Source organism: Azospirillum sp. A23, from assembly GCF_042938965.1.
Taxonomy (GTDB): Bacteria; Pseudomonadota; Alphaproteobacteria; order Azospirillales; family Azospirillaceae; genus Azospirillum; species Azospirillum melinis.
This window is the reverse complement of the sequence record NZ_CP170667.1, coordinates 2,501-57,061: the sequence shown is the minus strand read 5'-3', so window position 1 is coordinate 57,061 and position 54,561 is coordinate 2,501. Positions and strand designations below refer to the sequence as shown.

Annotated in this window: 53 protein-coding genes, 1 tRNA gene and 2 rRNA genes (2 of these 56 only partly in view); 23 read left to right on the top strand and 33 right to left on the bottom strand. The window is 67.2% G+C overall.

Features of this window, described 5'->3' with window-relative positions; all coding sequences use genetic code 11:
- The 6 genes from ABNQ40_RS17610 to ABNQ40_RS17585 form a co-directional block, all read right to left on the bottom strand.
- Positions 1-1,437, bottom strand: partial view of an EAL domain-containing protein gene (locus tag ABNQ40_RS17610; protein WP_391348405.1) — the 5' portion only. It extends 963 nt beyond the left edge of the window; the window shows 1,437 of its 2,400 coding nt (coding positions 1-1,437); it begins with the start codon at positions 1,435-1,437; its stop codon lies beyond the left edge, outside the window.
- Positions 1,438-1,679: 242 nt separating this feature from the next.
- Positions 1,680-2,495 (bottom strand): hypothetical protein, encoded by an 816-nt coding sequence (locus ABNQ40_RS17605; RefSeq protein WP_391348402.1) that lies wholly within the window; start codon positions 2,493-2,495, stop codon positions 1,680-1,682.
- 44 nt (positions 2,496-2,539) lie between these two features.
- On the bottom strand, positions 2,540-2,839 hold the full coding sequence (locus ABNQ40_RS17600) for a hypothetical protein (RefSeq protein ID WP_391348399.1): 300 nt from the start codon (positions 2,837-2,839) through the stop codon (positions 2,540-2,542).
- The gene (locus ABNQ40_RS17595; RefSeq protein ID WP_391348396.1) at positions 2,832-4,373 is read right to left on the bottom strand and encodes a portal protein; all 1,542 of its coding nucleotides are present in this window, start codon (positions 4,371-4,373) and stop codon (positions 2,832-2,834) included. The genes ABNQ40_RS17600 and ABNQ40_RS17595 overlap by 8 nt, the downstream gene beginning before the upstream one ends.
- On the bottom strand, positions 4,352-4,750 hold the full coding sequence (locus ABNQ40_RS17590; RefSeq protein WP_391348394.1) for a hypothetical protein: 399 nt from the start codon (positions 4,748-4,750) through the stop codon (positions 4,352-4,354). Before ABNQ40_RS17590 ends, ABNQ40_RS17595 begins: the two co-directional genes overlap by 22 nt.
- Entirely contained in the window at positions 4,747-5,151 is a 405-nt protein-coding gene (locus ABNQ40_RS17585; protein WP_391348391.1) for a hypothetical protein, read from the bottom strand. Before ABNQ40_RS17585 ends, ABNQ40_RS17590 begins: the two co-directional genes overlap by 4 nt.
- Before the next feature lie 162 nt (positions 5,152-5,313).
- On the opposite strand from ABNQ40_RS17585, the gene ABNQ40_RS17580 reads away from it, so the two are divergent.
- Both ABNQ40_RS17580 and ABNQ40_RS17575 read left to right on the top strand, forming a co-directional pair.
- Positions 5,314-5,946 carry a helix-turn-helix transcriptional regulator gene (locus tag ABNQ40_RS17580; protein WP_042701266.1) on the top strand — a complete coding sequence of 211 codons (633 nt, stop codon included), beginning with the start codon at positions 5,314-5,316 and terminating at the stop codon, positions 5,944-5,946.
- An 89-nt stretch (positions 5,947-6,035) separates the two neighbouring features.
- The gene (locus ABNQ40_RS17575; protein ID WP_109051850.1) at positions 6,036-6,341 is read left to right on the top strand and encodes a hypothetical protein; all 306 of its coding nucleotides are present in this window, start codon (positions 6,036-6,038) and stop codon (positions 6,339-6,341) included.
- Here the strand turns inward: ABNQ40_RS17575 and ABNQ40_RS17570 are convergent.
- Positions 6,317-7,165, bottom strand: a complete 849-nt coding sequence (locus tag ABNQ40_RS17570; RefSeq protein ID WP_109051849.1) for a branched-chain amino acid aminotransferase — start codon at positions 7,163-7,165, stop codon at positions 6,317-6,319. The two genes, ABNQ40_RS17575 and ABNQ40_RS17570, sit on opposite strands and share 25 nt — an antisense overlap.
- A 226-nt stretch (positions 7,166-7,391) precedes the next feature.
- Between ABNQ40_RS17570 and ABNQ40_RS17565 the strand changes: the two genes are divergently transcribed.
- Positions 7,392-7,601: a hypothetical protein gene (locus ABNQ40_RS17565; RefSeq protein WP_109051848.1), complete on the top strand. Its 210-nt coding sequence runs from the start codon at positions 7,392-7,394 to the stop codon at positions 7,599-7,601.
- A 66-nt stretch (positions 7,602-7,667) separates the two neighbouring features.
- On the opposite strand, the gene ABNQ40_RS17560 is transcribed toward ABNQ40_RS17565, so the two are convergent.
- From ABNQ40_RS17560 to ABNQ40_RS17530, 7 genes are all read right to left on the bottom strand, one after another.
- Positions 7,668-8,444, bottom strand: a complete 777-nt coding sequence (locus tag ABNQ40_RS17560; RefSeq protein ID WP_109051847.1) for a succinate dehydrogenase iron-sulfur subunit — start codon at positions 8,442-8,444, stop codon at positions 7,668-7,670.
- 26 nt (positions 8,445-8,470) lie between these two features.
- Positions 8,471-10,255 carry a succinate dehydrogenase flavoprotein subunit gene (gene sdhA / locus ABNQ40_RS17555; protein ID WP_109051846.1) on the bottom strand — a complete coding sequence of 595 codons (1,785 nt, stop codon included), beginning with the start codon at positions 10,253-10,255 and terminating at the stop codon, positions 8,471-8,473.
- Between the two features lie 5 nt (positions 10,256-10,260).
- Positions 10,261-10,656 carry a succinate dehydrogenase, hydrophobic membrane anchor protein gene (gene sdhD, locus ABNQ40_RS17550; RefSeq protein WP_098738834.1) on the bottom strand — a complete coding sequence of 132 codons (396 nt, stop codon included), beginning with the start codon at positions 10,654-10,656 and terminating at the stop codon, positions 10,261-10,263.
- Positions 10,657-10,667: 11 nt separating this feature from the next.
- The gene (sdhC, locus tag ABNQ40_RS17545; RefSeq protein ID WP_109051845.1) at positions 10,668-11,057 is read right to left on the bottom strand and encodes a succinate dehydrogenase, cytochrome b556 subunit; all 390 of its coding nucleotides are present in this window, start codon (positions 11,055-11,057) and stop codon (positions 10,668-10,670) included.
- A 276-nt stretch (positions 11,058-11,333) separates the two neighbouring features.
- Positions 11,334-11,660, bottom strand: a complete 327-nt coding sequence (locus ABNQ40_RS17540; RefSeq protein ID WP_247880054.1) for a hypothetical protein — start codon at positions 11,658-11,660, stop codon at positions 11,334-11,336.
- A 134-nt stretch (positions 11,661-11,794) separates the two neighbouring features.
- The gene (gene rlmN / locus ABNQ40_RS17535; protein ID WP_109051844.1) at positions 11,795-12,964 is read right to left on the bottom strand and encodes a 23S rRNA (adenine(2503)-C(2))-methyltransferase RlmN; all 1,170 of its coding nucleotides are present in this window, start codon (positions 12,962-12,964) and stop codon (positions 11,795-11,797) included.
- Positions 12,965-13,042: 78 nt separating this feature from the next.
- Positions 13,043-13,609, bottom strand: a complete 567-nt coding sequence (locus ABNQ40_RS17530; protein WP_109051843.1) for an invasion associated locus B family protein — start codon at positions 13,607-13,609, stop codon at positions 13,043-13,045.
- A gap of 232 nt (positions 13,610-13,841) precedes the next feature.
- Between ABNQ40_RS17530 and ABNQ40_RS17525 the strand changes: the two genes are divergently transcribed.
- The 6 genes from ABNQ40_RS17525 to ABNQ40_RS17500 all read left to right on the top strand — a co-directional run bounded on the left by ABNQ40_RS17525 (position 13,842) and on the right by ABNQ40_RS17500 (position 18,848).
- A complete protein-coding gene (locus tag ABNQ40_RS17525) occupies positions 13,842-14,216 on the top strand; it encodes a response regulator (protein WP_109051842.1) in 375 nt (124 codons plus the stop codon).
- Positions 14,217-14,281: 65 nt separating this feature from the next.
- Positions 14,282-15,943 (top strand): HD domain-containing phosphohydrolase, encoded by a 1,662-nt coding sequence (locus ABNQ40_RS17520; RefSeq protein WP_109051841.1) that lies wholly within the window; start codon positions 14,282-14,284, stop codon positions 15,941-15,943.
- A 135-nt stretch (positions 15,944-16,078) separates the two neighbouring features.
- Positions 16,079-16,327: a DUF1272 domain-containing protein gene (locus ABNQ40_RS17515; protein ID WP_109051840.1), complete on the top strand. Its 249-nt coding sequence runs from the start codon at positions 16,079-16,081 to the stop codon at positions 16,325-16,327.
- 123 nt (positions 16,328-16,450) lie between these two features.
- A complete protein-coding gene (locus tag ABNQ40_RS17510) occupies positions 16,451-17,086 on the top strand; it encodes a glutathione S-transferase family protein (RefSeq protein WP_098738827.1) in 636 nt (211 codons plus the stop codon).
- An 81-nt stretch (positions 17,087-17,167) separates the two neighbouring features.
- On the top strand, positions 17,168-18,349 hold the full coding sequence (locus ABNQ40_RS17505; protein WP_109051839.1) for a M20 aminoacylase family protein: 1,182 nt from the start codon (positions 17,168-17,170) through the stop codon (positions 18,347-18,349).
- Positions 18,350-18,356: 7 nt separating this feature from the next.
- On the top strand, positions 18,357-18,848 hold the full coding sequence (locus tag ABNQ40_RS17500; RefSeq protein WP_109051838.1) for a protease complex subunit PrcB family protein: 492 nt from the start codon (positions 18,357-18,359) through the stop codon (positions 18,846-18,848).
- Positions 18,849-18,878: 30 nt separating this feature from the next.
- Here the strand turns inward: ABNQ40_RS17500 and ABNQ40_RS17495 are convergent, their stop codons facing one another.
- Positions 18,879-20,624, bottom strand: a complete 1,746-nt coding sequence (locus tag ABNQ40_RS17495) for a bifunctional diguanylate cyclase/phosphodiesterase (RefSeq protein ID WP_109051837.1) — start codon at positions 20,622-20,624, stop codon at positions 18,879-18,881.
- Between the two features lie 521 nt (positions 20,625-21,145).
- Between ABNQ40_RS17495 and ABNQ40_RS17490 the strand changes: the two genes are divergently transcribed.
- The 3 genes from ABNQ40_RS17490 to ABNQ40_RS17480 all read left to right on the top strand — a co-directional run bounded on the left by ABNQ40_RS17490 (position 21,146) and on the right by ABNQ40_RS17480 (position 24,240).
- Positions 21,146-21,985: a universal stress protein gene (locus tag ABNQ40_RS17490; protein WP_109491180.1), complete on the top strand. Its 840-nt coding sequence runs from the start codon at positions 21,146-21,148 to the stop codon at positions 21,983-21,985.
- 370 nt (positions 21,986-22,355) lie between these two features.
- Positions 22,356-23,276 carry a replication protein RepA gene (locus tag ABNQ40_RS17485; protein WP_109051836.1) on the top strand — a complete coding sequence of 307 codons (921 nt, stop codon included), beginning with the start codon at positions 22,356-22,358 and terminating at the stop codon, positions 23,274-23,276.
- Positions 23,277-23,454: 178 nt separating this feature from the next.
- Positions 23,455-24,240, top strand: coding sequence for a sulfite exporter TauE/SafE family protein (locus tag ABNQ40_RS17480; RefSeq protein WP_109051835.1), 786 nt, complete (start codon positions 23,455-23,457; stop codon positions 24,238-24,240).
- A gap of 19 nt (positions 24,241-24,259) precedes the next feature.
- On the opposite strand, the gene ABNQ40_RS17475 is transcribed toward ABNQ40_RS17480, so the two are convergent.
- Positions 24,260-25,168, bottom strand: a complete 909-nt coding sequence (locus ABNQ40_RS17475; RefSeq protein ID WP_109051834.1) for a methyltransferase domain-containing protein — start codon at positions 25,166-25,168, stop codon at positions 24,260-24,262.
- Between the two features lie 111 nt (positions 25,169-25,279).
- Here ABNQ40_RS17475 and ABNQ40_RS17470 point away from each other — a divergent pair, with 111 nt between their 5' ends.
- The 4 genes from ABNQ40_RS17470 to ABNQ40_RS17455 all read left to right on the top strand — a co-directional run bounded on the left by ABNQ40_RS17470 (position 25,280) and on the right by ABNQ40_RS17455 (position 27,558).
- Entirely contained in the window at positions 25,280-25,546 is a 267-nt protein-coding gene (locus tag ABNQ40_RS17470) for a flagellar biosynthetic protein FliQ (protein WP_109051833.1), read from the top strand.
- A 12-nt stretch (positions 25,547-25,558) separates the two neighbouring features.
- Complete coding sequence (locus ABNQ40_RS17465; protein WP_109051832.1) at positions 25,559-26,326, top strand: ComF family protein; 768 nt, start codon at positions 25,559-25,561, stop codon at positions 26,324-26,326.
- A 117-nt stretch (positions 26,327-26,443) separates the two neighbouring features.
- Positions 26,444-26,707 carry a glutaredoxin 3 gene (gene grxC / locus ABNQ40_RS17460; RefSeq protein WP_098738817.1) on the top strand — a complete coding sequence of 88 codons (264 nt, stop codon included), beginning with the start codon at positions 26,444-26,446 and terminating at the stop codon, positions 26,705-26,707.
- Complete coding sequence (locus ABNQ40_RS17455) at positions 26,704-27,558, top strand: carbon-nitrogen hydrolase family protein (RefSeq protein WP_109051831.1); 855 nt, start codon at positions 26,704-26,706, stop codon at positions 27,556-27,558. The genes grxC and ABNQ40_RS17455 overlap by 4 nt, the downstream gene beginning before the upstream one ends.
- Before the next feature lie 15 nt (positions 27,559-27,573).
- Here ABNQ40_RS17455 and ABNQ40_RS17450 read toward each other — a convergent pair whose 3' ends face one another.
- From ABNQ40_RS17450 to ABNQ40_RS17430, 5 genes are all read right to left on the bottom strand, one after another.
- Positions 27,574-28,053: a DNA polymerase III gene (locus tag ABNQ40_RS17450; RefSeq protein ID WP_109051830.1), complete on the bottom strand. Its 480-nt coding sequence runs from the start codon at positions 28,051-28,053 to the stop codon at positions 27,574-27,576.
- 10 nt (positions 28,054-28,063) lie between these two features.
- Positions 28,064-29,932, bottom strand: a complete 1,869-nt coding sequence (locus tag ABNQ40_RS17445; RefSeq protein WP_109051829.1) for a DUF294 nucleotidyltransferase-like domain-containing protein — start codon at positions 29,930-29,932, stop codon at positions 28,064-28,066.
- A 269-nt stretch (positions 29,933-30,201) separates the two neighbouring features.
- Positions 30,202-31,929 (bottom strand): cation acetate symporter, encoded by a 1,728-nt coding sequence (locus ABNQ40_RS17440; RefSeq protein ID WP_109051828.1) that lies wholly within the window; start codon positions 31,927-31,929, stop codon positions 30,202-30,204.
- A complete protein-coding gene (locus ABNQ40_RS17435; RefSeq protein ID WP_098738812.1) occupies positions 31,929-32,231 on the bottom strand; it encodes a DUF485 domain-containing protein in 303 nt (100 codons plus the stop codon). The genes ABNQ40_RS17440 and ABNQ40_RS17435 overlap by 1 nt, the downstream gene beginning before the upstream one ends.
- Positions 32,232-32,597: 366 nt before the next feature.
- Positions 32,598-33,185, bottom strand: coding sequence for a DUF1178 family protein (locus ABNQ40_RS17430; protein WP_109051827.1), 588 nt, complete (start codon positions 33,183-33,185; stop codon positions 32,598-32,600).
- A gap of 199 nt (positions 33,186-33,384) precedes the next feature.
- Between ABNQ40_RS17430 and ABNQ40_RS17425 the strand changes: the two genes are divergently transcribed.
- Positions 33,385-33,945, top strand: a complete 561-nt coding sequence (locus ABNQ40_RS17425) for a bifunctional 2-polyprenyl-6-hydroxyphenol methylase/3-demethylubiquinol 3-O-methyltransferase UbiG (RefSeq protein ID WP_109051826.1) — start codon at positions 33,385-33,387, stop codon at positions 33,943-33,945.
- 23 nt (positions 33,946-33,968) lie between these two features.
- Here the strand turns inward: ABNQ40_RS17425 and ABNQ40_RS17420 are convergent, their stop codons facing one another.
- Positions 33,969-34,553: an RNA methyltransferase gene (locus tag ABNQ40_RS17420; RefSeq protein ID WP_109491179.1), complete on the bottom strand. Its 585-nt coding sequence runs from the start codon at positions 34,551-34,553 to the stop codon at positions 33,969-33,971.
- 79 nt (positions 34,554-34,632) lie between these two features.
- Here ABNQ40_RS17420 and ABNQ40_RS17415 point away from each other — a divergent pair, with 79 nt between their 5' ends.
- The 3 genes from ABNQ40_RS17415 to ABNQ40_RS17405 all read left to right on the top strand — a co-directional run bounded on the left by ABNQ40_RS17415 (position 34,633) and on the right by ABNQ40_RS17405 (position 38,091).
- A complete protein-coding gene (locus ABNQ40_RS17415; RefSeq protein WP_109051825.1) occupies positions 34,633-35,769 on the top strand; it encodes an asparaginase in 1,137 nt (378 codons plus the stop codon).
- 61 nt (positions 35,770-35,830) lie between these two features.
- On the top strand, positions 35,831-36,748 hold the full coding sequence (locus tag ABNQ40_RS17410; protein WP_109051824.1) for a GyrI-like domain-containing protein: 918 nt from the start codon (positions 35,831-35,833) through the stop codon (positions 36,746-36,748).
- A gap of 104 nt (positions 36,749-36,852) precedes the next feature.
- Positions 36,853-38,091 carry a bifunctional 2-polyprenyl-6-hydroxyphenol methylase/3-demethylubiquinol 3-O-methyltransferase UbiG gene (locus ABNQ40_RS17405; protein WP_109051823.1) on the top strand — a complete coding sequence of 413 codons (1,239 nt, stop codon included), beginning with the start codon at positions 36,853-36,855 and terminating at the stop codon, positions 38,089-38,091.
- A gap of 26 nt (positions 38,092-38,117) precedes the next feature.
- Here the strand turns inward: ABNQ40_RS17405 and ABNQ40_RS17400 are convergent, their stop codons facing one another.
- The gene (locus tag ABNQ40_RS17400) at positions 38,118-39,500 is read right to left on the bottom strand and encodes an aspartate aminotransferase family protein (protein ID WP_109051822.1); all 1,383 of its coding nucleotides are present in this window, start codon (positions 39,498-39,500) and stop codon (positions 38,118-38,120) included.
- A 224-nt stretch (positions 39,501-39,724) separates the two neighbouring features.
- On the opposite strand from ABNQ40_RS17400, the gene ABNQ40_RS17395 reads away from it, so the two are divergent.
- The gene (locus tag ABNQ40_RS17395; RefSeq protein ID WP_199235427.1) at positions 39,725-40,360 is read left to right on the top strand and encodes a glutathione S-transferase family protein; all 636 of its coding nucleotides are present in this window, start codon (positions 39,725-39,727) and stop codon (positions 40,358-40,360) included.
- A gap of 40 nt (positions 40,361-40,400) precedes the next feature.
- Here the strand turns inward: ABNQ40_RS17395 and clpB are convergent, their stop codons facing one another.
- Positions 40,401-43,004, bottom strand: coding sequence for an ATP-dependent chaperone ClpB (gene clpB / locus ABNQ40_RS17390; protein WP_109051820.1), 2,604 nt, complete (start codon positions 43,002-43,004; stop codon positions 40,401-40,403).
- Positions 43,005-43,309: 305 nt separating this feature from the next.
- Between clpB and ABNQ40_RS17385 the strand changes: the two genes are divergently transcribed.
- Entirely contained in the window at positions 43,310-43,861 is a 552-nt protein-coding gene (locus tag ABNQ40_RS17385; protein ID WP_109051819.1) for an NUDIX domain-containing protein, read from the top strand.
- Positions 43,862-43,988: 127 nt separating this feature from the next.
- A complete protein-coding gene (locus ABNQ40_RS17380) occupies positions 43,989-44,753 on the top strand; it encodes an MOSC domain-containing protein (RefSeq protein ID WP_109051818.1) in 765 nt (254 codons plus the stop codon).
- Positions 44,754-44,779: 26 nt separating this feature from the next.
- Here ABNQ40_RS17380 and ABNQ40_RS17375 read toward each other — a convergent pair whose 3' ends face one another.
- The 9 genes from ABNQ40_RS17375 to ABNQ40_RS17335 form a co-directional block, all read right to left on the bottom strand.
- Positions 44,780-45,223, bottom strand: coding sequence for a DUF4167 domain-containing protein (locus tag ABNQ40_RS17375; protein WP_109051817.1), 444 nt, complete (start codon positions 45,221-45,223; stop codon positions 44,780-44,782).
- Positions 45,224-45,506: 283 nt separating this feature from the next.
- Positions 45,507-46,355 (bottom strand): peptide chain release factor N(5)-glutamine methyltransferase, encoded by an 849-nt coding sequence (gene prmC / locus ABNQ40_RS17370; RefSeq protein ID WP_109051816.1) that lies wholly within the window; start codon positions 46,353-46,355, stop codon positions 45,507-45,509.
- A 4-nt stretch (positions 46,356-46,359) separates the two neighbouring features.
- A complete protein-coding gene (gene prfA, locus ABNQ40_RS17365) occupies positions 46,360-47,445 on the bottom strand; it encodes a peptide chain release factor 1 (RefSeq protein WP_109051815.1) in 1,086 nt (361 codons plus the stop codon).
- Positions 47,420-48,751 (bottom strand): glutamyl-tRNA reductase, encoded by a 1,332-nt coding sequence (gene hemA / locus ABNQ40_RS17360; RefSeq protein WP_109051814.1) that lies wholly within the window; start codon positions 48,749-48,751, stop codon positions 47,420-47,422. The genes prfA and hemA overlap by 26 nt, the downstream gene beginning before the upstream one ends.
- A gap of 37 nt (positions 48,752-48,788) precedes the next feature.
- Entirely contained in the window at positions 48,789-49,958 is a 1,170-nt protein-coding gene (gene ispG, locus ABNQ40_RS17355; protein ID WP_109051813.1) for a flavodoxin-dependent (E)-4-hydroxy-3-methylbut-2-enyl-diphosphate synthase, read from the bottom strand.
- A gap of 152 nt (positions 49,959-50,110) precedes the next feature.
- Positions 50,111-51,364 carry a helix-turn-helix domain-containing protein gene (locus ABNQ40_RS17350; protein WP_109051812.1) on the bottom strand — a complete coding sequence of 418 codons (1,254 nt, stop codon included), beginning with the start codon at positions 51,362-51,364 and terminating at the stop codon, positions 50,111-50,113.
- Positions 51,365-51,588: 224 nt separating this feature from the next.
- Positions 51,589-51,665, bottom strand: a tRNA-Met gene (locus ABNQ40_RS17345).
- Positions 51,666-51,748: 83 nt separating this feature from the next.
- Positions 51,749-51,864: ribosomal RNA gene (gene rrf / locus ABNQ40_RS17340) — 5S ribosomal RNA — on the bottom strand.
- Positions 51,865-52,012: 148 nt separating this feature from the next.
- Positions 52,013-54,561: ribosomal RNA gene (locus tag ABNQ40_RS17335) — 23S ribosomal RNA — on the bottom strand; it runs 196 nt beyond the window's last position.

Sequence of the window (54,561 nt, the reverse complement as noted above, 5' to 3'; positions counted from 1 at the left end):
GACCCCGGCAAGATCGGTCGGGTAGACGGCGATGCCGACCGCCGGCCGGACGTAATGCTCGCAGCCCGGCAGGGTGACCGGCGCGTCGAAGGCGTCCAGAATGCGCCCGGCAATCGCCGCCGCCTCGTCGGCATCGCGGATTTCCTCGAGCAGCACGGCGAAATCGTCGGTGCCGATGCGGCCGACCAGATCGGCGGCGCGCACCGAGGCGACGATCCGTTGCGCAACCTCCTGCAACAGCGCGTCGCCGGCCTGATGGCCCAGCGTGTCGGTGATCAGCTTGAAGCGCGACAGGTCCAGGCACAGCACGGCGAAGGGGCGCCGGTAACGGCGACTGCGCTCCACCGCCGCTTCCAGCAGCGATTCGATCATCGCGCGGTTGGGCAGGCCGGTCAGCCGGTCGCGGGTGGCCAGCCGCATCAGTTCGCGTTCGTGACGCACCCGCTCGGTCACGTCGGCCAGCGCGCAGACGAAGCCGCGCCGCCCCTGCACCACCAGCGGCGAGACGCTGAGCGACGCCTCGATCCGCCCGCCGCTTCCGGCACGTTCGATCCCCAGCGCCTCCTCCCGCACCGGCTCGGGCACGCCGGTGTCGGCAGCCATTCCGGCCAGCAGCGCATCGATCCGCGCCCGGTCGGAGGCGGCGAACAGCCTGGACAGCGGCCGGCCGCGCAGTTCCCCGGCAGGCACGCCGAACAGGGCGACGGCGGCGGGGTTGTGTTCCTCGATGCGGCCGCGGCCATCGACCAGCAGGATCGCCTCGCCGACATTGTTCATGATGCCGGCCAGCCGCTCGTCCCGCTCGATCAGGGCGATGGCGGCGCGGCGGAAGAACTCCATGGCGCGGGCCATCGCACCGAATTCGTCGCGGCGCTCGCGGCCGGGAATGTCGATGTCGGTCCGCCCCTCCGTCAGCAGGCGCATGCGGTCCGACAGCGCTTCCAGCGGCCCGACCACATGCTGCGACAGGAACAGCGATCCCGGCCAGCTCAGCACCAGCAACGCCGCCAGGAACAGCAGGAAGCCCGACGCCTCGATCAGGAAATCGCGGTCGAGGTCGCCGATGTCGCCGGCGGCGGCGATGGTCCAGCCCCAGGCTTCGAAGCGCCCCTCCGCCGTCACCGCGCGGTCGATGGCCGGCCAGTTCGGCGGGACGACGCCGTCCGTGAAAAATTTGACATGAAAGGGTTTGGCCGACAGGGCCAGCAGGGCCGTCCGCGCCCGGTCGCGCGCCTCGTCGCCGGAGATCGCACCGGATGCCGCCGACCGTTCCAGATCCTGCAGAAGCAGCCCGGCGGACTCCACCAGGGCGGCAGCAAGCTGGCCCCGCTCGGCGATCATGCCCTGCCGCAGCAGGTAGAGCGCGGGGATCGCCGCCATCAGGCAGCCGATCAGGCCGATCCAGGTCAGCCAGCGGATCTTGCGGCGCAGCGTCATCGGGCTTGGCGTCGCTCTCTGGTCCGTTCGATAAACGGACGGTTAGTCATGTGAAAGGAAAGGTGACGACTTCGTTTCAGTCGTGCAACGCAATTTTTCTTCGCACGCGCAAGATACGTCTGTCCAACCTATACGAAGGTTGCATGCTGCGACGCTTTGTCTCTGCTCCGCCTTCCGGTCCCCCCTGCCACTCCACCGCCGGACAGCGAGCGGCGGGGGAGAACGGCCGGCACCGCTTCACCTCACCCCTGGCCGGGATAAAGGCGCTGGAAGCCTTCGGTAACGCGGGCAATCACCGCAGGATCGCGATCCCGCCAATAACGCGGGTCACGCATCAGGGTGCGCAATTCCACCTCGCCCTCGCCGCCGCCCGCGCGGTTGCCGGCCATCGAGAGCGCCGCCGGCTCGCTGCCGGTCATCATCGCATAGAGCGCCATGACACCTTCGTAGGTGGTCGCCAACCCTTCCACCGCGGCCGGCGGCAGGGTCTTGCCGGCCCAGGCCAGGAGCTGCCGCGACACCTCGCGCCAGCGCTCCTCTCCGCCGAACCGGGAGACCAGCCTCTCGACCTCGCGCTCCGCCTGGAATTCGGCGGCCATGGTCTGGATCAGCGGCACCATCCGTTCGGCGGCGAGATCATAGAGAAGCTGAGCCTGATCCGCGGTGTAGCCGGCTTCGTGCAGGCGGCCGTTGATTTCCGGGTCGGGCTGGAACAGGCCATGGTCGCAGGCGATGCAGTAACCGTCCGGCGTCTCGGGCGCTCCCAGCAGTTGGCGGCGCTGTGCCGGGTCGAGCGCGGTCAAATCGAAGCTGGCCAAATCGAAGCTGGCCGGATCGAAGGGAGCAGTCTGCGGAAGCAACTCGGACGCGGTGTCCGGCGGTGCCTGCCGGGACTGGCCCTGCGACGACAGGCGGCGCTCCAGCTCCAGATAGGATTTCAGCAGGGCTTCGACCCGCAGGGCGCCGGTCTTGGGATCGCGGAATTTCTCCGGAACCGGCAGCGGCGGCACCGTGTCGGCGGGAGCGGCGGATTCGGTCAGCAGAGTGTCGGCCATCATCAACTCCTGCAAGGAAGGGGAAAAAGGGGCGGCAGAACCGCCGGTCAGCCGGCCCGTCCCCGCGCGACCAGCGCGAGGATGGTGGCGACCAGCTGGCGCTGTCCTTCGAGGTGACGCAGCGCCGCTTCCGGCGCGTCGGGACCCAGCGCGCGGTCGAGCGTCATTGCCCGCAGCACCGCCAGCACCCGCCCTCCGTCGCATCCGGCGAAGCAGCGGGCGAAGCTGGGCGCCGGGTCGGCGTCCGCTGCCGCAGCGGTTTGCGGACCGGCAGGAAGCGTCGCCTCCAGCCAGTCCCAGCCGGCCTGCTCGATCATCGGGCTGTCAGCCATCGGGCGATCAGCCATTGGAGCCACCGGCACCCGCTCCGGCGCCCAGCCCGGCACCGGCAACCTGCGCCCGCATCAGCTTGGCCGGCACGCCGAAGGCCTCGCCCAGCCAATGGGCGGTCGCCGCCGCGTCCACCGTGGCCTCCGCCTCCGGCCCCAGCGCCTTGACGCTGTCCAGCCAGCGCAGGGTCGCCTGCACGTCGCGCTGGGCCTGGGCCTGGGCGAGCGGGGAGCGGTGCTGCAACTCCACCAGACGGCCGTCCACCGTGATGTCGGGGATCTCGCCGCGCCGGCGCAGGATCGACACCGCCCGCAGCACCAGCGGCGTCATCAGCTCCGCCTGCAAGCGGCCATAGGTGGCGCCCAGCAGCCGCGCCATCTCGACCGAGCGTTCCAGCACCTCGGTCGCGGTCATCCGCGCCGACTCCACCGGCCCCAGCCGGTCGACCAGCAGCGCATGGCGGATGCGGCCGCGCAGATCGTCCAGCACCAGCTGCGACACGTCGAACCGGCCGGGATTGGCCAGCGGCGTCAGGCCGGCGGACCCGACCGCCTTGGGGATGATGGTGCCGGGCACCAGCCGGATGGTGGTGGGGTTCAGCACCCCGTCGTCGTCGGCCTGCCAGATGCCGGTGACGGCGATGGAGGCATTCTTCAGCACCAGCTCCACCACCTTGTTGGCGGTCTTGATGTCGGGCAGCGCCTTCATTACCGGTGACCGGCCATAGGTTTCGCCGGGTGCCTTGAGCCAGCGGAAATTGACGAAGGGCGACTGGGCGAAGCGCCCCTGCGCCAGCCAGGACGGCTCGGCCAGCCCGCTGTCCAGCACCACGCCCCAGCGATAGGCTGTACCGTCGGGCAGCACCGCCTCGACCAGGGGGAAACGGCTGTCGGGATCCCCGGCCGCCTGCTTCCGCACCTCATCCGGCAGGTCGGCACCGGGGAAGCGCTGGAGAATCTGGGCCAGCGTCGCCTCGCTGCGGCGGAAGGTGGCGTCGAGCCGTCCGTCCGGCCCCTCCTCCAAAACCGCCTCGGCCAGCGGCACGGCGGTGAAGCGCAGGCTGGACGGGGCGCCGGGGGCGGCCTCCTCCATCAGGAGGCTGGCGGTGCCGACGGCAACGAGGTCGAGGAAGGATTGATGAATCTCCACCGCGAAGTTGGAGCGGTCGAAATGCGCCTGGACGATGCCTGCGGCACGGTCGAGCAGCGGAGCGACACGGTCGCGCTCCGCTCCGGTCAGGGTGGGACCGGGCTGGAAGCCGAACCAGCGCGACCAGGGCGGCGTCAGTTCCGACAGCAGGCTGGCGGCCAGCTGCTCCACCGCATCGGGGGCGGTGCCGTCGAACAGCCGGTCGACCCGGCGTTCGCCCGGCGTGCCGCCGCCGCGGAAGGGTCGCCCGTTGGGCAGCGCATGGTCGTAGCATTCCTGCCAATGGCTTTCCCATACGCCGCGCCGGTCGCGGGCGACGCGGTAGCGGTCCAGCAGGGCTTCCGGTTCCGACAGGTCACCCTTCCGCCGGGCGGGCGGTTTCACGGCTGCGGATGCGGGCATGCGCGGTCTCCTCCAGTCAGATGGCGGTGCAGTTGCCAGGGGGTCAGCACCCGGCGGGCGCGCAGGCCGATCAGGCGCTTGACCGCCTCGACGCAGGTGAAGGGCCCCCAGGGAGCGGTGCCGGCCGGGCGGCGCAGCGGGGCGGCGTCGACCGTCAGCCCCTGGGCGCGGTACCAGCCCGGCAGGTCGAAGTCGGCGGGCAGGTCCAGCACCGCGATATCGGTGAAGCCGGCCAGCGGATCGACCGCCACCCAGCGCCGACCGTCGGTCAGCAGGACCAGACAGTGGCGGAAGCCCGGCTTCAGCAACCGCAGCCACCACAGAGGTGAATCGCCGCGATAGACGATCCAGGCCGCGGTCCAGGGGGTGGCGCTCATCGCGCAATGCCTTTTTTGCGCAGCGCCGGGGCGATCACGGTGAACGCCTCCTGCCACAGCGAATGGGCCCGCTGTTCGCGGAAGCGGTCCGGTTCCGGCGCGCTCTGGCGGCGGCCGTAATGGACCAGCACATGCAGGTGGTCGCGCATCAGCTTGCGCGCCCGGTACAGGCGGTCGACCACATGAAGAAGGTCTTGCGGCTCGCAGGGCCGCGCGACCTGCCCACAGCCCGCGACGATCCTCGCACCGGCCGTCTTGGCATCATGCGCCTGCACCGCCCAGAACCACGCCTCCTCCGCGTCGGCAAAGGGTTCGCCCTCGACGCTGTAGGGCTCCGGTTTCAATGGAACGGTCCGGGAAACGCTGGTTGCGGGCAAAGCGGGGGCGGCCGGACGCAGCATGCTGGTCTCCTTGCGGCTTCGGATTTTTTGAAAAGGGAGGCGCCGGACCTGCGTCGCGGCCGCGTCTTCTGTTTGCGTTATGTTCCGCCCACTGCCCGCGGTCAATGGTTTTATGAAAAAGTTCCTAGGGACGCTGTCGCCGCTTTATGAGATTATCGTCCCATGCTGAAACATACGGACATCTGGCGGGCCATCGACCGCCTCGCGGCACAGCACGGGCTCTCCGCCTCCGGGCTGGCGCGGCGCGCCGGACTGGACCCGACCACCTTCAACAAGAGCAAGCGCACGACCAACGACGGCAAGCTGCGCTGGCCGTCGACGGAAAGCATCTCCAAGGTGCTGGACGCCACCGGCGCTTCCTTGTCGGAATTCGTGTCGCTGGTCGGCGACGGCGCCGGCACCACCCCGCTGCAACGGGTTCCGGTGATCGGCTATGCCCAGGCCGGGTCGGCCGGCTATTTCGACGATGCCGGCTTCCCCGCCGGCAGCGGCTGGGACGAGCTGCTGTTTCCCAGCCTTGGCGACCCGCATGCCTATGCGCTGGAGATCTCCGGCGACAGCATGGAGCCGGTCTATCGCGATGGCGACACCATCATCGTCTCGCCTGCCGCGCAGATCCGCCGCAACGACCGCGTCGTCGTCCGCACCAAGGGCGGTGAGGTGATGGCCAAGCAGCTGATCCGCGAGACGGCGACCAAGATCGAACTGCTGTCGATCAACCGCGCCCACCCCGACCGCAGCATCCCGCTGTCGGACGTCGCCTGGATGGCGCGGATCATCTGGGCAAGCCAGTGACCGTGGGGGCAAACGCCTCCACGGTCACCGTCCAGTCCTAGGAAATTTTCCCTTTACTGTACATCCCGACAGGCGGTACCGTCCATTCCATGGACCGTGCCGCCAGCTTGGACAGCCTTCACCGCACCCATGACGCCAAGCCGCCGAAGCAGGAGCTTCGCTCCGCTCTGCTTGGCGGCCCCAACCGCGCCAACGCGATCAAACGCGCTGCAACGCTCCGCCTGCACAGCACACTCGCAGCGGAAGCACGGCTTGCCGCCGCCCGGCGTCGCGGCGCACTGACCGCCGCAAGCTGCCGGACCGACGCGTGGCTGGCCCGGCTGGCCGCCACGCTGGCCCATCACCGCCGGGCGGCGGTGGCGCTGCTCGATCAGCGGAACGCATATTCCCAATAGAGCGCCCGCGCCCGCTGGAACAGCGGTCCCACCGCAAGGCTGCGGTCCTCCACCTTGATCACCGGCACGCATTTGGCGTGGTTGCCGGTGGAGAAGACCTCGTCAGCCTCCAGAACGTCCTGCGGCGTCAGGGTGCATTCCTCCACCGTCACGCCGTCGTTGCGCAGCAGGCCGATGACACGCTGGCGGGTGATGCCGTTCAGGAAGCAGCCGTTCGGCACCGGCGTCCTCACGACGCCATTCTTAGCGATGAAGATGTTGGAGGTGGCGAACTCCGCCACATTGCCGATGGCGTCCAGCATGATGGCGTTCTGGAAGCCGCGCTTGCGCGCTTCTGTCAGCGCCAGACCGGCATTGGGGTAGAGACAGGCGGCCTTGGCCTCGGTCGGGGCCATGGTCGGGATCGGCCGGCGGCGGGTGGATATGCAGGCGGCGAAACCGGTCGGCTGCGGCAGCGGGTCCTCGTAGATCGACAGGACGAAGCGCGTGCTCTCCGGCGCCGGGGCGACGAAGCCGTCGTCGGCGTAGAACATCGGACGGATGTACAGTTCGGCTTCCTTGGAGAAACGGCGGATGCCGTCCCAGCACAGCTCTTCGATCTCGCCGGCGGTGACCATCGGCTCCAGCCCCATCACCTGGGCGGACCGGATGGCGCGGGCGCAGTGCAGGTCCAGGTCGGGGGCCACGCCCTGGAAGGCGCGCGCGCCGTCGAAGACCGTCGAAGAGAGCCACAGCGTGTGGGACAGCGGTCCGACGATCGGCGGATTGCCTTCCACCCACTCGCCCTGGATCCAGCTCCACGCCTGGCCTGCCATGCCGCCCATGATTTTGGTCCTTCCCTAGAATGTGTACGTACGCTGGGCGCCGCCGGCCGGCACCGCCCATTCGTGGTTCGTCGTCGTTGGTGATCTCCCGAAGAGCATACCCCCTCGCCGCCATCGGTCAACCGGTGCGCACGCAATCGTCCCGTGCGATGGAGCGGATTGCGGCTTCGGCCGTTGATAGGGGAGAGCGAGCAACCGCAATCCACCGACGGAGGGAAGTTACCTCATGCCGATCACCGATCCCGGCCTCAGCGCCGCCCCGCCCAACGTCTCCTCCGGCCCATTCCCCGGCCCGCACGAGGACATTCCCGGCGTCGATCTGCCGGGCACCGACAACCCCGACCTGCCCAATCCCGGCGGCCCCGGCACCACCGACAGCCCGGCTCCCGGCAACGACCTTCCGCCATCGCGCCCGACCGACCCGGATTTCGTCTAAGCACCGGAAACGAAAAAGGCGCCCCCGAGGGGGCGCCTTTTCCATGTCGCAAACGCTTATCCGCGATCAGCGGCGCGCAACCATCAGCTTCTTGATCTCGGCGATGGCCTTGGCGGGGTTCAGACCCTTCGGGCACGCCTTGGTGCAGTTCATGATGGTATGGCAGCGGTAGAGACGGAACGGATCCTCGAGGTTGTCGAGGCGCTCGCCCGTCATCTCGTCGCGGCTGTCGGCGATCCAGCGATAGGCCTGGAGCAGGATCGACGGGCCGAGATACCGGTCGCCGTTCCACCAGTAGCTGGGGCAGGAGGTCGAGCAGCAGAAGCACAGGATGCACTCGTAGAGGCCGTCCAGCTTGGCGCGGTCCTCCGGCGACTGCAGCCGCTCGCGGCTCGGGGCCGGGGACTGCGACTGCAGCCACGGCTTGATCGAGGCGAGCTGGGCGTAGATGTGCTTCAGGTCGGGGACCAGATCCTTCACCACCGGCATGTGCGGCAGCGGGTAGATCTTGACGTCGCCCGGGACCTCGTCGATCGCCTTCAGGCAGGCCAGCGTGTTCGTGCCGTCGATGTTCATCGCGCACGACCCGCAGATGCCCTCGCGGCAGGAGCGCCGGAAGGTCAGCGTGCTGTCGACCTGATTCTTGATGTAGATGATCGCGTCGAGGATCATCGGCCCGAACTTGTCGAGGTCGACCACATAGGAGTCGACGCGCGGGTTCTGGCCGTCGTCCGGGTTCCAGCGGTAGATCTTGAAGGTCTTGGCCCGCTTGGCGCCGCTCGCGACGTTGACGGTCTTGCCGACGCCGACCTTGGAGTTGGCTGGCAGGTTGAATTCAACCATGGCTGATTTCCTTTATCCGGCGGGCCTTAGTACACACGGGCCTTGGGCGGGAAGACCTCGACCTCATCGGTCAGCGTGTACATGTGGACCGGGCGGTAATCGATCTTCGTCTCGCCATTGTCCGCGACCCAGATGACGGTATGCTTCATCCAGCCTTCGTCGTCGCGGTTCGGATAGTCCTCACGGGCATGGGCGCCGCGGCTTTCCGGACGGTTCTGGGCGGAATGCAGAGTGGCGACCGCCTGACCCAGCAGGTTGTCCAGCTCCAGCGCCTCGACCAGATCGGAGTTCCAGACCAGCGAACGGTCGGAGATGGCGATCTCGCCCTTCTTGGCATAGACCGCGTCGATCTTCTTGACGCCCTCGTCCAGGACCTCGCCGGTGCGGAAGACGGCGCAGTTGTTCTGCATCGTCCGCTGCATGTCCAGCCGCAGGTCGGCCGACTTGATCGAGCCCTTGGCGTTGCGGATGCGGTCGAACCGCTCCAGCGCCTTGTCGCAAGCATCCGGCTTGACCGACGGAGCCTTGCCCGGCTGGACGATCTCGGCGGCGCGGATGGCGGCCGCACGGCCGAACACCACCAGATCGAGCAGCGAGTTGGAGCCCAGGCGGTTGGCGCCGTGCACCGACACGCAGGCGGCCTCGCCGATGGCCATCAGACCCGGCACCACCTGATCCGGGTTCGAAGCGGTCGGCGACAGCACCTCGCAGTGAACGTTGGTCGGGATGCCGCCCATGTTGTAGTGGACGGTCGGCAGAACCGGGATCGGCTCCTTCGTGACGTCCACGCCGGCGAAGATCTTGGCCGTCTCGGCGATGCCGGGCAGGCGCTGGTGGATGATCTCCGGCGGGAGATGCTCCAGGTGCAGGTGGATGTGGTCCTTGTGCTCACCCACGCCGCGGCCTTCGCGGATCTCGATGGTCATCGAGCGGGACACGACGTCGCGCGACGCCAGATCCTTGGCCGACGGGGCATAGCGCTCCATGAAGCGCTCGCCGTTGGAGTTGGTCAGGTATCCGCCCTCGCCGCGCACGCCCTCGGTGATGAGGCAGCCGGAGCCGTAGATGCCGGTCGGGTGGAACTGCACGAACTCCATGTCCTGCAGCGGCAGGCCGGCGCGCAGCACCATGCCACCGCCGTCGCCGGTGCAGGTGTGGGCCGAGGTCGCCGAGAAGTAGGCGCGGCCGTAGCCGCCGGTCGCCAGCACCACCAGCTGGCCGCGGAAGCGGTGCAGCGTGCCGTCGTCCAGGTTCCAGGCCAGCACACCCTTGCAGACGCCGTCCTCCATGATGAGGTCGAGCGCGAAGTATTCGACGAAGAACTCCGCCTCATGCTTCAGCGACTGCTGGTAGAGGGTGTGCAGGATGGCGTGGCCGGTGCGGTCGGCGGCGGCGCAGGTGCGATAGGCCTGGGTCTTGCCGTACTGCGCGGTCATGCCGCCGAAGGCGCGCTGGTAGATCTTGCCTTCCGGCGTGCGCGAGAAGGGCACGCCGTAGTGCTCCAGCTCGATGATCGCCGGGATGGCCTCGCGGCACATGTACTCGATGGCGTCCTGGTCGCCCAGCCAGTCCGACCCCTTCACGGTGTCGTACATGTGGTAGCGCCAGTCGTCCTCGCCCATGTTGCCGAGGGCGGCCGAGATGCCGCCCTGCGCCGCCACGGTGTGGGAGCGGGTCGGGAACACCTTGGTGATGCAGGCGGTCTTCAGGCCCTTTTCGGCCATGCCGAAGGTGGCGCGCAGACCGGCGCCGCCGGCGCCGACGACGACGACGTCATAGGTGTGGTCGATGATGTTGTAGGCGGTCGCCATGGTCGTCAGGCTCCGATGAAGATCTTCACGACGGCCAGCACGCAGGCGGCCGCCAGGGCGAAGGACAGGAACTTGACGCCGATGATCAGCGCCATCTTCTGCCATTCGGCATGCACGTAGTCCTCGATGACCACCTGAAGCCCGGACTGGGCGTGGTGGAAGGTGACCACGGCGGTGAGGATCATCATCACGGCCGAGAAGGGCGACTTCATCCAGGCAATGAAGGCGGCGTGATCGGCACCCAGATGACGGATGACGCCGAAGACGAACCAGACGGTCAGCGGGACCAGGGCAATCGCGGTCAGACGCTGCGACCACCAGTGTTCGGTGCCATGCTTGGCGGAACCCAGACCGCGTGCGACCTGCAACGGCGAGCGGAGGGTCTTGCTATTGGACGCCATGTCTTATCTCCTCACCACACGGCCAGACCGACGATCCAGGTCAGCACGGTCAGCACTGCCGTCGCGCCGAGGACGACCTTGTTGTTGCGGTCGGCATCGGTCAGCTCGAACGACTTGCCGGCGTCCCAGACCAGATGGCGGATGCCGTTGCACAGGTGGTAGTACAGCGCCGCCGACCAGCCGAACATCAGCAGCAGGCCGAAGAAGGAACCGATGAAGCCCTGCGCGCGCGCAAACGCTTCCGGACCGGCAGCGGCGGCGACCAGCCACCAGACCAGCAGAAGCGTGCCCACAGCCAGCCCCACGCCCGTGATGCGGTGCGTGATGGACATGATTGCGGTCAACGGGAGTTTGTAGACTTGAAGGTGCGGGGAGAGCGGCCGACCGCTGCCGTTTGCCATTGCGTCGTCCTCTGTTCGCGGCCGGACGCGGCGCAACATGACGATTGCCGCGGCGGCTGGGTGGTGCGTGCCCTTTTGAGACGGCTGTCCCGTCCTATTGGTTGGCGCAATGAATTACGCTCACGCAGCATCCGAGTCAACGGCGGGGGGTGGCCGAAAGTGCTGGTGTGACGATTTTGGCGCAGCGCGGGAAGTGGCTGAAAAGAAACGGGCTTCGGGTCCTGTGGTAATACCAGCCAATGAGGACAGTCCGGGACCGCCGCGCTTGCGCTGGCGCTACTTGTCGAAGCGGCGCACGTTCTCGACCATCATCGAGTACATCTGTGTAATCAATTCCGCGGGACGAAGACGACCGAACGGAATGTTGTCCTTCGCCCATTCGACAAGCCCCGGCGGCGGCTTCACCGGCGCCACCTCGTACCCCGCCTTCTTCAGGGCGGCGGTCACCGCCTTCGCCTGCTTGGCGTAATCCTCGTTGAAGAACGACTTGTCGGCGTCCTTGATCGCCTTGGCGATGATGTCCTCGATGGGGGCGGGCATGCCGATGCTGGAACCGGGTTTGTTGGGCGAAGATACCGATACCCTGTCATAGCGCGGAGCCATCCGCAATTCCGGGGGGAGGCGGACGGCATCGGCTAAGCCTCCGAACATACAGGGAACATAGGCACGCGGCGGCCGGGCTTCAACATGCCCGGCCCAGAACCACCTCGCCATCGGAGGTTGTCGCCCGCTACCTCTTACGACACCAGCGCCGCGTCCTTCTCCGCGATGACGTTGGCAATGGCGGCGCGTTCGGCGGCCGTCAGGCGCAGGCTGGCGCTCTTCAGCTGACCGCAGGCGGCCATGATGTCCTCGCCGCGCGGGGTGCGGACCGGGCTGGCATAGCCGGCATTGTTGACGATGTCGCCGAAGACCTGGATCGCCTTTGCGGTCGACCGCTCGTAGGGGGCGCCCGGCCATTCGTTGAAGGGGATCAGGTTGATCTTGGCCGGAACGCCTTCCAGCAGCTTGACCAGCGCCCGCGCATCGGCCGGCGTGTCGTTGATTCCCTTCAGCATCACATATTCGAAGGTGATGCGGCGGGCGTTCGACAGGCCCGGATAGTTCCTGCAGGCGTCCATCAGCTCGCGCAGCGGGTATTTGCGGTTGATGGGCATGATGATGTCGCGCAGTTCGTCGGTCACCGCATGCAGGCTGACCGCGAGGTTCACGTTCAGCTCCTGGCCGCAGCGCTCCATCATCGGCACGACGCCGGAGGTCGACAGCGTGATGCGCCGCTTGGAGATCGAGATGCCGTCGCCGTCCATCACGATCTTCAACGCCTTGGCGACGTTGTCGTAATTGAACAGCGGTTCGCCCATGCCCATCATGACGATGTTGGACAGCATGCGCCCGTCGGGCGGCGCCGGCCATTCGCCCAGCATGTCGCGCGCCAGCATCACCTGGGCCACGATCTCCGCCGCGTCCAGGTTGCGCACCAGACGCTGCGTGCCGGTGTGGCAGAAGCGGCAGGTCAGCGTGCAGCCGACCTGGGAGGAGACGCAGAGCGTACCGCGGTCCTCTTCGGGGATGTGGACGCTCTCCACCTCCTGCCCGTCGGGCATGCGCAGCAGCCACTTGCGGGTGCCGTCCGCCGACTTCAGATCCTTCACCACCGTCGGCCGCGCCACGATGTAGGCATCGGCCAGCTTTTCCCGCACCGGCTTGGCCAGGGTGGTCATCTCGGCGAAATCGGTGGAGCCGCGGTGGTAGAGCCAGTGCCAGAGCTGGCGTGCCCGGAACTTTTCCAGGCCGATCGACAGCATCTCGGCTTCCAGCTCTTCGCGGGACAGGCCGACAAGGTTCTTGCGTCCGTCGGCATCGGTCGCCGGCAGAACGAAGGCGGAAGCATGATTGGAGGCGCTCATGGCCCCATTACATAGGGCCATGAGCGCGCGGAGTCAAAAGACTCGAAGGCAGAAAGACCAAGTAATCCGCTGCGGCGATCAGCGCTTCACGCCGCAGGCCTCGTTGATGGCGTCATAGGCCTGCCCGACACCGGCCAGGCTGTAGGTGTCGGTCGTCTTGGTGCCACGGCCGGACACGCCCTTCACCACCATCTGCTTGCCGTTGCGCAGCGCCGAGGTCACGGCGCGGTCGGCGTCGGCATCGCGGGCCCAGGCGGTCTCGCCGTCGGTGAACAGCTTGAAGTCCTTGCCGTCGATGCTGACCTCGGCCTCGCTGCCCTTCTTGAACGGATAGCCGACGATGACGCTGACGACGTCCAGGGCCTTTTCCGCCGGGCGGTGGGTGACCAGCGTGTAGATGTCGCCGCGCTTCGCCTTCGGCTCCGACTTCTTGGGCTGGCTGGAGATGTAGCACACCTTCTGGCCCTTCTCCTCGAACAGGAAGGCGTTCCAGTCCTTGAAGGTGCCGAGATGGCGCGGGTCGGCCGCGGCGGCCGGCGCGGCGGTCACGCCGGCGGCCAGAAAGCCGGCGGCGAGGATGGAAGAGACGACAGAACCGGCAAAGACGGCCCCGGCAAATCGGCGGACGGCGTTGGGAAGCAACATCGGTCTTGCGTCTGCTCGTTGTTGGTCCGTGGGGTGCGGGCGGACACTACCCCAAACGGACTGACCATTCCAAGACTGCCGGGCCGGTGCAGGCTCGTTTCTCACAGGCCGCCCTGCTCGTTGCGTGACATTTTGACACGCATAAGCACAATGGGGGGTCATAAACTTGCCGCTGGCGTAACCGGGGGTTCACGCTACACCTGCGCCCGGCATGAACGCGACGGGGACTGGCATGGCCAAGCTACTGGTGGTGGACGACGATCCGGTCACGCGCAACCTGATCCGCGCGATCCTGGCCCGCGAAGGCCATGACCTGACCCTGTGCGCCAGCGCCCCGGAAGCCATCGGCATCCTTTACGTCCAACAGTTCGACCTCGTCCTCACCGACATCATCATGCCCGACCATGACGGGTTCGAGGTCATCAAGGCCGCACGGACGCTGCGCCCGGAGATGCCGGTCGTCATCCTGTCGGCCATCGACGAGAAGGTGCCGGCCGAACTGACCTCCGCCGCCTTCGCCAAGCTGGGCGTATCGCGGGTGATCTCCAAGCCGGTCAACCCCAGCCTGCTGGCGTCGGAGGTGTTGGCGGCACTTGTCGCCGGTTGAATGAATCACGCAACGGGATTACCTTGCCGGACGCGCACCGCAGACGCGCAACCGCTGGGAATGCCATGCTCCACGACGATGCACGGCCGGAGATGGCCGATCCGGTCGCCAAACCACCGTTCAAGGTTCTGGTCGTCGATTCCGATCCGTCGCTGCTGGCCAAGGCACGGTCGGCGGTGGAGGGGCTGTCGATCGACGGCGCCGGGGTCGACCTGACCGGCGCCACCTCCGCCGCCGAGGCACGCGACGCCCTGCAGCGGCATCCCGACACCGCCCTGATCCTGCTGGAGACCGCGCTGGACGGTGCGAAGGCGGGGCTGGACTTGGTGGCCTATCTGCGGCGCGAACTGGGCAACCAGCGCACCCGCATCCTGGTCTGCACCGACGAGCGGGATGCGGAAACCGGGAGCGCGGACACCGGAAGCGAGGATGAGGCCATCGCCGCCAACGACGTCGGCGATTGGCGGGTCAAGGCGGAACTGACGCCGCGCGCATTGCGCACCGCCGTCGCCGGCCAGCTGCGCACCTTCGCCAGCCTCCAGGCGCTGGCGGCGGGGCGCAAGGGGCTGGCCCGCATGCTGGTGGCAACCACCGGCCTGCTGGAGATGCGCACGCCCGACGTGCTGTTCCCCAACATCCTGCCGCGCGTCGTCGGGCTGCTCGGCATCGGCCACCATGCGCTTCTGTGCATCCAGGGCGACACGCTGCCGCGCGACCGCAAGATCCGCGTGCGCGCCTCCACCGGCCGCTTCGCCAAGTGGAAGGACGTGGAGGTCGCGGAGCTTGGCGAACCGCGGGTGGAGGCGGCGCTGGAGCGGCTGTCGCCCAGCAGCGAGACGATCATCGAGCCGGATTTCTGCGCGCTGCGCCTGCGCGCCAACGGCGGCATCACCGGCATGATCTATGTCGAGGGCCGCAACGACGGCACCGCCCGCGAATGGCAGCTGATGGAGCTGTTCCGCAACAAATGCTCCATCGCCTTCGAGAACGCCCTGCTGATCGAGGAGCTGAACACCTCGCAGAAGGCGACCGTCCTGGCGATGGGTGCGCTGGCCGAATACAAGGACAACGCCGCCACCGGCCATCTTCAGCGCATCGAGAAGCTGGTGGGCTCCATCGCCCGTGAGCTGCATCAGCGCGAGAAGTTCCGGGACGAGCTTGACGCCGACTTCGTCGAGAAGGTCGGGCTGGCGGCCCTGCTGCACGATGTCGGCATGCTGAGCGTGTCGGACGAGACGCTGGGGATGCCGGGCGAGCTGACCGGCATCGACATGCAGATGATCCAGCGCCACACCGAGATCGGCCACCGCATCCTGGCCGAGGCGGCGGTGCCGCTGCGCGGCCGGTCGCTGCTGTCCATCGCGGCGGAGATCGCGCGCTATCACCACGAACGCTACGACGGATCGGGCTATCAGGAGGGTCTGCGCGGCAGCGCCATCCCCATCGGCGCCCGCATCATGGCGGTGGCCGATGTGTTCGACGCGCTGATCACCAGCCGCCAGTACCGCAGCGCCTGGGCGGTGGAGGACGCGATGGCCTGGATCGTCGAACGGTCGGGCCGCGATTTCGACCCCGACGTCGTCGATGCCTTCGTGCATGTCGTCCGCCGCTTTCAGACCGATGACCCCGGCTGGTTCCCGAAGGCGGGGGGCGGCCACGGCATGCTGGGCGGCGCCATCGGCCGCAAGCTGCGCGCCCTGTTCGGCCGCCGGGCGGAGGCGATGTAGCCTTCACTCCCGGAGGGCACGGGGGCGCATGTCGCTTTGGCAGGATTTTGACGTCCACCGGCACTAGCGCCACTCATCCCGGCGCACGAAGCCCGCTATTCTCCCTGGCATATCCCCTGAGCCGGAGACCGTGCCATGCTGGACCTGCGCCCCAACTGCGAATGCTGCGACCGCGACCTGCCGCCCGAGGCGACGGACGCCTATATCTGTTCCTTCGAATGCACCTTCTGCGCCGATTGCCGCGCCCGGCTGCCGGGGGAGCGCTGCCCGAACTGCGGGGGAGAGCTGGTGCGGCGGCCGATCCGCCCGGCGGCGAAGCTGGCGGCCAACCCGCCGTCGGCCACGCGCATCGTGAAGCCGGACGGCTGCGCCTCGCTGTTCTAGCCCTGACGGATGGAAGGCCCGGATCGGCAGTGCTGTCGCTGGCGTTCGCCGCGCAAATCGGCCAGACTGGTGCCATCGCTCCCGGGGATCCGCCCCCGGACGGAGCGCAGGGACCGTCGCAGCATGCTCACGCTCTACAGCTTTCCCACGCCCAACGGACGCAAGGCCTCCATCCTGCTGGAGGAGTTGGGACTGCCCTACACCGTCCACCGTGTCGATCTGGCCGCCGGCGAGAACAAGCGGCCGGACTTCCTGGCGGTCAGCCCGATCACCAAGATTCCGGCGCTGGCGGAGGAGCTTCCGGGCGGCCGGGTGCGGCGCCTGTTCGGTTCCGGCGCCATCCTGCTGCATTTCGCCGAGCGCACCGGCCGGCTGCTGCCCGAGGATGAGGACGAGCGGGCGGAGGCGATGAGCTGGTTCATGCTGGGCATCAGCGACCTCGGCCCCACCGCCATCGACATGCAGCGCTTCGCCGCCCGCTCCCCCGACCGGATCCCCCACGCCATCGACCTGTACAAGGGCGAGCTGATGCGTTGCTATGCGGCGCTGGAGGAGCGTCTGGGCGCGGCAGAGCATCTGGCCGGCGCCTCCTACTCCATCGCCGACATCGCCTGCTTCCCCTTCATCGCCGCCGCGGCGGTGGCGGGCGGCGGACTGCTGGAGCGGTTCCCCAACCTGAAGCGCTGGCACGACACCGTCGCCGCAAGGCCGGCGGTCCAGCGCGGAATGTCGGTTCCCGATTTGGCCGCTTCCGGCTGAGCGGACGATCCTCGACCCTCAGCCTTCCTCGCCCGGTTTTCCCCGAACGCCATCCGGCCGTTCCAACCAGACGTTAGAGACATGCCGATCAACAACCGCATCGCCGCCTTCCAGGACGACATGACCGTGTGGCGGCGCGACATCCACGCCCACCCGGAACTGGGGTTCGAAGAAAAGCGCACCTCCGACATCGTCGCCACGAAGCTGGCGGAGTTCGGCATCGCGGTGCATCGCGGCCTGGGCGGGACCGGCGTGGTCGGCACGCTGACGGGGCTGGGCACCGGCAGCGGCCGCACCATCGGGCTGCGCGCCGACATGGATGCGCTGCCGATGCCGGAGGCCAACGACTTCGACCATGCCTCGCGCCATGCCGGCAGGATGCACGCCTGCGGCCATGACGGTCACACCGCCATGCTGCTGGGTGCCGCCCGCTATCTGGCGGAGACCCGCAACTTCGACGGCACCGTCCACTTCATCTTCCAGCCGGCCGAGGAAGGGCTGGGCGGTGCCAGGCGGATGATCGAGGACGGACTGTTCCAGCAGTTCGACTGCGAGCAGGTCTATGGCCTGCACAATTGGCCGGAGCTTCCGGCCGGCCGGATCGCCGTGCATCCCGGCCCGGTGATGGCCGCGGCCAACCAGTTCGAAATCCATGTGACCGGCCACGGCGCCCACGCCGCCATGCCCCATCGCGGCATCGATCCGGTCCTGGTGTCGGCCCACATCGTCACCGCGGCGCAGAGCCTGGTCAGCCGCGGCACCAACCCGGCCGAGAGTGCCGTCGTGTCGATCACGGTGGTGGAGGCCGGGACCGCGGCCAACGTCATCCCCGACAGCGCGCGGATGCGCGGCACCATGCGCACCTTCTCCGAAGAGAACCACAGCCGCATCCAGGAGCAGTTCGGCCGCCTCGTCACCAGCATCGCCGAAGGTCTGGGTGCCAAGGCGGAGTTGCGCTTCCGCCCCGGCTATCCCGCCACGGTCAACAGCGAGCCGGAGGCGCGCATCGCCGCCACCGCCGCCGCCAAGGTGGTGGGCGAGGAGAATGTGGTCTGGGCGCCGGACCCGACCATGGCGGCGGAGGATTTCGGCTATATGCTGAAGGAGCGGCCGGGCGCCTATATCTGGCTTGGTCATGGCGGACATCTTGGATCCTCCTGCCGTCTGCACAATCCACACTACGACTTCAACGACGCGATCCTGACCACCGGCGCCAGCTATTGGGCGTCGCTGGTCGAGACGATCCTGCCGCGGAGCGCCTGACCGTCCCATGAAGCTGCCGTCCCGTCCCCGCCTGATCCCGCATCCAATCCCACATCTGATCCCGCTGCTGTTCGCCCCTGCCCTTCTGCTGGCCTCCTGCCAGGGCGGCAACGACCGCGCCGACGGCAACCTGCTGCCGGCGCAGGCGGAGGCCGGCACCGTCTGGCAGGGCGACCACAGCAGCGCCGCCGAGCGCGCCTATGTCGTCGCCCGCGACAGCGGCGAATGGTCGTCACTGTGGGCACGGGTCGGTGAGCCGGCCCCGTCCTCCCTGCCCGGCGGGCGGATGGCGGTGGCGGTGTTCCTGGGGCCGCGCGACAGCGCCGGCTACGGCGTCGCCATCGACAGCGTGCAGCAGAAGGGCGCCGACCTGATCGTCGGCTATCACGAGATGGTGCCCGGCCCCGCGCAGGCGGTGGCGCAGATGCGCACCAGCCCCTACGCCATCCGCCTGCTGCCCGGCACGGCGGGGACGCCGAAATTCGTTCGGGGGAAGTAAAAGACGGAAGGTGGCGTCAGACCGCCACCCTCACCGCGGCATCTGCCACGGCAGTTCCCCACCGACCAGCTTGCCGGCATCCGCCGACGGCAGCGGGCGGGCGAAGTGGTAGCCCTGGCCATAGTCGCAGGCCAGCGCCCGCAGCAGGTTGGCGTCGGCGCTGGTCTCGATGCCTTCGGCGATGACGTCGAAGCCCAGCAGGCGCGCCAGATCCATGATGATGCGGACGATGGCGCGGTTTTCCTCCGACTGGTGCATGGCGGAGACGAAGGAGCGGTCGACCTTCAGGCTGTCGATGGGCAGCTTGTGCAGGTAGGACAGCGACGAATAGCCGGTGCCGAAATCGTCGATCGACAGCTTGATGCCCAGCGCCCGCAGATCGCGCAGCAGGCGGATCGACTGTTCCGCCTTGTCCATCACGGCACTTTCCGTCAGCTCCAGCTTGATCCAGGACGGCTCCACCCCGGTTTCGCGCAGAACCTCGCGCACGACCTGGACGAAGTTGGGGTCGGACAGTTGGTGGGTGGACAGGTTGACGCTCATGAACAGCGGGGCGGAGCCCGGTTCGCGGCGGTCCTGCCACTCCGCGATCTGCAGACAGGCCTGCCGCAGCACCCAGGTGCCGAGCGACACGACCAGACCGGTGCTTTCGGCGATGGGAATGAAGATGCCGGGCGGGATGTTGCCGCGTTCCGGGTGGTTCCAGCGCATCAGCGCCTCGAACCCCGCCAGCCCGCCGGTCACCATCTCCACGATCGGCTGATAGGCGACCCACAGGTCGCTGCCGCTGTCCAACGCGCTGCGCAGGTCGTGCTCCAGCCGCACCTGCTCGACCACATGGGAATGCATCGCCGGGTCGAACCAGGCCTGCCGCCCGCCGCCCTGTTCACGGGCGCGGGCGGTGGCGATCTCGGCATCGCGCAGCACGTCGTCGGGACGTTCGTGGGTCGGCGACGCGACGGCGACGCCGATGCTGGCGGACAGGAACACCGTGCCGCCCGAACTGGAACGGGCGGAGCGCACCACCGACGCCAGCTCTTCGATGGCGCCTTCCAGCACCGGCCGGTCGCAGGCGCCGCCGGCCAGCATGGCGAAGGCATGGTCGCTGACGCGGGCGATCAGGTCGAAGGCGGCGGCCTGCGCCGCCATCCGCTGGGCCAGACCGTCCAGCACCTCGTTGGCGAAGCCCTGGCCCATGCTGCTGCGGATTTCCGCGAAGCGGTCGATGTCCAGGATGACGAGGGTGAAGGGCTCCCCCATGTTGCGATAGTCCGCCATGTGCTTCAGCAGCATCAGGCGGTTGGCCAGCCCGGTCACCGGGTCGTAATAGGCGAGGCGGAACAGGTCGTCCTGCACCTGCCGGCGTTCGGTCATGTCCTGCAGGATGACGAAGTAGCCGGTGACGGCGCCGTCTTCCGCCCGGTGCGGCGCATGAAGCCGCGTGACGTAACGCTGCTGGCCGTCGGCCTGGGTGATCCAGCCTTCCGTCTGCACCGTCTCGCCCGCCAGCGCGCGTTTGGCCGCCCCGACGGTGTTGCGCAGCTGGTCCTGCCCCAGCAGGTCGCCGATGGTGGTGCCGACCGCCTTCTCCAGAGTTGTCCCCATCATCTCCAGATAGGCGCGGTTGGCGTAGATGTGCCGCCTCTGCGGGTCCATCAACGCCACCTTCACCGTCATGGCGTCGAGAATCTGACGCAGGGCGTCGAGCCCCGGCGCGCCGGATGTGGCACCCGATAAAGCGTCGGCCAGCGCGGTGATTCGGGGATCAGGACTCATGGCGAGGATAGAGTGGGGTACTCATCAGGAAATCGATACCCAACACTTACGCGAAGTGTCACCCGCCCGTCAAAACCAAAGCTGCCTTAGTGCAACAGAGCTTGAACGTTTCTATAGCCCATCCATCGGAGACACGGCTGCATATCCATGGGCATATCATAGTATTCATTCAAGCGCGGGTTGCACCATCGCCAAACGCACAATCCTGATTTTCTGTTCCTCACTGTGCGAATAGAGGAATGGATCTCGTTCTTTATAGGGGTGTCTGCGGCCTGCGATTGCATCCCAAGTCGAATGTTCGGCGGACGACCAGTCTTGTGCGGTGCAGGAACGCGGCAAAGGCATGGCTGTGCCTTGTAATGGAAAGGGATCGACGGACAGGCACGGATTTATACTGCCAAGACAAGTGGGGACAACGACGTCGAGGATGTCGCCCAGCCCGGCACCTCCCCGACTGTGAACCTCTACACAAAGGGCCCGGATGAAGGGCAATGATCACCATTTTGGGCAGGAACCACGCCATGGCTCTCAAGGATTTCCTGGTCGTCGTCGACGATACGCCCGCGTCCGCAGCGCGTCTCGACCTCGCAGCACGGCTCGCGGCACGGTGCGATGCGCATCTGACCGCGCTCTATGCCTTCACCGACACGGTACTCCCCGGCTACATCGAAGCCGAAATCCCTCAGGAATTGCGTGAAAGCCGCCGCCAGACCCGCAAGGACCAGACGGACCGGATGCAGGCGGCCTTCGACGACATCATGCGCCTGCACGGCATGACCGACCGATCCGAATGGCTGGCGCAGGAAGCCGATCCGACCATCGCCGCCGCGGTGCGTGGCCGCTATGCCGATCTGGTCGTGGTCGGCCAGCCCGATCCGGACCGCGACCGCGACCAACTGGTTGCCCAGCCGGCGGACCTTCTGTTCGAATGCGGCCGGCCGCTCCTGGTCGTGCCCTATGCCGGCCGTTTCTCCAGCATCGGCGAGCGGGTTCTGGTCGGTTGGAACGGCAGCCGCGAGGCGGCTCGCGCAATCGGCGACGCCATGTCCCTGCTGACCGCCGCCAAGCGCGTCGTGGTGATGGCGGCCAATCCGAAGCCCGGCCCGAACGGCCTGGGCGACGAGCCCTGCGCCGACATCGCCCGCCATTTGTCCCGCCACGGCTGCCGCGTGGAGGCCACCCATGTCGCCACCGACGTGGTGGAGCCCGGCGACACCCTGCTGAACATGGCCGCCGACGAAAGCTGCGACCTGCTGGTGATGGGCGCCTACGGCCGTTCACGCTTCCGCGAACTGGTGCTGGGCGGCATGACCCGCTTCATGTTGCAGCACATGACTGTTCCGGTGCTGATGAGCCATTGAGGGGGCGCAGTCAGGAGGCGGGTGGAGGCATCGCCGACGGACAGGTACCCGTCCGGTTCCCCGTCCGTGGGGTTAAGCGACCGCCCACCTCTCCCGAGTCCCTCCGCAACCGTCGCGAGTCGCCGTTGGGAGCCCGTGGGGAAAAGCGACCGCGCCTCTTTCGCGCCTCTTTGTCCACCCTGGCACCCTTGGGGAAAAGCGGCGGATTCGTGGGGAAAAGCGGCGCGACTCGGGGTTTCCCCATGGGGACAAGCGGCGACTCAACTAATAAGTCTAACAACTAACCATCGACTAGCACGGTCGCCTAACCCCACATTGACTCCATCGGCCACCGCTCACCAGGATGCCACAACATCTGGGTGAGGGCGCGATGGGCGACATACACAGGCTCGTGATCGAGCATGGCCGGGACAAGGCGCGCGCCCTGGTCCGGCCCGAAGAGCGGACGCTGGTGGACATCGCCGCCGACATCCTGGCGGACGAGAACCAGCATCTCGGCATCACCTACAGCGGTTTCTGCCTGACCAGCCTGCCGCACAAGAAGCTGGCCGACGACATGCCCTGGGAAAAGCGCGGCCATCAGGTGACGCTGCTGGTCGAACCGGGCCGGCTGAAGGTGAACGGCAAGATGAAGCTGTTCGGCGTGCCCTATGGCGCGCGGGCGCGGATGATCCTGATCTATCTGCAAACCCAGGCTGTGCGCACCGGCCGCCGTGAAGTCGAACTCGGCCGCTCCATGCGCGACTGGCTGACCCGGATGGGCATCAGCGTCGGCGGTGAGACCTTCCGCGGCTTCCGCGAACAGTCGCTGCGCATCTCCGCTTGCTCGCTGAAATTCTTCTGGGACGGCGAGGATGCCGACGTCTTCGAAAAGGGCGGCATCGTCAAGCGCGGCCTGATCTTCCACGACGCTCTCGGCGACGACCGCCAGGGCACGCTGTGGAACGACGTGGTCCAGTTGGACGAGACCTTCTTCCAGGCCCTGCGCGATCATCCGGTTCCCCTGCTGGAGGAAGCGGTGCGGCAGTTGAAGGACCGCTCTCTGAGCCTCGACCTCTATGTCTGGCTCGCCTACAGGCTGCATTCGCTGAGCCGGCCGCAGCCGATCTCCTGGCCCTCGCTCTATGCGCAGTTCGGTGCCGGCTATGACCAGATGAAGCATTTCAAGCCGCGCTTCGTCCAGGCCCTGCAATATGCGCTGGCCGCCTATCCCGACGCGAAGGTCGAACCGGCCGACGACGGCGTCGTCCTCCATCCCAGCCGCCCGCCCATCGCCCGCCTGCTGGCGTAGAAGCGTGGGGTTAAGCGACCGGCACTGAAATTCCCCACCGAACTCTCCCTGGCCGAACTCCCCGCGGTCGCTTTCCCCCACACCCCGGCAAGCCCGCCCGCCATTGACCCACGTCATTGGGGGGACCCTCCCCTCCCCCTAAGATCGCCGCCAGTTCCCGAACCGGAGAGGCTTTGCCTTGGACGCCCTGTCGCTGCTGGATGCCGGACTGAACCAGTGCGCCGTGGTCATCGACCGCGACGGCGGGCTGTTGCTGGCCCTGCTGACCGCCGGACTGGTCGGCGGCACCACCCATTGCGCCGGCATGTGCGGCCCCTTCGTGCTGGCCCAGGTGTCGGCGCGGCTGGAGCGGGTGCCGCTGTCGGCAATGTCGGAGTTCCGGCGACTGACCGGGGCGGCGGTGCTGCCCTATCACGCCGGCCGGGCGACGACCTATGCGCTGGTCGGCGCGCTGTCGGCCTCGGTCGCCGGCCATGTCGGGGCGCTGCCGGGACTGCGCTGGCTGTCGGTGGCGCTGCTGGCGCTGGCGGCGCTGTTCTTCTTCGGCTATGCCGCGCGCGGCGTCCTGTCCTGGCTGCCCCTGTTCTTGATGCCCAAGGCTCCTTCACTGGGAAGCACCGGAGTGCAGCGCTGGTGGAGCGAGCGGGTGTCCGGCCTCGCCCGGCCGCTGTTCGGCAACCCGACGGGCTGGCGCGGCTATGGGCTGGGGGTGGCGCTGGGCTTCATTCCCTGCGGGATGCTCTATGGCGCCATCGCGGTGGCGGCGGCGAGCGGCAGTGCGCTGACCGGCGCACTCGGCATGGCGGCCTTCGCACTCGGCACGGTGCCGAGCCTGCTGGCGGTCGGGCTGGCCGGCCATATCGCCGGCCGCACCTGGCGCACCGCGGTCGCCCGTGTCGCCCCGGCGATCATGCTGGTGAACGCCGGGGTGCTGGGTTGGATGGCCTGGAAGCTGGTTGCGTAAACCAGCCCCTCAGCCTGTTTCAGTGGATACCGCCACCCTTCAGCGCGTCGCCCAGCGGAACCTGCCCGCTGCCGGGTTTCAGCGGCTGCTGCTGGCTCTCGTGCGGCGACCAGCCGGCGAGATAGAGCACTTCGAAGGTCACCGGGATCCGCCCGTCCGGCTCGGCATAAAGCTCGGCATAGCGTCGGGCCGCGTCGAACAGCATGGAGCGGGTTGCCGGAACCTTGCGGCGCGCCAGAACGGCATTGGTCTCGCCCATGCCGCGCAGTTCGCGCATCAGGGCGAAGGCGTCGGAATAGGTGACGGTGATCACGTCGCTGTCGACCACCGGCAGGGCGAAGCCGGCACGTTGCAGCAACCCGCCGGCATCCTTGATCTCGGCGAAGGGCGACACGCGGGGGGAGACGCCGCCCGACACCTCCATCTCCGCCTCGTACAGGCAGCGGCGCAGTTCGGCCAGGGTCTGGCCGCCCAGCATGGAGGCGCAGAAGAAGCCGTCGGGCTTCAGCGCCTGCCGGATCTGCACCAGGGCGCCCGGCAGGTCGTTGACCCAGTGCAGGCTGAGATTGCTGACGGCCAGATCGAAGCTGCCGGCGGCGAAGGGCAGGAACTCCTCGTCGGCGGCGATGGCGGCAACGGTGGGGTTGCCGGGAGCGAGGGCAGCGCGGGCGAAATCCGGCGACAGGTCGCAGGCGACCAGTTGCTCGATTCCCTTGCGGCCTTTCAGAATCCGGCCCATGGCCCCATCGTGGCAGCCGACGTCGAGCGCCAGCGGGAAGGGACGGATCACGTCCTCCAGCCGGTCGGCAAGGCGGTCGGCGATCTCCTCGAACAGGAAGGCGTGGTCGGTGAATTCGGCGACGGCGCGGTCACGGCGGCGGCGGACGAGCGCACGGTCGAAAACGGTCATGCTGTCGGGGCTTGTCATGGCCGCACTATACCCCAGGCCGGCGGCACGACAACCGTGCTACACTCGCAGCCCAGCCACCTTCTCCACAGCACCGCTCCCGCATGGGAGGAAAACCGGACAGGCATCGGAATGGGCATCGACGAGGCCATTGCCGTCAGTCACGAAGCGCTGATGGTCATCCTGAAAATCTCGCTGCCGACGCTGGGCATCACGGCATTGCTGTCGGCCGGGCTGATGCTGTTCCAGAGCGCCACCAACATCAACGAGTCGTCGTTGCAGCAGGACATGAAGTTCTTCGCCACCCTGCTGATCCTGTTCGTCACCGGCCCGGCGATCTATCTGGCGCTGCGCGACTATACGGCGGTGATCTTCGAGCGCATCGCCATGCTGCAGTGACGGACCGGGCCGATGCAGGCGCCAGCGCCGCTTTCCGGACTTGGCCGCATCGCCAGCGGTGCGGCGGCCCTGCTGCTGGACGCGCTGCTGCCGCCGCGCTGTCTCAGCTGCGGCGAGGCGGTGGACCGGCAGGGCGGCCTGTGTGCGGCCTGCTGGGTCAAGCTGACCTTCATCGCCCCGCCGCTGTGCGCCTGCTGCGGCCTTCCCTTCGAGTATGAGGCGCAGGAGGGCGCGCTGTGCGGCGCCTGTCTGGCGGCCCCGCCGCCTTTCGCCCGCGCCCGCGCCGTGCTGGCCTATGATGACGGCAGCCGGCCGCTGGTCCTCGGCTTCAAGCATGGCGACCGCATCCATGCCGCCAAATCCTATGGCGTCTGGCTGGCGCGGGCCGGTAAGGAGCTGCTGGCGGATGCCGACCGGCTGCTGCCGGTGCCCTTGCACCGCGGCCGCCTGTTCCGCCGCCGCTACAACCAGGCGGCCCTGCTGGCACAGGCGCTGTCGCGGCACAGCGGCGTTCCCGCCACGCCCGACCTGCTGCAACGCCACCGCTCCACCCCGACCCAGGGCGGGCTGGATCGCCAGGGGCGCCACCGCAACGTCAAGGGCGCCTTCCGCCTGCGGCCGGGACAATCGGCAAAGGAACAGGTAACGGGACAGCGGCTGGTGCTGATCGACGACGTGATGACCACCGGGGCGACGCTGGCGGAATGCACGCGGGTCCTGCTGCGCGCCGGGGCGGCCCGGGTCGACGTGCTGACCCTGGCGCGTGTGGTGCACCGCTGACGCTTGAAAAGGGTCGCGGCCGGCGACGCTGACCGGCGTCGCACGCGGGCTGCAACGTCTGGCGCCCCTCGTGGGTTGACCTTATAGTTTCTCCACGTCCAAAAGGAGCCCAGTGGCATGGCCGACGTCGTCATCTACACCACGCCCTTCTGTCCCTACTGCATGCGGGCCAAGAGCCTGCTCGATGGCAAGGGCGTGACATACGAGGAAATCGACCTCTACGCCCAGCCGGGCCGCCGCAGCGAGATGATCGAGCGGTCAGAAGGCCGGACCACCGTCCCGCAGGTCTTCATCGATGGGAAGCCGTATGGCGGCAGCGACGACATCCACGCGCTGGACCGCGCCGGCAAGCTCGACCCGCTGCTCGGCATCGCCGCGTGAGCGGGGGCGCCGCTGGCACTGGCGTGCTGAAGGCCGCCTGCGTCCAGGTGAATGCGGGCACGGAGCTTGAGCCGAACCTGCGGGCGGCGGGCGATCTCGTCCGCCGTGCCCGCGACGCCGGGGCGGACTTCATCGCTCTGCCGGAGAATGTCGGCTGGATCGTCCAGGGCCGCGACAAGACCATGCAGCGCGTCCGCAGCGAGACGGAGCATCCCGGCATTCCCTTCTTCGCCGATCTGGCGCGGGAAACAGGGGCCTGGATCCTGGGTGGCACCCTGCATGTCCTGCTGGAGGACGGACGCGCCGCCAACCGCAGCCATCTGTTCGACGCCGGGGGGCGGATCGTCGCCTTCTACGACAAGATCCACATGTTCGACGTCACGCTGAAGGACGGCGAATCCTACCGCGAGTCGGCCACCTTCCGGCCGGGCGAGCGGGCGGTTGTCGCCTCCAGCCCTTGGGGCGGCATTGGCATGACCGTCTGCTACGATGTGCGCTTCGCCTATCTCTACCGGGCGCTGGCCAAGGCGGGGGCGTCGATCCTGACGGTGCCGGCTGCCTTCACCGTGCCGACCGGCCGCGCCCACTGGCACACACTGCTGCGCACCCGCGCCATCGAGACCGGCTGCTTCGTCGTTGCCCCGGCCCAGACCGGCAGCCACGACCAGGGCCGCCAGACCTATGGCCATTCCCTGCTGATCGCGCCGTGGGGCGAGGTGCTGGCCGATGCCGGCACCGATGTCGGCTTCATCACCGCCGACCTCGACCTCGACCGCATCGCGGAAGCCCGCAGCATGGTGCCGTCGCTGACCCACGACCGCGCCTTCGAGGTGGAGCGGATCGGGTTCTGACCCGTCCGCTTCTCCTCAACGCCCGTCCTGTGTCAGCCGCAGCCACGCCATCGCTGCGGTCAGCGCGATGCCGAAGGCGCCGTCAGGCCGCACCGGCAGGTCGAGGTCATGGACCAGACTGTCCAGCCGCAGATCGACCGCCTGCTTCGACAGGCTGCGGATCTTGCGGTCGTAATAGAGGCTCGACACCTCCGTCCGCTCCTCCGGCAGTGGGCGGCCGGTCAGGCGTTCCGCCATGGCGACGGAGAAATCCAGGTAATAGCCGACCAGCGGCCGGCCGCCGATGAAGGCGTGCAGCAGGTCGCCGGCCTCGGCCATCCCGGTATCGCTGCCGGGATGGAGCAGCAGGGCGCTGCCGGTCAGGATGCGGGAACCGCGGATGCGGATGGCGGCGAAGGTCAGCGGCCTCGCCGACTCAGGATCGAAGCTGGTCGCCTCGCAATGGACCGCCACGTGCTCCCGGCGGTCGGCGTCGGTGTGATCGGAGTGCGTCATGGTCGCCGCCTCAATGATTCAGGCGGAAATGGTGGGCGATCAGCTCCTTGAAGCTCTTCACCAGGGCCAGACAGTCCTTGAACTGGTCGCGGTCGAGCTTGCCCAGCCGGTCCGGGTGGACGAGGTTGTCGATCGCCAGTTCCGCTCCCTCCCCCTCAGGCCCGTCATCGGGGAGATCGACGCGCGCCTTCAGACGGATGGTCGACAGGATGGTGAAGGCCTCCACCAGATCGGCAGCCATCTTGCGGTCCAGCGCCCCCAGCTCGGCCAGTACCTGGATGCGCTCCACCGTGTTGGTTTCCGCCCGGTGCTTTTCCAGCGCCAGCGCACGCACGCCATGGACGATGGGGAAGATGCCGGCCTTCTTGATGTCCACCGCTTCCGCCCGGCGCCGCTCGAACAGGGCGGCGAACAGGCCGCTCGGCGTGTCGAAGGACAGGGTCGGGCGGGCGAACTGGGTGAAGAACATCTGGTTGTCCTGCAACCGGCTCAGCAGATAGTCCTTCGCCTCGGCCAGCAGCGTGGCGTCGCCAGCCACCGGAGCGGCGTCGTAGAAGATGGCGAGGTTCATCTGCGCCGCCTCGTCCGGCCGATGGACCCAGTTGAACAGCGCGTCCTTGTAGCCGGCGAGCGGCCGCGTCCATTCGGGGTTCGACACCATGATGTTGCCGGGACAGGGCGGATAGCCGAACTCCACCAGATGGCGGGTGAAATCGGCGGCGATGTCGGCTAAGTCGGGACAGTCGAAGCCGTCGCGCAGGATCAGGCCGTTGTCCTGGTCGGTCTTCAGCAGCTGTTCGCCGCGCCCCTCGCTGCCCATCACGATCAGGCAGCTGTTGGCCAGCAGGTCCGGCGGGGCCAGCAGTTCGAACAGCTTGCGGAAGATGCGGCGGTTCAGCTCGGTCACCAGATCGGCGATGAAGGAAACCTTGACCCCGGTTGCATGCAGGGTGCGGATCAGCTCGACGATGGACCGGCTGGCCCGGCGCAGATCGGCGGGGTCGTTGGCATGCTCCACCTGCAACCCGATGACCTGGGAATGGTTGGACAACACCGCCAGCAGGTCGCTTTGCCCCAACAGCCCGACGATGGCGCCATTCTCCGTCACCACCACCCGGCGCACCGCATGCTTGGTCATCAGCACCAGCGCGTTGAACAGCAGATCGTCGCGATCCAGCGTCAGCAGCCCGTAGCGGGCGAGCGGCCCGACCGGCTCGCTCACCGGCCGACCGTCCAGCACCACGAGGTCGCGCAGGTCGGTGCCGGTCAGGATGCCGACCGCTCCGTCCGCTCCGCGCACCAGCACGCTGCTGGCGCGGTTCTGCCGCATCGCCTCGGCCGCATCGCGCAGGCTGGCCGTGGCCTCGACGAACAGCGGCGGGTGGAGATAGGCCTGCCGAATGCGCGCCATGGTCAGCGCCGCCATCTCGCGGTTGGACCGCAGTGCCGCCAGATCGCGCATGCGCTGGGCGAAATCGCCGATCATGGCAGCGCCGAATTCGGAATTCTCCGCCGCCAGCGCTTCCAGAGCGGGGCGCGGGATCAGGTGGCAGGCGCACTCCTCAGCCGCGACGAAACGGCGGGCGGTACTGCCGCCAGCGCCGGCACCCGCGGCGCCATACAGGGACTGCAAGCCGAAACGGTCGCCGGGCCCATGGACCGCCGCCACCTCGCCGCCGCGGCGTTCCTGCACGGTGCCGCGCAGCACGACGAACATCGCATCGGTCGGCTCCTCCCGCGACAACAGGACCGCGTCGCGCGGGTAAAGCGCGATGTCCAGCGCCCCCGCCAGCGCCGTCCGCTGATCGCCGGTCAGCAGGTCGAAGGGGGGCTGGCCGAAATCGAAGTCCGGGGAGGCGGTCGGCATCGCGTGCTGCACGGGCAGGCTCCGTCACAGGAGGGCGGGGCATCGGGAAAAGCGGGCATAAAAAAGCGCCTCCGGACCGGATCCGGAGGCGCTTTCCAGGATACACCCGCCGGGCCCGAGGCCGGAAGCGGGTGCGACATTTGGCGGCGTGGTTCGGTCACCGCACGGGCTTGAGCATTCCCCGAAGGGGAGAAGGGATGCGGTGCGAGACGCGATCCCTTCCCTGGTCTTATTGCTCCGCCCTGTTCGTTCGAACGCCTGATCGTTCGATGGACAACCGCTTAGTGGGCCGACGCACCCTCGGCACCCAGGCCGGTCTGCGACCGGATGTACTGGGCTTCGAAGTCCTTGCGCTCCTTCTGGGCCTGCGCGCTGTTGTCGGTGATCGAGAAGAACCAGATGCCGGCAAAGGACAGCAGGATCGAGAACAGGCCCGGATTGTCATACGGGAAGATGGCGGTCGGGTTGCCCAGCACAGCCTTCCACACGGTCGGACCCAGAACCAGCAGGACGATCGCCGAGACCAGGCCCAGGCCGCCGCCCAGAACCGCGCCGCGGGTGGTCATCTTGCCCCAGAACATCGACATCAGCAGGATCGGGAAGTTGGCCGAGGCGGCAATGACGAAGGCCAAGCCGACCATGAAGGCGACGTTCTGGTTCTCGAAGGCGATGCCCAGCACGATAGACAGGATGCCGATGGCAACGGTGGTGATCTTCGACACGCGGATCTCGTCGGCCTCGTTGGCGCGGCCCTTGGCGAAGACCGAGGCGTAGAGGTCATGGGAGACCGCCGAGGCGCCGGCCAGAGTCAGACCTGCGACCACCGCCAGGATGGTGGCGAAGGCAACCGCCGAGATGAAGCCGTAGAACAGGTCGCCGCCGACCGCATGGGCGGTGTGGATGGCCGCCATGTTGGTGCCGCCGATGACGTTGGCGATCACCGCCTTGGCGCCGGCTGCCGGGCCCGCGGTCAGGAAGGGATAGGCGCCGGTGGCGTCGGGAGCCAGGATCATCAGGATGGCGCCGAAGCCGATGATGAAGGTCAGGATGTAGAAGTAGCCGATGAAGCCGGTGGCGTAGAAGACCGACTTGCGGGCTTCCTTGGCATCCGACACCGTGAAGAAGCGCATCAGGATATGCGGCAGGCCGGCGGTGCCGAACATCAGAGCCATGCCCAGCGAGATCGCCGAGACCGGATCGGTGACCAGCGCGCCCGGCGACATGATCGCCAGACCCTTCGGGTGCAGCTCGACCGCGGCCTTGAACATCGCCTCGGGGCTGAAGCCGAACTTGGCCAGGATCATGAAGGCCATGAAGGAGGCGCCGGACAGCAGCATCACCGCCTTGATGATCTGCACCCAGGTCGTCGCCAGCATGCCGCCGAAGGTGACGTAGCCGATCATCAGCACGCCGACGATGATGACGGCGACCAGATAATCCAGGCCGAACAGCAGCTGGATCAGCTTGCCGGCGCCGACCATCTGGGCGATCAGGTAGAAGGTGACGGTCGCCAGCGAGCCGCAGGCCGACAGGGTGCGGATCGGCGTCTGCTTGAAGCGGTAGGAGGCGACGTCGGCGAAGGTGTATTTGCCGAGGTTGCGCAGCCGCTCCGCGATCAGGAACAGCACGATCGGCCAGCCGACCAGCCAGCCCACCGAATAGATCAGCCCGTCGAAGCCCGACGCGTAGACGAGGCCGGCGATGCCGAGGAAGGATGCTGCCGACATATAGTCGCCGGCGATGGCGAGGCCGTTCTGGAAGCCGGTGATGCCGCCGCCGGCAGCGTAGAAGTCCTTGGCCGACTTGGTGCGGCGAGCGGCCCAGAAGGTGATGGCCAGCGTCAACAGCACGAAGATCAGGAACATGACGATGGCGGACCAGTTCGTCGCCTGCTTCTGCACGGCGCCGCCGATGGCGTCGGCATAGCCGCAGGCGGGAACCAGCACGCCGGCCGCGGCGGCGGCGGCCGCGAGACGGGTGGCGGCAAGACGGGTGGTGGCGGCGCGCATCACTTCGACTCCTCCAGGATCTGGCGGTTCAGCTCGTCGAATTCGCCGTTCGCCCGATGCACGTAGATGCCGGTCAGGATGAAGGCGGACACGATGGTGAAGACGCCGATGGGAATGCCCCAGGTCGTGACGCCGGAGCCGATCGGCGTGCCCAGGAACGACTTCCCGAACGCCACCAGCAGGATGAAACCGAAATAAATGACCAGCATGGCAATCGACAAAGTCCAGGCGAAGGCGGACCGTTTCGCCACCAGTTCCTGGAACTTTGGATTGTTCACAATCCTTTGTGCGCTTTGACTCATGTGCGTCCCCTCATCGAGTGCCGGCAATCTTTCGCGATCCATCCAGACATCGTCTTCGGGATCAGCGGGCATTTGCCGTCCGGGCGGTCGCGTCCGGGTTTCTTCCCGTAATTCGTACGCCCTTGACCTGCCCAATTGTTTGATACAGATCATTGTTGGGCGCACCCCCTACCTTGGTCGATGGGGTGGGCGCCGAGGGGGCGGACGGCCCCGAAAAAGCAAGCCTGGGCAAGGCTGTAGCGCCATACGGGAAAGGCGCCCCCGTTGCCGGGCGCGCCTTTCAAACAGTCAGCTTTTCAAACGGTTTCGTTGGGACTCAATGGCAGGGCCGCGCGGTGGCGCCACCCTGCCGGGACAGGCTGCCCTTCAGGAATCGGTGCGCGGAATCCAGGGGATGCGGTGAAATGTCACACCTTCCTCGTGGAGTTCGGAAACTTCCTCGTCCGACGCCTCGCCATAGATGCCGCGCGGGTCGGTCTCGCCGTAATGGATGCGCCGCGCCTCCTCGGCGAAACGGTCGCCGACATAGTCGCAGTTCTTCTCCACACTGCGCCGCACCTCGGTCAGTTGCCGCATCACCTCCGCCACTGCCTCGCGCTGGGCGTCGTTCAGGCTCGGCGGCAGGGCGGCGACCACATCGGCGGCGTTCGGCAGCGGGACCGGTGCGGGGATCGGCGCCGGAAGGGGGAGCTGTGCCGCAGTGGCAGGAGCGGCCGCCGGCGTCATAGACGGGGCGTTGGCCGCGATGGCCTCGGCCTGTTCTCGGGCACGGTCGGCGGCCTTGGCGACACCCTTGGCGATGCGCGGGGCCATCGGCGCCTTGCCGACCACGGTGTCGCCGCAGATCGGACAGGCGATCTGATGGCCCGCCGCCTGTTCGTCATAGGCGGCACCATTGCGGAACCACGCTTCGAACTGGTGGTCGGCCGAGCATCTCAACGCGAAGAGGATCATATCCCCACAAGCCCCAACTGACCCGCAGCAGGAAAGACAAGTCCGGGCACGCCGGTCCGGGTTGCGGCGCGACTCGGGAATCGCCCTAATTCAGCACGGCCGGGCCGCGCCGTCAAACGCCGGACGGGCCATACGCGCGTACCTCCTGTGATATCGTTCCCGACACCTTCGAAAAAAGTCCGGATAAGGGAATTTCTCCATGCCCACACCCCATCCGCTGTCGCCGCCCTCCCCCTGGGTGGAGCGATTCGCCCCGCTGGTGCGGGCGGGCGGGCCGGTGCTCGACCTTGCCTGCGGCGGCGGACGGCATCTGCGCCTGTTCCATCGCCTCGGCCATCCGGTGGTGGGGCTGGACCGCGACCTCGGCGGCGTCGCCGACCTGGATGGCGGCACGAACGTCGCCCTCGTTCAGGCAGACCTGGAAAGCAGCGACTCGGGGATTTCTCCCACCTCCCTCCCGCTTGACGGCACCTTCGCCGGGATCGTCGTCACCAACTACCTGCACCGCCCGCTCTTCCCCGCCATCCTGGCGGCGCTGGAACCGGGCGGCGTGCTGATCTACGAGACCTTCGCCGACGGTAATGCCCGCTTCGGCCGCCCGTCCTCTCCCGACTTCCTGCTGCGGCGGGGCGAGTTGCTGGAAACGGTGCGCGGGAGGCTTCAGGTGGTGGCCTTCGAACAGGGCGAGCTGTCGGTGCCCAAGCCCGCGGTGGTGCAACGGATCTGCGCCGTCGCCGGGGACGATCCACTGCCGCTCTGATCCCGCATCCTTACTCGTCGCACTCACTCGTCGCTTTCATCGGCGACCGGCTTCTGCTCCCCGCGGATGCGGCGGCGGCGATCCTCCTTGCGCATGATCTGCTTACCATGCTTGTGCTGGGCCGGTCCCTCCAGCGGGCCGCCAGGACGCACCGGGCGCTCGGCGAAGCGGCCGAGCGAGATCATGCGGTCGTACATCACCAGCGCCCCGGCGACGCCGACATTGATGCAGAAGGACATCGGGATCTTCACCACATGGTCGCAGCGCGCCAGCAGGGCGGGCGAAAGGCTGTCGCGCTCCGGCCCCAGCACATAGGCGGCGCGCGACGGGTGACGGAAGCTGGGCAGTTCCACCGCGTCGTCGGTCAGTTCCACCCCGACCAGCATGCAGTCCCTGGGCAGGGTGAAATCGGCCACCCGCTCGTGGACGTAGAGCGGCAGGTGCAGCGTGGCGCCGGAGGTGTCGACCAGCTTCGTCTCGCGCAGGTCCGGCTCCGGATCGATGGCGAAGAAGAAGGAGGCGCCGAAGGCATGGGCGGTGCGCATCAGGTTGCCGACATTGCCCGGCTTGCTGATCCGCTCCACCCCGATTCCGAAATAGCCACGCATGAAGAGCCCGCTGATCTGGGTAAGGATATGACCGGGCGGGAGCTTGCCGCCGCAGCCCGCCCGAGGCAAGCTTGCCGGCATGAGCCCAGACAATCCTCACGACCATTCCTCCTGCTGCGGTGGGGATCACCACCACGGCCATTCCCACCATGACGGCCACCGGCCTGGCGAGAGCGCCGAGGGCCGTGCCGACCTGTCCGGCCCGGCGGAAAGCCCGATCACCGTCGAGGTGACGCGCGGCAGCCTGGTGGAGTCGGTCCACCGCGCCCGCGCCTGCATCGTCGATGCGGGCGGTCATGTGCTGGCGCGCTGGGGCGACATCGATGCGCCGGTCTACCCGCGCTCCGCCATCAAGTCGCTGCAGGCGATCCCGCTGGTGGAAAGCGGCGCGCTCGACGCCTTCGGACTGGGGGACGAGGAGTTGGCGCTCGCCTGCTCCTCCCACAATGGCGAGGCGCGCCACACCGAACTGGTGCGGTCCTGGGCCGAACGGGTCGGGCTGACGCTCGACGATTACGAATGCGGCGCGCAGATCCCCTACGATCCCGCCACCGCCGAGGATCTGGTCCGCCGCGGCGAGGCGCCGACCGCCTTCCACAACAACTGCTCCGGCAAGCACAGCGGCTTCCTGACCACCGCCAGGCACAAGGCCGAACGGCTGAAGGGCTATGTCCGCTACGAACACCCGGTGCAGCAGCGCATCCTGGGCGTAATGGAGCAGATGACCGGACAGGACCTGTTCGGCGCGCCCTGGGGCGTCGATGGCTGTTCCATTCCCACCATCGGCATTCCGCTGGGCGCCATCGCCTATGCCATGGCCCGCATCGCCGACCCGGTCGACCTGCCCGACGCCCGGGCCGAGGCCGTCACCCGCATCGCCGCCGCCTGGGGCAAGCACCCCTTCCTGATCGGCGGCACCGGAACCTTCGACACCGCACTGATGGAGGCGGCCGGCGGCGCCGTGCTGGTCAAGGGTGGAGCCGAGGGCGTCGGCTGCGCCGTGATCCCCGAGCAGGGCATCGGCATCGCGCTGAAGATCGAGGATGGCGCCGCCCGCGCCCGCGAGGTGGCGCTGGCCGCCCTGATCCGCTCGACCCAGGCCCTGACCGAGGCGCAATGGGCGCGCGTGCCGCAGCTGCTGACCACCCCGCTGCTGAACCGCGCCGGCGCGCGGGTGGGCGACGTGCGGGCGGCGGACGGATGGCCGTCAACCTAACTCCGCAAGCGCGATCAAGCGGCTGCCGGCTAGCATCGGCGGGACTGGAGGACGTCACGCCATGACCAACGACAGCATCTCCGCCGACGCAACGGCAGTGTGGCCCGTGCCGTGTTCCGCGGTTGCGGCCAAGCCCGGCACGCGGCTCGATTACGGCGACCGGATCGAACGGGTGGTGACATTCATCGCCGCGCATCTGGACGAACCGCTCGACCTCGACCGGCTGGCGGAGGTCGCCTGCTTCTCGCCCTACCACTTCCACCGCATCTACCGGGCGATCACCGGCGAGACGGCGGCGGAGACCCTGCGCCGGCTGCGCCTGCACCGGGCAGCGGGCGATCTGGTGCGCGACAGCATCGCCATGCCGGCCATCGCCCGGCGAGCGGGGTATGGCAGCGTCGAGGCCTTCACCCGCGCCTTCGGGCAGAGCTATGGCGTGACGCCGGCCGCCTACCGCAAGCGCGGGCGGCTCAATCCTCCGGTCCCGACCACTCATCCAACGGAGGACAGCATGCACGACGTCGAAATCCGCGATCTTCCCGCCCACCGCATCGTCGGGTTGCCGCACACCGGCCCCTATATGACCATCGGCACCAGCTTCGACCGGCTCTATACCTGGGCGTCCAAGCAGGGGCTGATCGGCCCCGGCACCCGCAGCTTCGCCATCTATTACGACGATCCGGAATCGGTGAGGCCGGAGGATTTGCACTCCTTCGCCGGGCTGATGCTGGACCTGGGCGTCGTCGAGGATGGCGTGATCCGCGTGGTGGACATCCCCGGCGGGCGTCATGCCGTTGTGCGGCACAAGGGTCCCTATGCCGAACTGAGCGCGGTCTACCGCTGGCTTTACGGCGAGTGGCTGCCCAACAGCGGGTACTCGCCGGGAGACGCCCCCTGCTACGAGGAATATCTCAACAACCCGCGGGCCTTGCCGCCGTCCGAGTGGCTGACGGAGATCTGCGTTCCCCTGGCTGGGTGATCGTCAGCGAAAGGCGGCCACCGAAAGCACGTCATCGGGCAGGTGCGATGCGGGCGGATGCAGTGCTATGGTCGCCGCGCCTATTTTCCCGTTGAGCGGTTCCCATGAGCATCGACGACCTGCGCGCCCAGTATGAAGCCTATCCCTATCCGGCGCGCAATCCGGCCGACGAGGCCGGACGGCTGATCACCGGCTCGCCCAGCCATCTGGACGAGCTGGTGCAGCATGTCTTCGGCGGCCGGATCGACCATAGCAAGCCGCTGCGGGTTCTGGTGGCCGGCGGCGGCACGGGGGACGGCACCATCATGCTGGCACAGCAGATGGCCGATGCCGGCAACCCCGGCCGCATCGCCTACATCGACCTGTCCGACGCCAGCCGCGCCGTCGCCGAGGCGCGGGCCAAGGCGCGCGGCCTGACCAACATCGACTTCCACCGCGGGTCGCTGCTGGAGTTGGACGGGGTCACGGCGCAAGCGGGGCCGTTCGACTACATCGACTGCTGCGGCGTGCTGCACCATCTGGACGACCCGGCTGCCGGCCTGCGCTCGCTGGCCGGCGCGCTGGCACCCGGCGGCGGCATGGGCATCATGGTCTACGCGCCCTACGGCCGCACCGGCGTCTATCCGATGCAGGAGGCGCTGCGCGGCATGACCGAGGGGTTGCCCCCGGCCGAGAAGGTGGCGCTGGCCCGCCGGCTGATCCAGGCTCTGCCGCCGACCAACTGGCTGCTGAACAACCCGCACATCAGCGACCACCGGCTGGCCGACGCCAATCTCTACGACCTGCTGCTGCACAGCTGCGACCGCCCCTACAGCGTGCCGCAGCTGGCCGAACTGGCGGACAGCGCCGGGCTCGCCGTCGCGACGCTGATCGACCCGCTGCGCTACGAGCCGTCTCTGTGGGTCAAGGACGCCCGCGTCCTGAAGCAACTGGCGGGGCTGAGCATGCTGGAGCGCGCCGCCTGGACCGAGCGCATCACCGGCGCCTTCACCAAGCACATCGCCTATCTGCTGCGCCCGGCAGATCTGGAGGCCGCCTGCATCCGGCCGGACGGGCCGGAGGTGATTCCGGTCCTGCGCGACATCGACGGCAAGACCGTGGCCAAGGCCGTCCCGCCCGGCGGTAGCCTGGAATTCGACCTGATGGGCAGCGTGGTGTCGCTTCCCCTGCCCCGGCTGGCCGGCCCGATCCTGTCTAGGGTCGACGGCAGGACCAGCCTGGGCGTCCTGCACGCCGCCATCGAACCGACCGCCAAGGTCACCTGGGAGCAGTTCCTCACCCAGTTCCGCCAGCTGTTCGACGCGCTGGGCGGCCTGGGCAAGATGCATCTGCGGCGGGGATAGGACGCAAGCCCTACCCCCGCCGATCCTTACCCCCGCAGAACCGGCACCGCGGCGTCGAGCGCCTTGGTCAGGCGGTCGAAGGTCTGGTGGATTTCCGCTTCGGAGATCACCAGCGGTGGGCAGAGCGCGATGGAATCGCCCATGGCGCGAACGATCAGGCCGTTGTCCTGGGCCAGACCATTGACCAGGGCGCCGGCGCGGCCGGGCGGATCGAAAGGCGTCTTGGTCGCCTTGTCGGCCACCAGTTCCAGCGCACCGATCAGGCCGATGCCGCGGGCCTCGCCGACCAGCGGATGGTCCGCCAGCGCCTTCAGCCGCGACTGGAAGGCCGGGGCGACCGAGCGGACATGCCCGACGATGTCGCGCTCCTCGTAGATGTTCAGCGTTTCCAGCGCCACCGCCGCCGCCACCGGGTGGGCGGAGTAGGTGTAGCCATGGCCGAATGTGCCGATCTTCTGGCTTTCCTCGACGCAGGCACGATAGATGGCATCGCTCACCATCACGGCGGAGATCGGCAGATAGCCGGACGACAGCTGCTTGGCGCAGGTCAGGATGTCCGGCTGCATGCCTACGGTCTGGCTGCCCCAGAAATTGCCGGTACGGCCGAAGCCGCAGATCACCTCGTCGGCGACCAGCAGGATGTCGTATTTCTTCAACACCGCCTGGATCTTGGCGAAGTAGGTCGCGGGCGGAACCACGACGCCGCCGGCGCCCATGATCGGCTCGGCGAACATGGCGGCGATGGTGTCCGGCCCCTCGGCCAGGATCAGCGCCTCCAGCTGTTCGGCCAGACGGGTGGCGAAGGCTTCCTCGCTCTCGCCCTCAAGCCCATTGCGATAATGGTGCGGGCAATCGCCGTGGATGATGCGGGCGATCGGCAGATCGAAGTCGCGGTGGTTGTTGGGCAGCCCGGTCAGGCTGGCAGTCGCCACTGTCACGCCGTGATAGGCACGCTGGCGCGACAGGATCTTCTTCTTCTCCGGCCGGCCGAGCGCGTTGTTGTAGTACCAGATCAGCTTGATCGCAGTGTCGTTGGCCTCCGAGCCGGAATTGGCGAAGAAGACCTTGGACATCGGCACCGGTGCCAGACCGATCAGCTTCTCGGCCAGATCGATGCCGGGCTCGTGCGACTTGTGGCCGAAGATGTGATAGGTGGACAGCTGCCGCATCTGCTTGGTCGCCGCCTGGACCAGCCGCTCTTCGCCCCAGCCGAGCGAGACGCACCACAGGCTGGCCATGCCCTCGATGTAATCCTTGCCGCCATCATCGAAGACGTGGATGCCTTCACCGCGTTCGATGATCATCGGCCCCTGCGTCTCATGAGCGTGCAGGTTGGTGTAGGGATGGAGGACGAAGGCCTTGTCGCGGCTGGCGGCAGAGTTGCCGGCGGTGCTGCCCGGAGCGGTCATGGAGTGGGTCTTCCTGTTCGGTCTTGTCGGGTTCGTTCCCCCGGATGGCCGTAGCGGCTCACCACAGGGTGTTCGATTTGTTAAACAGTATCGCCGATCATACGCACAGTTTCGCCACTCGACAAACCCGCTTCGCCGTCATCCGTGCCATGCGCGCAAGACGCTGGCGGGACGCCAAGCCGGATGGGACAGCTTGACCGGAACGACGGGAGGGAGGAGCCGCTTTGCGCACGCTTTACGGTATGGTCAGCACGGCCGCGATGGCGCCGCACATCCTGCTGCGCGAGATCGGCGACCCTTTCGAACTGCGGCTGCTCGACCGCGACAGGGCGGAGCACAAGAGCGCCGCCTATCTGGCGCTGAACCCGCATGGCCGGGTGCCGACGCTGGTGGACGGCGATCTGGTGCTGTACGAGGCCGCTGCCATCTGCCTGCATCTGGCCGACAGCCATCCGGAGGCGAAGCTGGCCCCGGCGGTCGGCACGCCCGAGCGGGCGGAGTTCTACAAGTGGCTGGTCTATCTGACCAACAGCGTCCAGGCCGAGATGCTGCTGTACTTCTACCCCGAGCGTTACGTCGAGGGCACGCGAGCGCAAGCCGCCTTCAAGGCGGCGACCGAAACCCGGCTGAACGGTCATTTCGATGGGCTTGACCGCGCGCTTGCAGGGCGTACGTGGCTGCTGGGCGACACGTACAGCGCCGTCGACCCGTACCTGTTCATGCTGTGCCGCTGGACCCGCTTCATGGGTCGCCCGGCATGTACGCTGGGCAATCTGGGACCTTACCTCGCCCGCGTTCTGGAGCGTCCGGCGGTGAAGGCCGCTTTCGAGGCGGAAGGGTTGGGGGCGCCGTTCTACTGAGAAAAAGCCCTCTCCCCCGGTGGGGAGAGGGCCTTCACCCTTACCCTTTGCGAACCAGTCCGCTCACCGGCTGGCCGTCGATGGTCAGGGAGCCGCCTTCCGCTCCGACCGTCACCGTCTGGCCGTCCTTGATTCGGCCCTCGAGGATCAGGGTCGCCATCGGGTTCTGCAACTCGCGCTGGATCACCCGCTTCAGCGGCCGGGCGCCATAGACCGGGTCGTAGCCGGCATCGGCCAGCCACTGGGTCGCCGCCTCGTCCACCGTCAGCGTGATCTCGCGGTCGGCGAGCATCCTGGTCAGGCGGCCCAGCTGGATCTTGACGATGCCGCCCATGTGCCGGCGGTCGAGCCGGTGGAACAGCAGGATCTCGTCCAGGCGGTTCAGGAACTCCGGCCGGAAATGGGCGCGGACGGCTTCCATCACCTCGTCGCGCACGGCGGCGCTGTCCTCGCCCTCCGCCTGCTCGGCCAGCGCCTGCGAGCCGAGGTTGGAGGTCATGATGATGACCACGTTGCGGAAATCGACCGTGCGGCCCTGCCCGTCGGTCAGCCGGCCGTCGTCCAGCACCTGGAGCAGCACGTTGAAGACGTCAGGATGGGCCTTCTCCACCTCGTCGAACAGCACGACCTGATAGGGCCGGCGGCGCACCGCCTCGGTCAGCGCCCCGCCTTCCTCATAGCCGACATAGCCCGGAGGCGCGCCGATCATGCGGGCGACGGAATGCTTTTCCATATATTCCGACATGTCGAGCCGGACCATCGCCGTCTCGTCGTCGAACAGGAACTCGGCCAGCGCCTTGGTCAGCTCGGTCTTGCCGACGCCGGTCGGACCGAGGAACAGGAAGGAGCCGATGGGACGGTTCGGGTCCTGCAACCCGGCCCGCGCACGGCGCACGGCGTTGGACACGGCGACGATGGCCTCGTCCTGGCCGATGACCCGGCCGCGCAGCTTGTCCTCCATCGCCAGCAGCTTCTCGCGCTCGCCGGCCAGCATCTTGTCGACCGGGACGCCGGTCCATCGGCTGACCACCGCGGCGATGTCGCTGTCGCGCACCTCCTCGTTCAGCATGCGGCTGCTGGCATGCTCCTCGGCGTCCTTCAAAGCCTTTTCCAGACCGGGAATGACGCCGTAGGCCAGCTCGCCCGCGCGGCCCCAATTGCCGTCGCGCTGCGCCGTCTCCAGTTCGGTGCGGGCCTTCTCCAGATCCTCCTTGATCTTCTGCGCGCCCTGCAACTGGTCCTTCTCGGCCTGCCACTTGGCGGTCAGCTCGGCCGAGTCCTGCTCCAGATCCGAAAGCTCCCGCTCCAGATTGACCAGACGGTCGCGCGACGCGGTGTCCTGCTCGCGCTTCAGCGCTTCGCGCTCGATCTTCAGCTGGATGATGCGGCGGTCCAGCTCGTCGATGGCTTCGGGCTTGCTGTCCACCGCCATGCGCAGGCGGCTCGCCGCCTCGTCGATCAGGTCGATGGCCTTGTCGGGCAGGAAGCGGTCGGTGATGTAGCGGTTGGACAGGGTCGCCGCCGACACGATGGCGCTGTCGGTGATGCGCACGCCGTGGTGCACCTCATAACGTTCCTTCAGACCGCGCAGGATGGAGATGGTGTCCTCCACCGTCGGCTCCGAGACGAAGACCGGCTGGAAGCGCCGGGCCAGCGCCGCGTCCTTCTCGATGTATTTGCGGAACTCGTCGAGCGTGGTGGCGCCGACGCAATGCAGCTCGCCACGCGCCAGCGCGGGCTTCAGCATGTTGGACGCGTCCATCGCGCCGTCGGATTTGCCGGCACCGACCAGCGTGTGCAGTTCGTCGATGAAGACGACGATCTCGCCGGCCGCCGCCTGGATTTCCGACAGCACGGCCTTCAGCCGCTCCTCGAACTCGCCGCGGTACTTGGCGCCCGCCACCAGCGCGCCGAGGTCGAGCGACAGCAGTTGCTTGTTCTTCAGGCCTTCCGGCACGTCGCCCTTGACGATGCGCTGGGCCAGCCCCTCGACGATGGCGGTCTTGCCGACGCCGGGCTCGCCGATCAGCACGGGATTGTTCTTGGTGCGCCGGGCCAGAACCTGGATGGTACGGCGGATTTCCTCGTCACGGCCGATCACCGGGTCGAGCTTGCCGTCGCGCGCCGCGGCGGTCAGGTCGCGGGCATATTTCTTCAGCGCGTCATAGCCCTGCTCGGCGCTGGCGCTGTCGGCGGTGCGGCCCTTGCGGATGTCGTTGATGGCGGTGTTCAGCGCCTGCGGCGTCACGCCGGCGGACTTCAAGGCCTTGCCCGACGGGGTGCCGTCGGCCATGGCCAGCGCCAGCAGGATGCGTTCGGCGGTGACGAAGCTGTCGCCGGCCTTTTCGGCGACCTTCTCCGCCTGTTCGAAGACACGGGAGAGTTCGGGTGTCAGGTAGAGCTGGCCGGCGCCGCTGCCCTCGACCTTCGGCAGCTTGTCCAGTTCGGCATCGACTGCCGACAGGGCCGCCTTGGGGTCTCCGCCCGCCGCACGGATCAGGTTGGCGGCAAGCCCCTCCTTGTCGTCCAGCAGCGTCTTCAGCAGATGTTCCGGGGTCAGGCGCTGATGCCCACGGCGGACGGCCAAGGTCTGGGCGGCCTGAATGAACCCACGGCTGCGCTCGGTATATTGCTCGAAATCCATGATGCTCCCCTTATCCTGTCGACCGTCCGCGAGGCAGCCCGGTCAACGTGATCCACGCAACTGTGCGATCCGCAAGGATGCTGCCGAAGATGTAGGCAAGGCCGAAGGCCATGCAAGACCATCTGCGTAGAAAGGTTATCGGTGGAGAAACGCGGCCACACCTGCCTCCTCCAGACCGGCTAGGATCGGGAAAAAGAGGTAGCGCGCGACCCGCCGATTGCCCCCTACACCATCCCTCCCGGCCGCAGCTAAACTGCCGCCATCCTGCCTTTCCGCCTTCCAAGGGCCCCGTTCCGGATTTCATCATGACCGATCTGGCCGCCTCCAGTTCCCCGACCAGCACGACGCCGGCATCCGCCGGCCAGCCGATTCCGAGAACCATGACGGGCCGGCTGCTTCGTCTCGCCTGGAGCCTGCGCGGGGTCTGGCATCGGCTGGCACGGCCGCTGACCATGGGGGTGAGGGCGATCATCCTGGACGAGGCGGACCCGGCATCGCCCGGCGTCCTGCTGATCCGGCACAGCTATGTCGATGGCTGGCACCTGCCCGGCGGCGGTGTCGGGCGGGGAGAGACGCTGGTCGACGCCATGCGACGCGAGGTGCGGGAGGAGGTCGGGCTGATTGCCGACCGCCCTGCTCAACCTTTCGCCATCTATGCCCGTTTCCGCAACGGGGCGAGCGACCATGTGGCGGTCTATGTCGTGCGCGGCTGGAGCGGCAAACCGAAGGCCGATGGGGTGGAGATCGTCGAAACCCGATTCTTCCCGCTCGACCGGCTGCCGACCGACCTGTCGCCGGCCACCGGGCGGCGGCTGGAGGAATTTCTTGGCCGCCGGCCCGTCGCCGAACGCTGGTAGCGGCACCAGATTACGGGGTGGAGCGGGCGGTTCGGGCGATCCGGCCTGCCATACCCCAGCCGCAGCGTGAGAAATAGGCACCGCATCGGTTGACAGGGACGCTCCAGCCCTTTCATTGTGCAGTGCAATGAACGCCACACTGACCGTCATCCGCCGCTATCCCGTCAAGGGGATGAGCGGCCAGGATCTTCCCGCCATCGAGCTGACCGCCGGTCAGGCGATTCCGCTCGACCGCCGCTACGGGCTGTTGCACGGTCCGGCCGCGCTGGATACCGAGACGCAGGGCTGGCGCCTGCCGTCGGATTTCTTCACGCTGGATCGTACGGAAAAGCTGGCGGTCTTGCAGAGCGAGTTCGACGAGGCGACGCAGGCGCTGATCATCCGCCGCGGCGGCCGGCAGGTGTCGCGCGGCCGGCTGGACCAGCCGATGGGCCGCAACCTGCTGGAACAGTTCTTTGCCGCCTATCTGGCCGGGATCGTCCCCGGCATGCCCCGCCTGATCGAAGCGCAGCAGGGCGGCTTCGGCAACAGCGAGGAACCGTCGGTCACGCTGCTGAACCTCGCCAGCCTGCGTGACCTGGAGGAGCGGATCGCCAAGCAGCCGGTCGATCCCCGCCGCCTGCGCGCCAACCTGCTGGTGGACGGCATCGATCCCTGGGCGGAGCGCGGCTGGGTCGGCCGGACCCTGACCATCGGTGCGGCAACGCTGGAGGTGGTGGAGGCGCTCGACTGCACGCCCGGAAACGATGTGAACCCGGATACCGGCGTCGCCGACCTCAGCCTGACGAACATCATGGAACGCGGCTATGGCCACAACCAAATGCTGCTGCGCGCCCGGGTGACCGGCGGCGGCCGGATCGCAGTGGGCGACCCGGTCACGCCGGCCGAATAAACGTCACTTCAGGTAAGCGTCACATATCAGGCGTTTACGGCCGCCCGTTCCTCGCCGTCGGTCTCGTCCTCGACCGGCTGCTCGTCCTCGTCGCCACCATGCGAAGACATCTGCGGCTGGTGGCCGTGCCCATTGCCGGGCTGCCCACCGCGCTGGCGGTTTTCCGATTCCTGGATCTGGTTGATGATGCGGAGGTAATGCTCCGCATGCTGCAGGTAATTTTCCGCCTGCACCCGGTCGCCGGACGACATCGCGTCGCGGGCAAGCGCCTGATACTTCTCCTGCACCTGCCACGCATTGCCGCGGATGCGGACATCGGGGCCGTTGCTGTCGAAGGTCTGGTGGCGCAGCGGAACATTCTGGCGCCGGCCGGCACTGCCACCCCCGCCACCACCACCACCACCGCCGCTGCCCCCGCCGCCGCTGTTGCCACGACCACGCGAACGCCTGGAGTTCGGTCCCTGTCTCATTCGGCTCTTAAGGCCCCATGCAAGAGAAGCGCAGTCCCCGGAACGCTCCGGCAGCCATCCGGCCTTGCGGCCCGGCCACCGAGCCCGCCATGGACGATTTCCATGGGTCGCTCACGGGGTTCAAACGACGCGTCCGCATCGCGTGCGGCAGGCCATGGCGGTCAGCGCTCGGCAGAAAACCATCCGAGATTCTTGCTCCGCAGGCCTTAGGTTCGCGGTCGTGTACCGCACACTACCCGCCAAAGCCTGCCGATCCAACCGTTTTTTTGAATGGGCAGCCGCCTCACAGGCTCTTCCGTGCCCTGACACAGCGCTTTACCCCACCAAGGTCACACAGGATTGCGGTGTCACCGAACCCCTGCGCCCCGACCAGCGCCGCCACGTCTTCCGCCTGGCCCTGCCCGACTTCGAACGCGACCAGTCCACCGGGGACCAGCAGACGCGGCAATTCGGCGGCGAGGATACGGTAGGGCTCCAGCCCGTCCGGCCCGCCGTCCAGCGCGCGAAGCGGGTCATGCTCCCGCACCTCCGGCTCCAGCGTGGCAATGTCGGCGCTGGGGATGTAGGGCGGGTTCGACACCACGATGTCGAAGCGCTCCTCGATCCCCATGGCCCAATCTCCGGTCTGGAAACGGGCGCGCTCAGCCAGCCCGTTGCGGTCGGCGTTCCCGGCCGCCGCCTCCACCGCCAGCGGGCTCAGATCGACGCCGACACCGGTGGCATTCGGCAGCTCCGACAGCAGCGCCAGCAGGATGCAACCCGTTCCGGTTCCGAAATCGATCAGATGTAGCGGAGCTTTCCGGTCGGAGATGGCGGCCAGAACCGCCTCCACCACCGTCTCGGTGTCCGGCCGCGGTTCCAGCGTGTCGGGGTTGAGGGCGAGATCGATGGTCCAGAACTCGCGGTGCCCCAGGATGCGCCCCACCGGCTCCCGCGCCACACGCCGCTCCACCAACGCCAGGGCATGGGCAGCATCGGCATCGGGGATAAGTTGTTCCGCCTTCGTAACAAAGTCGGTGCGGGTGAGGGTCAGCGCATGCTCCAGCAGATAGCGGGCGTCAAGTTCCGGCGTATCGACGCCGGCCTCGCGCAGCCGCGCCTCGGCCTGGGCACGCAGGGTGCGGAGGTTCATGCGATCACCCCAGCTCCGCCAGCCGGGCAGCCTCGTCCTCGGCAATCAGGGCGTCGACCAGTTCATCCAGTGCCTCCCCGGCCATCACCTTGTCGATCTTGTAGAGCGTCAGGTTGATGCGATGGTCGGTCACCCGCCCCTGGGGGAAATTGTAGGTGCGGATGCGTTCCGAGCGGTCGCCGCTGCCCACCTGGTTCTTGCGGTCGGCCGCACGGACAGCGTCCTTCTCCGCCCGCTCGCGGTCGTACAGCCGGGCACGCAGCACCTTCAGCGCCTTGGCCTTGTTCTTGTGCTGCGACTTCTCGTCCTGCTGGCTCACCACCAGCCCGGTCGGCAGATGGGTGATGCGCACGGCGCTGTCGGTGGTGTTGACCGACTGGCCACCAGGACCGGAGGAGCGGAAGACGTCGATCCGCAGATCCTTCTCGTCGATGTGGATGTCCACCTCCTCCGCCTCCGGCAGCACGGCGACGGTGGCGGCCGAGGTGTGGATGCGGCCCTGCGCCTCGGTCGCCGGCACGCGCTGGACGCGGTGGACACCGGACTCGAATTTCAGCCGGGCGAACACGCCACGGCCGGTGATGTTGGCGGTGGCCTCCTTGTAGCCGCCGATGCCGGTCTCGCTGACGTCCATCGCCTCGAAGCGCCAGCCATGCAGGCCGGCATAGCGGCGGTACATCTCGAACAGCTCGGCGGCGAACAGCGCAGCCTCATCGCCGCCGGTCCCGGCCCGCACCTCCAGGATGGCGTTCTTTTCGTCCGCCTCGTCCTTGGGGAGGAGCGAAATCTGCACCTTGCGCTCCAAATCCGGGATGCGCTTGGTCAGGACGTGAAACTCCTCCTCCGCCATCGCCTTCATCTCGGGGTCGGCGCCGGGATCGCCCATCATCGCCGCGATCATTTCCGCCAGATCGGCGGCCTCGGCGCGGCCCTTCTTCAGTTCCGCGATGGCCTCGGCAATCGGGGTGAGGTCGGCATATTCCTTGGATAGCCGGGCGAAGTCGCCGGACTCGGCAAGGCCGGCCGCAAGCGTGTCGCGCAGCTCGTCGTACCGGGCCATCACCTTATCGAACTTCTCGTCCAGGCTCACGTCGCTCGTCCTTATCCCGTTCGTTCTCTTCCAATGCGGCAGCGGTCAGCCGGTCCAGCCCGAACAGGCGGAACATCAGCCGTTCCGCCGCCGCCCGTTCGGCCAGCCCCTCGCCGCTGCCGTCGGCAGCAAGCGCCCGCAACGCCTCCGATGGAGCGTGCAGCAGGCGGTTGACCAGCAGCCGCGTCGCCGACGCCGCGTCCAGATCGGCATGCCCGGCCAGCAGGCGCCGCCGCTCCGCTTCGAAATGGCTGCGAAGCGCCGCGACCGCGGGCACCGCGGCGCGTTCCGCACGGTCGCGGGCAAAAGCGGCAACCGCCTCGTCCACGATCATCCAGGCCGCCTGGGTCGCCGCCTCGCGCCCAACCCGACCTTGCAGCGCCACCCGCTCCAGATCGGCCAGATCATAGACGAAGGCGCCGTCCATACCCGCCACCGCCGGATCGACGTCGGCCGGAATGGCGGCATCGACCACGAAGACCGGCCGTCGCCGCCGGCGTTTCAACACCGCCTCCATCATCGGAGCGGTCAGGATATAGCGCCCAAGGCCGGCCGCGGTCACCAGGATATCGGCGCCGGTCATCGCCGTCTCCAGATCGGCCCAGGGGGCGAAATGCCCGTCGAGCCGCCGCGCCGCCGCTTCCGCCCGCCGATCCACCGGCGCTGCGACGGTCAGCCGCGGCAACCCGGCCTCGCGCAGCCCCTCCAGAACCAGGGCGCCCATGTCGCCCATTCCCACCAGCAGAGCGCCGCAGCGCCTGATGTCGCCGTGCAGGTCACGTGCCACCTGGATGGCTGCCGCGGCCAGCGAGGTGGCGCCCTCCGCAATCGGCGTCTCGCTGCGCACCCGCTTGGCGGCGGCATAGGCAGCCTGCAGAACCGCTTCCAGCTCCGGTCCGGTCAGCCCCGCACCGGAAGCGCTGCGGTGGGCCGCCTTCAACTGGCCCAGGATATGAGGTTCGCCGACGATCTGGCTGTCGAGCGAGCAGGCCACCGCAAACAGATGGCGCACAGCGTCGATGCCGGTGCGGGTGTAGAGCTGCGGCGCCAAATCGGATGTCGACAGGCCGGCGCGGTCGGCCATGACCTCGGCAATCGCCAGGGCCGCCTCGTTCGGGCGTTCATGGACCGCCTGCACCTCCACCCGGTCGCAGGTGCTGAGCCACAGCGCCTGCCCCACCCCCACGACACGCAGCCGCTCTAGCATTCCCGCCACTTCCGCCTCCTCGGTGGACAGGCGGTCGCGGACGACGCCGGAGCAGGTCCGGTGGCTGGCGCCGATGACGAGGTAGGAGGTGGTGGTCACGCCGCGGATCGCTGTCCCTGCCCGAATTCCGGGCAGCTTACTCCGCGGCGGGGGCCACGTCTCGCGTGGTTTCTCGGGTGGTTTCGGCTTCGGCAGCCTCCGCGGCGGCCTTCGCCGCCTCGATCTCCGCCGCCTTCTTCTCGACCAGCCCGACCAGATGCTGGACGATGTCCTGATCCTTCAGCCGGTGGTCGGTGACGCCGGACAGATAGACCTGATGGGTGTTGTTGCCGCCGCCGGTCAGACCGATGTCGGTTTCCCGCGCCTCGCCCGGACCGTTCACGACGCAGCCGATCACCGACAGGGTCAGTGGGGTGGTGATGTGGGCCAGCTTCTGCTCCAGCAGTTCCACCGTCTTGATGACGTTGAAATTCTGCCGGGCACAGCTGGGGCAGGAAATGACGGTCACGCCGCGCCGGCGCAGCCCCAGCGACTTCAGGATGTCGTAGCCGACCAAAACCTCTTCCGCCGGATCGGCCGAGAGCGAGACGCGCAGCGTGTCGCCGATGCCAGACCACAGCAGCATGCCCAGCCCGATCGACGATTTCACCGTTCCGGCGCGCAGGCCACCCGCCTCGGTGATGCCGATGTGCAGAGGATAGTCGCACGTCTCCGCCAAGCCCTGATAGGCAGCGACGGCCAGGAAGGCATCCGAGGCCTTCACCGAGATCTTGAACTCGCGGAAATCATTGTCCTCCAGGATCTTCGCGTGGTTCAGCGCGCTTTCGACCATCGCCTCCGGGCAGGGCTCGCCGTATTTCTCCAGCAGATCCTGCTCCAACGAGCCGGCATTGACGCCGATGCGCATCGAACAGCCATGATCCTTGGCCGCCTTCACCACCTCGCGCACCCGCTCGGCCGAGCCTATGTTGCCGGGGTTGATCCGCAGGCAGGCGGCACCGCTTTCCGCCGCCTCGATGGCGCGCTTGTAGTGGAAATGGATGTCGGCGACGATCGGCACCTTCACCTGCCGCACGATGTCCTTGAGCGCCAGAGCCGAGTCGCGGTCGGGGCAGGAGACGCGGACGATGTCGGCCCCCACCCGTTCGGCCGCCTGGATCTGCTCCACCGTGGCCTTCACGTCGGTAGTCGGCGTGTTGGTCATGGTCTGGACCGAGATCGGCGCATCACCGCCGACAAGCACGTTGCCGACGCGAATTTGGCGCGATTTGCGGCGAAGGATCTGGCGGTAGGCGCGCACGGTCATCTCAGGTCAGCCTCTGGACAGCAAAACGGAACCGGGTGCCGCATCCTAGCGCAGCCGGCATCAGGCCAGAAGTGCGCTCCGCCGCCGGGGATTCAAGGGACAGGGTTGGTGGGGCGCCGCCGACGCATGGCTGACGCCCTTACCGGCCGGTTTCAGCGCCGCACAACCCCGTGGCCGTCGATGGCGACGTCGCGCAGCACCTGCCCGACGGAGCCCAGTGGCGGACTTTCACCGCCGTCGGCCATCACCACCAGACCGCCGGCGTTGCCGGTTCGGATCTTCACGTTGGGCTTGTCAGGAACGCGGAAGGTGTCGCCCGGCTTCAACACGCGGGTGAAGACGATCTCGCTGCCATCACGCACCTGAAGCCAGCTTTCCTGCGTCGCCTTCAGGATCAGCTTCGCATTGGTGTTCAGAGTGCCATAAACCTTGCCGTTGGCCGGGACCGACGCGGCCGGAACCGCGGGCGCGGCCGGAGGGGCCACCGCGGCGTTCAGCGGAGTCGGATCCTGCGGCGACGCCTCGTCGTCGTCCTCGGCCGGCGGGGCCGGTACGTTGACGATACCCTGCCCACCCGTCTGGTTGGCAGCGGGCGCGTTGGCGGAGGGCAATGGCGACTGGGCTGGCGGCAGCCCGGCGGCGGCAGTACCGGCCTGCGGCTTGGCAGTACCGCCCTGCGGAGTTGCCGGCGCTGGCGTGGCGGTGGATGCGGCAGTCTGCGGCGGCTTGCCGGCGGTGGACGGCGTTGCGGCCGGTGCCGAAGTAGAGGGTGCCGATCCAGCCTGAGTCGGGACCGGAGCCGGATTGGCCGGAGATTGGGCTGTGTTTGGAGCCGGTGTCGTGATCGCGGGTGCCGGAACGGCGGGTTCGGCGCCGGGCTGGCTGGACGTTGCGGACTGGTCGGCCACTTGCTCGGCCGGTTTGGCCGGCACACCGTCCAGCAGCGAAACCAGACGGTCCGGCAGGGTCGGAACGAGGTCCGCCACCGACCGGTCGGTCGCCGACAGATAGTACCAGCCGCCATAAACGATGCCGGCGAGCACCAGCGTGCCGAGCAGCAGCGTTCCACCCGATGCCCGCCCTTCGGCCGCCGGAGTAGGCAGATACAATTCCTGCCGGCGGACGCTGCCGGCAGCCTCCTCCTTGTAGCGGGTGACGATCATGTCCGGGTCGAGCCCCAGGCACTCGGCATAGGAGCGCAGGAAACCGATGGCGTAGGTACTGCCCGGTAGCTCCTGATACCGCCCTTCCTCGATCGCCAGCAGGTAAGGATAGCGGATGCGCAGCATCGTCGCGACGTCGCGCAGGTCATAGCCATGCGCCATCCGCGTCGCATGCAGAGTCTCGGAGACGGAGGGACCGGACGGAGCCGGATCGAAATCGTCGAAAACCTTGCGCTTGGCCATGGGCTCGCCATCTGCTCGCAGCTTGTGCACACACTGGAAAAGCATGCGCAGCGGGGGTATCCGCGTGGATGCAACTTGCGAAATGGGTACGACATGCCGCCCCCACGGCGCAACCGCAATGACCACGGGTCAGGGAACGCGGGTCGTGACAAGTGGGTGCAGGGACTCCGCTCCGAACAGCAAGAAGCCCGCGGTGCGTGAGCACTGCGGGCTTCTTGTTGATTTGGTTGCGGGGGCAGGATTTGAACCTGCGGCCTTCAGGTTATGAGCCTGACGAGCTACCGGGCTGCTCCACCCCGCGGATGTCTGTTATGTGGGGCGATGGGTTTCGTGAAGATGGGAGCATATACGCTTTGTGTATTGAGCGTCTCTTGTGCCTGAGCGACCTGGCGGCGACCTACTCTCCCACGTCTTAAGACGCAGTACCATTGGCGCGGAGGCTTTTCACGGCCGAGTTCGGGATGGGATCGGGTGTTTGACACCTCGCCATGACCACCAGGTCACCGAGGCACAAGACCGACGCTCGTTACCGAAAGCGCGTATGCTTGTTCGTGCAAGTGATTTGAGGATGTATCGAACGGCGATGCGCTGGTCAAGCACTGCTTGGAACAGGCTTGCTGCTGCGCATGGCGCGGTTAGTGTGGTGTCGAGATCAAGCCGATCGAGCGATTAGTAAGGCTTAGCTTCAGGCATTGCTGCCCGTCCACATGCCTCCTATCGACGTGATGGTCTGTCACGGCTCTCAAGGGAGCTCTGGTTTAGAGGTGGGTTTCCCGCTTAGATGCTTTCAGCGGTTATCCCGTCCATACTTAGCTACCCGGCCATGCCACTGGCGTGACAACCGGTGCACCAGAGGTATGTCCATCCCGGTCCTCTCGTACTAGGGACAAATCCTCGCAAAACTCCGACACCCACGGCAGATAGGGACCGAACTGTCTCACGACGTTCTAAACCCAGCTCACGTACCACTTTAATCGGCGAACAGCCGAACCCTTGGGACCTGCTCCAGCCCCAGGATGTGATGAGCCGACATCGAGGTGCCAAACGACTCCGTCGATATGGACTCTTGGGAGTCATCAGCCTGTTATCCCCGGCGTACCTTTTATCCGTTGAGCGATGGCCCGTCCACGTGGAGCCACCGGATCACTATGGCCGACTTTCGTCTCTGCTCGACTTGTCAGTCTTGCAGTCAGGCGGGCTTATGCCATTGCACTCGTCGAGCGATTTCCGACCGCTCTGAGCCCACCATCGCGCGCCTCCGTTACACTTTGGGAGGCGACCGCCCCAGTCAAACTACCCGCCATGCAGGGTCCCGGACCCGGATAACGGGCCACGGTTAGATGCCAGAGACTTCAAGGGTGGTATTTCAAGGTTGGCTCCACACGAGCTGGCGCCCATGTTTCCAAGCCTCCCACCTATCCTACACATGAAGTCCCTAGCACCACTGCAAAGCTGTAGTAAAGGTGCACGGGGTCTTTCCGTCTGACCGCGGGAACTCCGCATCTTCACGGAGAGTTCAATTTCGCTGAGTTGGTGTTGGAGACAGCGGGGAAGTCGTTACGCCATTCGTGCAGGTCGGAACTTACCCGACAAGGAATTTCGCTACCTTAGGACCGTTATAGTTACGGCCGCCGTTTACCGGGGCTTCAATTCAGAGCTTGCACTCCTCCTCTTAACCTTCCGGCACCGGGCAGGCGTCAGACCCTATACGTCGCCTTGTGTGGCTTCGCAGAGCCCTGTGTTTTTAGTAAACAGTCGCTACCCCCTGGTCTGTGCCCCCCGCCATGGCTTGCGCCACAACGGGGCCCTCTTCTTCCGAAGTTACGAGGGCAATTTGCCGAGTTCCTTCAACACCATTCTCTCAAGCGCCTGGGTATACTCTACCAGTCCACCTGTGTCGGTTTGGGGTACGGTCTATATGGCGGGGCTATTTCCTGGAACCGGTCCACAGCACGATCAATCCGATAAGATCGTACACGCTTTCCAATCCGTCACCTCCGCCAGGCCCACGAATATTAACGTGGTTCCCATCGACTACGCCTTTCGGCCTCGCCTTAGGGGCCGGCTCACCCTGCGTGGATTAACCTTGCGCAGGAACCCTTGGACTTTCGGCGACAGTGTTTCTCACACTGTTTGTCGCTACTCATGTCAGCATTCTCACTTCCGATACCTCCAGGCGGCCTCACGGACACCCTTCGCAGGCTTACGGAACGCTCCGCTACCACGTGATCAAAGATCACATCCGCAGCTTCGGTACACGGCTTGAGCCCCGATACATTTTCGGCGCAGGCCGGCTTAACTAGACCAGTGAGCTATTACGCTTTCTTTAAAGGATGGCTGCTTCTAAGCCAACCTCCTGGTTGTCATGGCCTTCCCACATCCTTTCCCACTTAGCCGTGATTTGGGGACCTTAGCTGGCGGTCTGGGCTGTTTCCCTCTCGACGATGGACCTTAGCACCCACCGTCTGTCTGCCGGACTGCACTCTGCGGTATTCGGAGTTTGGTTAGGTTTGGTAAGGCTCGCGCCCCCCTAGCCCATCCAGTGCTCTACCCCCGCAGGTGATATCCGACGCGCTACCTAAATAGCTTTCGCGGAGAACCAGCTATTTCCTGATTTGATTGGCCTTTCACCCCTAGCCACAGGTCATCTCCGACTTTTTCAACAGGCGTGAGTTCGGTCCTCCAGTGCGTGTTACCGCACCTTCAACCTGCCCATGGCTAGATCATCAGGTTTCGGGTCTAAAGCATGCAACTCGGTCGCCCTATTCAGACTCGCTTTCGCTGCGCCTCCACCTACCGGCTTAAGCTCGCTGCATACTCTAAGTCGCTGACCCATTATACAAAAGGTACGCCGTCACCCCATGAAGAGGCTCCGACTGCTTGTAGGCATCCGGTTTCAGGAACTGTTTCACTCCCCTTGTCGGGGTGCTTTTCACCTTTCCCTCACGGTACTGGTGCACTATCGGTCACTGAGGAGTACTTAGGCTTGGAGGGTGGTCCCCCCACGTTCAGACAGGGTTTCACGTGCCCCGCCCTACTCGAGCATTCGATCCGGTTTATCCGTACGGGGCTATCACCCGCTATGGCCCGACTTTCCAGACGGTTCCGGTTATGTAGATCGAATGACTGGCCTGGTCCGCGTTCGCTCGCCACTACTAGCGGAGTCTCGGTTGATGTCCTTTCCTCCGGCTACTTAG

Excerpts from the sequence above, each read along its gene's own strand:
- ABNQ40_RS17510 (WP_098738827.1), top strand. The coding sequence starts at position 16,451 with ATGCTCACGCTCTACAGCTTTCCCACGCCCAACGGACGCAAGGCCTCC.
- ABNQ40_RS17495 (WP_109051837.1), bottom strand. The coding sequence starts at position 20,624 with ATGAGTCCTGATCCCCGAATCACCGCGCTGGCCGACGCTTTATCGGGT.
- ABNQ40_RS17435 (WP_098738812.1), bottom strand. The coding sequence starts at position 32,231 with ATGAGTCAAAGCGCACAAAGGATTGTGAACAATCCAAAGTTCCAGGAA.
- ABNQ40_RS17410 (WP_109051824.1), top strand. The coding sequence starts at position 35,831 with ATGACCAACGACAGCATCTCCGCCGACGCAACGGCAGTGTGGCCCGTG.
- ABNQ40_RS17405 (WP_109051823.1), top strand. The coding sequence starts at position 36,853 with ATGAGCATCGACGACCTGCGCGCCCAGTATGAAGCCTATCCCTATCCG.
- rlmN (WP_109051844.1), bottom strand. The coding sequence starts at position 12,964 with ATGAGCGCCTCCAATCATGCTTCCGCCTTCGTTCTGCCGGCGACCGAT.
- ABNQ40_RS17350 (WP_109051812.1), bottom strand. The coding sequence starts at position 51,364 with ATGGCCAAGCGCAAGGTTTTCGACGATTTCGATCCGGCTCCGTCCGGT.
- grxC (WP_098738817.1), top strand. The coding sequence starts at position 26,444 with ATGGCCGACGTCGTCATCTACACCACGCCCTTCTGTCCCTACTGCATG.
- sdhA (WP_109051846.1), bottom strand. The coding sequence starts at position 10,255 with ATGGCGACCGCCTACAACATCATCGACCACACCTATGACGTCGTCGTC.
- ABNQ40_RS17515 (WP_109051840.1), top strand. The coding sequence starts at position 16,079 with ATGCTGGACCTGCGCCCCAACTGCGAATGCTGCGACCGCGACCTGCCG.
- sdhC (WP_109051845.1), bottom strand. The coding sequence starts at position 11,057 with ATGGCAAACGGCAGCGGTCGGCCGCTCTCCCCGCACCTTCAAGTCTAC.
- ABNQ40_RS17595 (WP_391348396.1), bottom strand. The coding sequence starts at position 4,373 with ATGCCCGCATCCGCAGCCGTGAAACCGCCCGCCCGGCGGAAGGGTGAC.
- ABNQ40_RS17485 (WP_109051836.1), top strand. The coding sequence starts at position 22,356 with ATGGGCGACATACACAGGCTCGTGATCGAGCATGGCCGGGACAAGGCG.
- ABNQ40_RS17590 (WP_391348394.1), bottom strand. The coding sequence starts at position 4,750 with ATGAGCGCCACCCCCTGGACCGCGGCCTGGATCGTCTATCGCGGCGAT.
- ABNQ40_RS17525 (WP_109051842.1), top strand. The coding sequence starts at position 13,842 with ATGGCCAAGCTACTGGTGGTGGACGACGATCCGGTCACGCGCAACCTG.
- ABNQ40_RS17565 (WP_109051848.1), top strand. The coding sequence starts at position 7,392 with ATGCCGATCACCGATCCCGGCCTCAGCGCCGCCCCGCCCAACGTCTCC.
- ABNQ40_RS17465 (WP_109051832.1), top strand. The coding sequence starts at position 25,559 with ATGCAGGCGCCAGCGCCGCTTTCCGGACTTGGCCGCATCGCCAGCGGT.
- ABNQ40_RS17430 (WP_109051827.1), bottom strand. The coding sequence starts at position 33,185 with ATGATCCTCTTCGCGTTGAGATGCTCGGCCGACCACCAGTTCGAAGCG.
- ABNQ40_RS17385 (WP_109051819.1), top strand. The coding sequence starts at position 43,310 with ATGACCGATCTGGCCGCCTCCAGTTCCCCGACCAGCACGACGCCGGCA.
- ABNQ40_RS17570 (WP_109051849.1), bottom strand. The coding sequence starts at position 7,165 with ATGGGCGGCATGGCAGGCCAGGCGTGGAGCTGGATCCAGGGCGAGTGG.
- ABNQ40_RS17560 (WP_109051847.1), bottom strand. The coding sequence starts at position 8,444 with ATGGTTGAATTCAACCTGCCAGCCAACTCCAAGGTCGGCGTCGGCAAG.
- prmC (WP_109051816.1), bottom strand. The coding sequence starts at position 46,355 with ATGAACCTCCGCACCCTGCGTGCCCAGGCCGAGGCGCGGCTGCGCGAG.
- ABNQ40_RS17425 (WP_109051826.1), top strand. The coding sequence starts at position 33,385 with ATGCCCACACCCCATCCGCTGTCGCCGCCCTCCCCCTGGGTGGAGCGA.
- ABNQ40_RS17500 (WP_109051838.1), top strand. The coding sequence starts at position 18,357 with ATGAAGCTGCCGTCCCGTCCCCGCCTGATCCCGCATCCAATCCCACAT.
- ABNQ40_RS17440 (WP_109051828.1), bottom strand. The coding sequence starts at position 31,929 with ATGCGCGCCGCCACCACCCGTCTTGCCGCCACCCGTCTCGCGGCCGCC.
- ABNQ40_RS17470 (WP_109051833.1), top strand. The coding sequence starts at position 25,280 with ATGGGCATCGACGAGGCCATTGCCGTCAGTCACGAAGCGCTGATGGTC.
- ABNQ40_RS17380 (WP_109051818.1), top strand. The coding sequence starts at position 43,989 with ATGAACGCCACACTGACCGTCATCCGCCGCTATCCCGTCAAGGGGATG.
- ABNQ40_RS17530 (WP_109051843.1), bottom strand. The coding sequence starts at position 13,609 with ATGTTGCTTCCCAACGCCGTCCGCCGATTTGCCGGGGCCGTCTTTGCC.
- ABNQ40_RS17600 (WP_391348399.1), bottom strand. The coding sequence starts at position 2,839 with ATGGCTGATCGCCCGATGGCTGACAGCCCGATGATCGAGCAGGCCGGC.
- ABNQ40_RS17575 (WP_109051850.1), top strand. The coding sequence starts at position 6,036 with ATGGACCGTGCCGCCAGCTTGGACAGCCTTCACCGCACCCATGACGCC.
- ABNQ40_RS17400 (WP_109051822.1), bottom strand. The coding sequence starts at position 39,500 with ATGACCGCTCCGGGCAGCACCGCCGGCAACTCTGCCGCCAGCCGCGAC.
- ABNQ40_RS17415 (WP_109051825.1), top strand. The coding sequence starts at position 34,633 with ATGAGCCCAGACAATCCTCACGACCATTCCTCCTGCTGCGGTGGGGAT.
- ABNQ40_RS17420 (WP_109491179.1), bottom strand. The coding sequence starts at position 34,553 with ATGCGTGGCTATTTCGGAATCGGGGTGGAGCGGATCAGCAAGCCGGGC.
- sdhD (WP_098738834.1), bottom strand. The coding sequence starts at position 10,656 with ATGGCGTCCAATAGCAAGACCCTCCGCTCGCCGTTGCAGGTCGCACGC.
- ABNQ40_RS17505 (WP_109051839.1), top strand. The coding sequence starts at position 17,168 with ATGCCGATCAACAACCGCATCGCCGCCTTCCAGGACGACATGACCGTG.
- ABNQ40_RS17450 (WP_109051830.1), bottom strand. The coding sequence starts at position 28,053 with ATGACGCACTCCGATCACACCGACGCCGACCGCCGGGAGCACGTGGCG.
- ABNQ40_RS17605 (WP_391348402.1), bottom strand. The coding sequence starts at position 2,495 with ATGATGGCCGACACTCTGCTGACCGAATCCGCCGCTCCCGCCGACACG.
- ABNQ40_RS17540 (WP_247880054.1), bottom strand. The coding sequence starts at position 11,660 with ATGGCTCCGCGCTATGACAGGGTATCGGTATCTTCGCCCAACAAACCC.
- clpB (WP_109051820.1), bottom strand. The coding sequence starts at position 43,004 with ATGGATTTCGAGCAATATACCGAGCGCAGCCGTGGGTTCATTCAGGCC.
- ispG (WP_109051813.1), bottom strand. The coding sequence starts at position 49,958 with ATGACCGTGCGCGCCTACCGCCAGATCCTTCGCCGCAAATCGCGCCAA.
- ABNQ40_RS17475 (WP_109051834.1), bottom strand. The coding sequence starts at position 25,168 with ATGACAAGCCCCGACAGCATGACCGTTTTCGACCGTGCGCTCGTCCGC.
- ABNQ40_RS17585 (WP_391348391.1), bottom strand. The coding sequence starts at position 5,151 with ATGCTGCGTCCGGCCGCCCCCGCTTTGCCCGCAACCAGCGTTTCCCGG.
- ABNQ40_RS17580 (WP_042701266.1), top strand. The coding sequence starts at position 5,314 with ATGCTGAAACATACGGACATCTGGCGGGCCATCGACCGCCTCGCGGCA.
- ABNQ40_RS17375 (WP_109051817.1), bottom strand. The coding sequence starts at position 45,223 with ATGAGACAGGGACCGAACTCCAGGCGTTCGCGTGGTCGTGGCAACAGC.
- ABNQ40_RS17520 (WP_109051841.1), top strand. The coding sequence starts at position 14,282 with ATGCTCCACGACGATGCACGGCCGGAGATGGCCGATCCGGTCGCCAAA.
- ABNQ40_RS17490 (WP_109491180.1), top strand. The coding sequence starts at position 21,146 with ATGGCTCTCAAGGATTTCCTGGTCGTCGTCGACGATACGCCCGCGTCC.